Below are 43,526 nucleotides of genomic sequence, written 5' to 3' on the forward strand. Positions count from 1 at the left end.
GGACGCGGACGCGGGCGGCGGCAGCGGCGGCGGTGGCGGGGCACCCCCGCCCGGCGTCGTGGTCGACCGCGCGGCCGCCAAGTCGTACGCGGCGGGACGCCTCCCTGCCTACGGCTGGGGCTCCGACCAGTTCCGGTGCCTCGACCTCCTCTGGACGAGGGAGTCCGGATGGCGCGCCGACGCGTACAACGCCTCGAGCGGCGCCTATGGCATCCCGCAGTCGCTGCCCGGCAGCAAGATGGCCAGCGCCGGCGCCGACTGGCGCACGAACGCCGCCACCCAGATCGACTGGGGCCTCGGCTACATCGACGCCCGGTACGGCTCGCCCTGCGCGGCGTGGGCCCACTCGGACGCCACCAACTGGTACTGATGGCCGATCATGGACTGATGGCCGATCACGACGAACGCGAGGTGTTCCGCCGGCATGGCGCCGAGGGGGCGTTGCTGCTGGGCGGCGGCGCCGCGATCCTCCTCCAGCTCGCCGATCCGCGCCTCGCGCGGGGCGTCGCCCGGCACAGCGGCTTCCAGGAGCGTCCGCTCGACCGGCTGCTCGGCACGCTCGACTACGTGTACGCCATCGGCTTCGGCGACGACGAGCTCGCCCGCGATGCGGCGCGACGCGTGAACGCACGGCACGCCCCGGTCCGAGGCGGCGCGACCGACGACGGGCCGTCGTACAGCGCCTTCGACGCCGACGCACAGCGCTGGGTCGCCTCCACGCTGCTCGCCATGGCCCTCGCGGTGCACGAGCGCGTGTGGGGTCGGCTCGACACGGCGAGCGCCGATGCGGTCGTCCGCGGCTACGCCCCCCTCGGCACGAGCCTGCAGGCCCGCGGCAGCGGGTGGCCCGACACGCGGGCGGAGTTCGACGAGTGGTGGGCCGAGCGGGTGCGCCGGCTCGAGGTCGGCGAAGAGGCGCGCACCGTCGCGCGCGCGCTGATGTCGGGCACGTCCGCGCTCCCGCCGGGCAGCCGCGTCCTCCTGCCGCCCGTGCGCCTGCTGACCGCAGCGCTCCTGCCGTCCGGCATCCGTGAGGCCTACGGGTTCCGCTACACGCCGCGTGCGGCGCGGGTCGCCGACGAGTGGTTCCGCGCGATCTCGCTGTTCTATCCTCGGCTCCCTCGGGCGATGCGGCACGCCCCGATGCGCGCCTCGCTTCGTCGCGCACGTCGTCGCAGCCGCTACGCTGGGCATGAGCCACGAGGACGACGATGACCCAGCAGACACCGCACCGCAGCGACGCGCTCGACAGCATCGATCGACGCATCGTCGCCGAGCTGAGCCGCGACGGCCGGCTCTCCGTCCGCACCCTCGCCGAGCGGGTGCACATCTCCCGCACCGCGGCGCACAACCGCGTCCAGCAGCTGCAGAAGCGCGGCGTGATCACGGGCTTCGGAGCCCAGATCGACCGCAAGGCGATCGGCCTGAACATCTCCGCGCTCGTCGTCGTGCGCATCGGCGAGGTGTCCTGGGAGGAGATCGCGGCGAAGCTCGCCACCCTCCCCTTCGTCGAGAAGGTGCAGGCCGTCTCGGGCGACATCGACATCATGCTGACCGTGAGCGCACCCGACCACGAGCAGCTGAGCCAGGCGATCCTCCGCGACATCCACGACATGCCCGGCGTCGTGTCGACGCGGTCGCATCTGATCCTCGCCGAACTCGAGGGCCACCCGCCCGCGCAGACCCTGGACATCTGGCGCACCTGAGGCCTTGCGTCGCGGACGGACGGCAACGCTTTGGCCGCGCCGCAGCCGTTCGTTCACGCTTCCGCTCGACGCCCCACGCGCGGGCACAGACTGTCGCACCATGGCCATATGAGCCTCAACGTCGAGCACCAGAGCGTCCGAACCCTCCCGTCGGAGAAGCCGATCCGGCTCCTCGACAACGCGGGGCACGCGGTGCACGGCGCGTCGGCCGGCGGCTTCGAGCTGCCCGACCTCGACACGCTCCTCGAGCTCTACCGTCGCATGGTGATCGCCCGCCGGTTCGACGTCCAGGTCACGGCGCTCACCAGGCAGGGCCGGCTCGCGACCTACCCGTCGGCCTACGGCCAGGAGGCCTGCGAGATCGGCGCGATCTCGGCGATCGAGGCGTGCGACTGGTTCTTCCCCACCTACCGCGACAGCATCGCGCTGCTCACGCGCGGCATCGAGCCCGGCGACATCCTGCAGTCGTTCCGCGGCGACTGGCACAACGGCTACGACCAGCACGCGCATCGCACCGCCTCGCAGGCGACGCCCCTCGCCACCCAGGCGCTGCACGCGGTCGGCCTCGCGCACGCGGCACGCCTGCGGCACGACCCGATCGTGACCATGACGTACCTCGGCGACGGCGCGACGAGCGAGGGCGACGCCCACGAGGCGTTCAACTTCGCGGCGGTCTGGCAGACCCCCACCGTCTTCCTGATCCAGAACAACCAGTTCGCGATCAGCGTGCCGTTGTCGCGCCAGACGCGCGCGGCCACCCTCGCCGACAAGGCCGTCGGGTACGGCATGCCCGGCTACCACGTCGACGGCAACGACGTCGCGGCGGTCTACGCGGTCACGCGCGCCGCGGTCGAACGGGCTCGGGCCGGCGGTGGCCCGACGCTCATCGAGGGCCTCACCTACCGCATCGAGGCGCACACGAACTCCGACGACCCGACCCGCTACCGCCAGGCCCGCGACGTCGAGCACTGGAAGCGTCGCGACCCCATCGAGCGTCTCGAGAAGTACCTCGTGTCCGAGGGCGCGCTGTCGGAGTCCATGCGAGCCGAGATCACGGATGCCGCGGAGTCGGTCGCCGCGCACACGCGCGACCTGATGACCGTCGAAGCCGAGATCGACCCCCTCGAGCTGTTCGACCACGTCTACGCCCGTCCTCGGGCGGCCCTCCTCGAACAGCGGGCGCGCCTCGAGGCCGAGCTCGCCGACGCCGCGATCCACGCGGCCGCCCAGTCCGCCGCCGCCCGGCCCGCAGGAGCCGCCCGATGACCGCGACGACGACCGAGCAGGTCGCGCCCGAGGCATCCGCGCCGACGCAGCTCACCATGGCCGGCGCGCTGAACGCCGCGCTCCGCGACGCGATGGCCGCCGATGACCGGGTCGTCGTCTACGGCGAGGACGTCGGCCCGCTCGGCGGCGTCTTCCGCGTCACCGACGGACTGCAGGCGCGGTTCGGCGAGGACCGCATCTGGGACTCCCCCCTGGCAGAGTCGGGCATCATCGGCACCGCGATCGGGATGGCGATGTACGGCATGCGTCCCGTCGTCGAGATGCAGTTCGACGCGTTCAGCTACCCGGCGTTCGAGCAGATGGTCTCGCACGTCGCGAAGATGCGGAACCGCACCAAGGGCCGGATGTCGCTCCCCATGGTCGTGCGCATCCCCTGCGCCGGCGCGATCGGGGGCGTGGAGCACCACTCCGACTCCTCGGAGGCGTACTGGACCGCCACGCCCGGCCTGACCGTCGTGATGCCGTCGAACCCGGCGGACGCGTACTCGATGCTGCGCGAGGCGATCGACAGCGACGACCCGGTGGTCTTCATGGAGCCCAAGAGCCGCTACTGGTCGAAGGCGCCGGTCGCCCTGCCGGTCACGACCGCGCCGATGGATCGTGCCGTCGTGGTGCGCGAGGGCACCGACGTGACGCTGCTCGCCTACGGACCCACGCTGCGCACCGCGCTCGAGTCGGCCGACGCCGCCGCCGCCGAGGGCCTCTCGATCGAGGTCGTCGACCTGCGCAGCCTGTCCCCGTTCGACGACGAGACGGTCGGGGCATCCGTGCGGAAGACCTCCCGGGCGGCGGTCATCCACGAGGCGGCCCAGTTCGGCGGCTACGGCGCCGAGGTGGCCGCGCGCATCACGGAGCGGAACTTCCACCACCTCGCCGCACCCGTGCTGCGTATCACCGGGTTCGACATCCCGTTCCCCTCGCCGAAGCTCGAGGAGTTCCACCTGCCGACCCCCGACCGCGTGCTCGCGGCGCTCGACACCTGGGAATGGGACGCCTGATGGGACGCGACTTCATCCTCCCCGACCTCGGCGAGGGCCTCACCGAGGCCGAGATCGTCGCCTGGCTCGTGCAGCCGGGTGACGAGGTGGCGATCGACCAGCCCGTCGTCGAACTCGAGTCCGCCAAGTCGGTCGTGCAGCTGCCCACGCCGTTCGCGGGGGTCGTCGAGTCGCTCGGCGGCGAGACCGGCCAGGTGCTCCACGCCGGCAGCGTGCTCATGACGCTCGCGCCAGTCGGCGCCTCGGTCGAGTCGGCGACGGATGCCGCGGGCACGGCCTCCGCAGGGGATACCGCCCCCGTCCGGGCATCCGTGCCACCGGTCGCCACCGAGCCCGGGGTCGCCGTGCCGGTCGACACGGCCACCGAGGAGTCCGGCGCCGTCCTGATCGGCTATGGCACCCGTGCCACGACCGCGACCGCCCGCCCGTCGGGTGCGCCCGCCCGATTCGGCCGGCGCAGCGCCTCGGTCCCACCCGCCACGAGCACGGCGTCCGCCCGCCCGGTCGCCCCGCCGCCGCCGTCGCGCCTCGACCCCGCCCGCCGCTCCCCCGTCGTGTCGCCGATCGTGCGCCGCATCGCACGGGAGCACGGCTTCGACGCGAGCCAACTCGACGGCTCGGGGCCCGACCACCTGGTCATGCGCCGTGACGTCGAGGCGTTCCTGCGTGAGATCCAGGCGACGTCGGATGGCGCGGTCGGCCTCGCGGCGTCGACGGCGCCGCCCGCCGACCACGTCTCTACGCCGCCGCAGGCCGCGCCTGTGGCATCCGTCGCCCACTCGACGACGGATGCCTCGACCGACCGTCGCGTGCCGCTCGATCGCATGGGCCGCGCCGCCGCCGCGCACTTCTCGCGCTCGCGCCGTGAGATCCCCGAGGCGACCGTGTGGATGGACGTCGACGCGACCGGGCTGCTCGCCGCTCGGCGCGAGCTGCAGGAGGCGACCGGCGAGCGCTTCGGCGTCACGGCGCTCGTGGCCAGGTTCGCCGTGGCAGGCCTGGCGCGGCATCCGCTGCTCAACTCCAGCTTCGACGCCGAGCGCGACGAGATCGTCGTGCACGGCTCCGTGAACCTCGGGATCGCCGCGCAGACGCCGCGTGGTCTGCTCGTGCCCGTCGTCCACGGGGCGGACCACCTCACCCTCCGCACGCTCCGCGACGCGATCGTGTCGCGCAGCGGGGAGGCGTCGACCGGTGTCTTCCCGCCCGCAGCCCTGCAGGGCGGCACGTTCACGCTGAACAACTACGGCACGCTCGGGGTCGACGGCTCCGCGGCCATCATCAACCATCCCGAGGCAGCGATGCTCGGCATCGGGCGGCTCGTGCAACGCCCGTGGGTGGTCGACGGCGAGCTCGCCGTGCGCACCGTGACGGAGCTGACGCTCTCGTTCGATCACCGCGTCTGCGACGGCGCGGAGGCGGCGGCGTTCCTCACGTTCGTCGCCGGATGCATCGAACGCCCCGTCTCGGTGCTCGCCGAGCTCTGACGAGGCCGGCGCACGGCACGGCACGGCTGCTCGACCTCGGACGGGCCGGCGAGCCCGACGGATCAGAAGAACTCGTCGGGCGTGCCCGCGGCGCGCTCGATGTCGCGCGTCTCCTGGCCGGCCGCGCGCAACTTCGCCACGGCGACCCTGAGGCCCGACTCCATCTGCGCCGCCCACGCGTCGGACTCGCGAGCGCTGGCCTCCGCCGCCCGCGCGCGTGCCTCCGACGCCTCCGCCGAGCTGCGCGCGTCGCTCACCTGACGGAGCGCGAGCGAGATGCCGTAGTACGCGGCCACCATGGTCGCGATCGGGGCCGCGATGACCGCGAGGGCGCTGATCGCGGCACCGGTGGGGCTGAACGCGATGAGCAGGGCGAATGCGAGGAACAGCACCACGATGCCCACGAGCACGACGAGCATGAACCGCAGGTCGCGGCTCCACGCGGGCGAAGCCGTGCGAGGGCCTCGCGGAGTCGGGCTCTCCTGCGCGGTACCGGAGGTGGGCAGCACCACGGTCGTGTCGTCACCGGGGACCTGACCGCCGGGTGCGCCCTGCTGGTCGACGATCGGACGTGAGTACGCGTCGCTCATTGGTTCCCCGCTCCCTTGGATGGATGACCCCCCAATTGTGGGCCGCTCGATGGGGCCGGTCAAGGAAGCGCGCCGTCGGCCGGTTCGGCTCAGGCCGCCTGGGCCTCGGCGAGCCCCCGCTCGATGACGCCGATCACGGTGGGATCGTCTGGCTGCACGGCGGGCCGGAAGCGGACGACCTCGCCGCCCGGCAGCACCACGAACTTCTCGAAGTTCCACTTGACGCGACCGGTCTTGCCTGCGGCATCCGGAACCTTCGTGAGCTCCGCGTAGAGCGGATGCCGGTGCCGGCCGTTCACCCGCACCTTGTCCATGAGCGGGAAGCTCACGCCGTAGGTCATGGAGCAGAACTCCTTGATGTCCTCGGCGGATCCCGGCTCCTGGCCGGCGAACTGGTTGCAGGGGAACCCGAGCACCGTGAAGCCCCGCGGGCCGTACTCGCGCTGGAGCGCCTCGAGCTTCTCGTACTGCGGTGTCAGCCCGCACCTCGACGCGACGTTCACCACCATCACGACCTGGTCGCCGTAGTCGGCGAGCGAGGCGGTGCCGCCGTCGATGGTCGTGATGGGGATGTCTCGGATGTCCACCTCACGAGCCTAACCCGCGCCGATCGTTCAACCCCCGAACGAGCCCGAATGCGACCCCTTCACGCTGGATCCGAAGCCGCCGGACTTCGCCGACGAGCCGAAGCCGCCCGAGAGCGGCGCCCGCTCGCCGACCTTCGCGCCGGCCGGGGCGCGCTCGACGACGTCGGAGTGCGCCGTGGACCCCGGCTTGGCGAACCCGCCGCCGGTCACGGGCGCCCAGGAGCTGACACGCGACGAGTCCCAGCGGGAACCGGAGAACAGGAGCGGACCGAGCCACAGGCCGGCGCCGTAGTGACCGTGATAGCCGTCGGACGATTCGCACAGCTGGTCGGGCGAGGCGTCCACTGCCGTGCCCTCTGCCCGGAGCAGCCGGATCTGCTCCGAGACATCCGCGATGCAGTCCTCCCTCGAGGCGTACACGGGGCGTTCCGTGCCGTCGGGGAGGATGTACTCCTCGCCGTCGGCACCCGACACGACCACGCCGTCCTCGGGGAACGGCGAACAGCCGGCGAGAAGCAGCATGGCGCCGGCCACGCCGATGGCGGCGACGACCCGCGGCGCCGGGGCCCGGGTCGCCCCAGAGACCTCGACCAGCGCCGACCGGCGGCGTGCAGCGGGACTCATCGCGACTCCTCGGGATCGATGATGTAGTGCGGTACGAACTCGGCCAGGTCACCGGTGATGGGCCCGCTCGTCTCACGGACGTCGATGCCGGCCGGCGTCTCGCCCACCACCCACGAACCGATGACGACGGTCCTGCCGTCGATGCGAGCGAGGTCGGCACGCTGCTGGTACACGAATCCGGTGTCGCCGTAGTCGCCCCCGTTGGAGGCGATCTCAGCACCCGACGCATCGAACATCGTGACGTTGGCTCCCTCGCGCCCGAGCTTCGGCTTCGAGACGTACGCCGTCCCCGTGAGCGGCTCGGGCGTCGCCGACGCGGGAAGGAGGAGCGGATGGCCCGGGAAGAGCTCCCAGAGCACGACGAGCAACTGCTTGTTGGACAGGAGCATCTTCCAGATCGGTTCGAGCCACGCGGTCGAGTCGCGCGTGGAATCGAGGAATCCGGCGAACTGCTCCTGGGCCATCCACTCCCACGGATACAGCTTGAAGATCTGCCGGATCGGCTCCCCGTCGGGATCGACGAACCGGTGGGCGTCGACATCGAACCGGATGTCCTCCACGAAGATGAGCTTCGTGTGGAAGCCGGCCTGCTTCGCCGTCTCGGCCATGTACGCGACCGTGTCGGCGTCTTCGACGATGAGCTCCCCGTCGCCCGTGTCGTGCAGCGAGGCGAGATGCAGGCGTGCTCCGGCCGCCACGCCGAGACGAGCCGTCCTGATGTGCTCCCACTGCTCGACGAGGAGTTCGTGCAGCAGGTTGAACTGGTCGGCGTCCTGACCCCGCGTCTCCACCAGCCACTGCCACTGCGCGGCAGCCGACTCGACGAGCGAGGTCGGCGTGTCGGCGTTGAACTCGAGGAGCTTGATGGTGTCCTGGCCGTCGTAGGCAAGGTCGAAGCGGCCGTACACGGTCGGGTCGTCCTCATCCCACGAACGCGCGACCAGGTCGTGCAGCGGAGTGGGGATGCCGAACTCGGCGAAGCGGCGGGTGCGGACGAGATGTTCGACCGCGTCCATGCACCGGTCGAACAATTCCCGGGTCGCCTGCTCGAAGGCGTCGATCTCGGCCATCGTGAAGCCGTAGGCGGCCTCTTCCTGCCAGTACGGACGCCCGCCTTCGGAAGGCAGGTCGTAGAACGTGAAGCCGATGCGATCGAACCGCCCACGCCAGTCGGCACGTGGCGTCGATGAGGTGCGGATCACGTGAGTCCTTCGGGGGTCGTGGCACCACGGACAGGAATGGCCGGTCCCGAGAGGGAACCGGCCGAACCGAATGAATGGTGGATCTGAGGGGACTCGAACCCCTGACCCCCTGCATGCCATGCAGGTGCGCTACCAGCTGCGCCACAGACCCGTGCGCCCCGTTCGGGGCAACGAATTGAGCTTACACCAGCCTCGCCCTCCGAAAGAAATCGAGGCGGCCTCAGCCGGCGGATGCCGCGGGCGTCAGTTCTCGCGCGCGAGCAGGGGCGCGACCGGCAGGGCCGGGCAGTCCAGCCAGAGCCGCTCGAGACCGTAGTAGAGGCGCTCCTCCCGGTGGAACACGTGCACCACGAGCCCGCCGAAGTCGAGCAGGATCCATCGTCCTGCGGCGTGACCCTCGCGGTGCAGGGTCTTCGCCCCGGCCTCGCGCAGCACGTCTTCCACCTCGTCGGCGATCGCGACGACGTTGCGCTCGGAATTGCCCGTGACGAGGAGGAAGACGTCGGCGAACGGCAGCGGTCCCGACACGTCGAGGGCGACGAGGTCCTCGCCGCCCTTCGAATCCGCTGCGCGCGCCGCGAGGGCGAGCGACTCGAGTGCCTGGTCGGATGCGGTCATGCGTTCACTTCCGGATGGTGGTGCGGTGGCGGACTCAGAAGAGCCCGGTCAGCGCACCGATGACGAGGGTGGCGACGACGCCGAGCGCGAGCACGCCGGCGGTCACGGCGAGCACGAGCGGAACGTTCATGCCCTCCTTCTTCGGCGGAGCCATCATGGCCCGCGCGGCGTTCTGGGTGCTGATGGCGCGGGTCGCGGCAACCGGGGCGCCCACACCGGCGCCGTCCTCGACCTGGTCGAAGAGACGGTCGACGTCGGAGGAGTCGATCTGGCTGGGGTGCACGCCCGTGGCCCCGAAGCTGCGCGGCAGGTCGACGGAGCCGGTGACGATCGTCTCGCCGCTCGCCGCCAGCGAGCCGCCCATCGGCCCGTGGTCGGGAAGGGTCGGCAGGATGAGCGCGTTCGTCGTGGTCGGCACGCCGTGACTCACGCCGCCGCGCGACAGCAGCTGGTCGAACGGTTCGGCCCGGTCGACCGGGGCGTTGAGCTGGTCGGTCCAGTGTCCGACCGGCCTCGGCGCGATGAGGGGTTCGTCGGCGATCGCGGCGTCGGCGACCTGGTGAGGCGCGGGCGCCCGCAGGGGCGTCGGCGTCGGCGCGAACGGATTCGCGGTGGGGGCCGGCGCCGGCGCCTGCGTCGCGGGCTCATCGCCGAAGTCGAGCTCGTCGAACTCGCCCGTCGAGTTCGCGTCGAGCATCGCGCGCAGCTCACGGCGGGTGAGGGTGCGCTCAGGGGTCATGGCCGTGTCGGCACCCATCGGCGGCGGCAGGATCGAGGCGAACGGATCGCCCGCAGGCGTCGCGACGACGGCGCCGCCGAACGGGGAGGCGGGGTCCGTGCCGGCGCCGGCCGAACGGGGGGCGGCGTAGCCCGGCTGCACCTGGGCGGGCGCGGCAGGCGGCGGAGCCTGGACGGGCGGAGCGGCCTGCACCGGCGGGACGGGCGGTCGCTGGGGCTCGGTCGTCTGCGGCGCAGCAGCAACCGGCTGAGCGGGAGCCGCCTGAGCGGCATCCGGGGTCGGCGACGTCTCCTGCTGCTCACGCAGCCGTTCGCGCTCACGCAACTCGCGGCGCGTCAGCGGGGGTTCCTGCGACGACGTCATTCGACACTCCGATAGAGATGGTGCTTGGAGATGTACTGGACGACCCCATCGGGCACCAAGTACCACACCGGGAATCCCCGGCGCACCCTGTCCCGGCAGTCGGTCGACGAGATCGCAAGTGCCGGAACCTCCAGCAAGCTTACGTCCTGCTCAGGCAAACCCGAAACGGACAGCACGTGTCCCGGCCGACTCACAGCGACGAAATGCGCGAGTCGCCAGAGCTCGTCGACGTCCTTCCACGACAGGATCTGGGCGATCGCGTCGGCCCCGGTGATGAAGTAGAGGTCGGCGTCGGGCCGCTCCTCGTGCAGGTCGCGCAGCGTGTCGATCGTGAACGTGGGCTTGTGGCGGTCGATGTCGACGCGGCTCACGGTGAAGGTCGGGTTCGACGCCGTTGCGATGACCGTCATGAGATAGCGGTGCTCGGCCGGAGTGACGTCGGCCTTGTAGCTCGGCGCGCCCGTGGGCACGAACATCACCTCGTCGAGGCCGAGCGACTGCGCCACCTCGCTCGCGGCCACCAGGTGGCCGTGATGGATGGGGTCGAACGTGCCGCCCATCACGCCGATGCGTGGCCGACCGTTCTCACCCGTCATCGCGCGGAGGCCCGCTCAGTGCCCGCCGTGCTCGCTCCCGCCGTGACGGGCGGCGTAGGCCTCGGCCTTCGCGCGGTGGCGGTTCGCGACGTCGCGGTAGGACGCCGCGACGAACGCCAGGGCGGCGAAGATGATGATCGCGACGACGCCGTACATGAACGGCTCCATCGGGAGCTCTCTCGCGTGCACCGTCTCGGTGAGTACCGTGCCGGTCAGCACTGCGGTCGTGAGGCTCATTCGCCGTTCCTTTCGATCCTGCGGGTGTCGCTCGTGACAGTCTAGCGACGTCAGCCGCGCACGTGCCCGGCCCCGCGCACGATCCACTTCGTGCTGGTGAGCTCGGGCAGCCCCATGGGGCCGCGGGCGTGCAGCTTCTGCGTGGAGATCCCGACCTCGGCTCCGAACCCGAACTCGGCGCCGTCGGTGAACCGGGTGGACGCGTTGACCATGACGGCCGCGGCATCCACCTCGTTGAGGAACCGCTCTGCGTTGCCGAGGTCGTTCGTGACGATCGATTCGGTGTGCTTGGTGGAGTACCGGCGGATGTGCGCGAGCGCGTCGTCGAGCGAATCGACGATGCCCACCGAGAGGTCGAGGCTCATGTGCTCGGTGGCCCAGTCCTCGTCGGTGACCTCGAGGGCCTCCGGGCGCAGCGACCGCACGCGCTGATCGGCGTGGATGGTGACGCCGGATGCCTCGAGCCGGTCGAGCACGGGCGGCAGCAGCCGCTCGGCCGCCTCTCGGTGCACGAGCAGCGTCTCGAGGGCGTTGCACACGCTGGGGCGCTGCGTCTTCGCGTTGTGCACGAGCTCGACTGCCCAGTCCTCCCGCGCGCTGGCGTCGAGGAACATGTGCACCACCCCGGCCCCGGTCTCGATGACCGGCACGCGCGCCTCGTCGACGACCGCCTTGATCAGGCCGGCGCTGCCGCGAGGGATGAGCACGTCGACGTAGTCGCGGGCCTGCATGAGGTGCCGGGCGCCCGCCCGCCCGAAGTCGTCGACGGTCTGCACGCCGTCGGCTGGCAGCCCGACCGCCGCGAGGGCGTCGCGGAGCACGCCGACGAGCACCGCGTTGGTCTGCTCGGCGGCGCTGCCGCCGCGCAGCACGACGGCGTTGCCGCTCTTCAGCGCGAGCACGGCGATGTCGACGGTCACGTTGGGGCGGGCCTCGTAGATCGCACCGACGACGCCGAGTGGCACGCGCACCTGGTCGATGCGCACGCCGCTCGGAAGCGAACGGCCGCTCACGGTCTCGCCCACGGGGTCGGTGAGGGCGATCACCTCGAGCACGGCGTCGGCGAGGGCGCCGATGCGCACGGGATCGAGCGTCAGCCGGTCGAGGAGCCCCGCGGCGAGGCCGCCCGCCCGGCCGGCTTCGAGGTCGAGCGCGTTGGCGGCGACGATCTCGTCGGTGCGCTCGCGGAGGATCGAGGACACCTGGGCGAGCGCAGCGTCCTTCTCGGACGTCGTCGCGCGCGCGAGCCGATAGGACGCCTCCTTCGCGGCGGCGAGGCGCGCGTCGATCACCGTGGCGTCGAGGTCGGGGTGCTCCATGCGACCAGCCTAGGCGAGGTCGGATTCGCCGCCTCGAGTGTGACGATCGGGTGCCGCATCGAACCACGTGCCGATCTCGGCACCTGCGAGGGCCTCGGCGACGAGCGGGGTCGCCGTGATGAGCACCGCGGCTCCCGCCTCCGCGGCGATGCGGGCGGCGGAGACCTTCGTCTCCGCCCCCCCGGTGCCGACGCCGGCACGCCCCACCGACCCGATCTCGACGCCGGCGAGCTCATCGCCGAACGCGACGTGCGCGATCCGCTCGGCTCCCTCGAGGTGCGGCGGCCGCGTGTACAGGGCGTCCACGTCGGAGAGCAGCACGAGCAGGTCGGCGCCGATGAGCTCGGCGACAAGGGCCGCGAGCCGGTCGTTGTCGCCGAAGCGGATCTCGTGGGTCGCGACGGTGTCGTTCTCGTTCACGATCGGCAGGATGCGCAGTGCCAGCAGGCGATCCATGGCGCGCTGCGCGTTGGAGCGCGGCGTGGCGTGCTCGAGGTCGCCGGCGGTGAGGAGCACCTGGCCGGCGACGATGCCGTAGCGGTCGAGCGAGTCCTGGTAGCGGAACACGAGCAGGTTCTGGCCGACGGATGCCGCGGCCTGCTGCGTCGCGAGGTCGGTGGGCCGCGCGTCGAGCTTGAGGTAGGGCATGCCGGTGGCGATGGCCCCCGAGGAGACGAGCACCACCTCGGTGCCGCGCTCGTGCGCGGCTGCGAGGGCATCGACGAGCGGGCCGATCTGTCCGGCGTTCGCGCCGCTGATCGAGGACGAGCCGACCTTCACGACGATGCGCCGGGCATCGGGGATGTCGGCGCGCGTACGCGGTGTCACCGTTCGCCCTCCCCCGATCCCTCGCCGTCCGCCGGCTGCAGGTCGTCGACGTCGACGGCGACCTCGACGTCGGGGTCCTCGCCCCACAGGCCGGCCTCGCGCTCGCGCTGGAGCTCGGCTCGGGCTTCGGCCTTCGCGTCCATGCGCTCGTGGTACTCGGTCTTGCGCTCGGCGCGGGTGGCCCGGCGATTGTCGTCGAGGCGGAGGTCCGCGCCGCGCGGTGCGGTGATGAGCTCGGCGGTCGAGGTGAGGGTCGGCTCCCAGTCGAATACGACGCCCGAACCCGGCCCGATGACGACGGTTGATCCGGCGACCGCGCCGGCGCGCACGAGCGCGTCCTCGACGCCGAGCCGCGCGAGGCGGTCGGCGAGGAAGCCGACGGCCTCGTCGTTCGTGAAGTCGGTCTGGTGCACCCAGCGCTCGGGCTTCACGCCGAGCACGCGGTAGAGCGTGCCGTAGCTGCCGCCCTCGGGCCGCACGACGAAGCCGGAGTCGTCGACGGCCTTGGGCCGCATCACGATGCGCGGGGCCTCGGGGGCGGATGCCGCGGCGGCGCGGGCCTCGTCGACGAGCTCGCCGAGCGCGTACCCGAGCTGTCGCAGGCCCTCGTGGCTCACGGTCGAGATCTCGAAGACGCGGTAGCCGCGCCCCTCGAGCTCGGGACGCACGAACTCCGCGAGCTCGCGGGCCTCGGGCACGTCGACCTTGTTCAGCGCGATGAGCTGGGGCCGATCGAGCAGGGGCACCTGGCCCTCGGGCACCGGGTAGGCGGCCAGTTCGGCGAGGATGATCTCGAGGTCGCTGAGCGGGTCGCGACCGGGCTCGAGCGTGGCGCAGTCGATGACGTGCAGGAGCGCCGAGCAACGCTCGACATGGCGGAGGAACTCGAGGCCGAGCCCCTTGCCCTCGCTCGCGCCCTCGATGAGGCCGGGCACGTCGGCGACGGTGAACCGGTGGTCACCGGCCTGGACGACGCCGAGGTTCGGATGCAGCGTGGTGAACGGGTAGTCGGCGATCTTCGGCCGCGCCGCGGAGAGCGCGGCGATGAGGCTCGACTTGCCGGCCGACGGGAAGCCGACGAGCGCGACATCCGCGATCGTCTTCAGCTCGAGCTTCACCTCGCCCTCGAACCCGGGCGTGCCGAGGAGCGCGAAGCCGGGCGCCTTGCGCTTGGTGCTCGCGAGCGCCGCGTTGCCGAGCCCGCCCTGCCCGCCGGGCGCCACGACGAAGCGCATGCCCGGCTCGGTGAGGTCGGCGAGCTCGCTGCCGTCGGGGTCCTTCACGACGGTGCCGACGGGCACCGGGAGCTCGAGGAGCTCGCCGGCCGCGCCCGAGCGGTTGTCGCCCATTCCGGGCTGGCCGTTGTCGGAGGAGCGGTGCGGGCGCCCGTGGTAGGCGAGGAGGGTCGTGACGTTCGGGTCCGCGACGAGCACGATGTCGCCGCCATGGCCACCGTTGCCGCCGTCGGGGCCCGCGAGGGGCTTGAACTTCTCCCGGCGCACCGAGACGCACCCGTTGCCGCCGTGGCCGGCGCGCACGAACAACGTCACCTGGTCGACGAAGCTGACCATGCCGCATCCCTCCTCACGGGGTGAAAACACGTGAGGGCGAGCCGAAGCCCGCCCTCACAAGACCTGTCGGTCGACTATTCGCCGGCCGCCACGATGTTGACGACCTTGCGGCCGCCCTTGTTGCCGAACTGCACAGCGCCCGCCTCGAGCGCGAAGAGCGTGTCGTCGCCGCCGCGACCCACGCCAGCACCCGGGTGGAAGTGCGTGCCGCGCTGGCGGACGAGGATCTCGCCCGCGCTGACGACCTGGCCGCCAAAGCGCTTCACGCCGAGGCGCTGGGCGTTCGAGTCACGACCGTTGCGAGTGGAGCTCGCTCCCTTTTTGTGTGCCATGTCTGTATCTCCTTGCAGGCCGCTGCTACTTGATGCCGGTGATCTTGACGCGCGTGAGCTCCTGACGGTGGCCCTGGCGCTTCTTGTAGCCGGTCTTGTTCTTGAACTTCTGGATCACGATCTTGGGGCCGCGAAGGTCGTTCAGGACCTCAGCCGTGACCGTGACCTTCGCGAGCGACTTGGCGTCGGAGGTGATCTTCTCGCCGTCGACGAGGAGGACCGGGATGAGCGAGACGTTGCCGTCCTTGTCAGCCTTGATGCGGTCCATCGTCACGATGGTGCCGACTTCGACCTTCTCCTGCCGACCGCCGGCGCGCACTACTGCGTAAACCACTACTCGTACCTATCTCTGGGGAACCCGGGGGTTCCGGCTGTCTGATGGGGTGTCACTGCGCGGGACCCCAGCGGGAAGGAGGGTCGTCACTGCCAGAAAACTGTGCGGGCACACCGGGATAAGCGGTGGCACCAACGGTCGAGTTTACCTGATGCCACAGGGTCGGTCAAACGCGCGTCCCCGGCGAGTCGCGCGAGGCGTCCGCGTAGGATCGGCGGCATGGCCGTGCTCATCGACACTCCGCTCTGGCCGAAGCATGGCACGATGTGGTCGCACCTCGTGAGCGATCGCTCGATCGAGGAGCTTCGCGCCTTCGCGGAGCGCTTGGGGCTGCCTCCGCGCGCGTTCGACCTCGACCACTACGACGTCCCCGTCGAGCGCTACGACGAGCTCGTCGCGGCCGGTGCGGAGCCGGTGGCCCCACGGGAACTCGTGCGCCGGCTCGCGGCCAGCGGTCTCCGGGTCACGCCGCGCGAGCGACGCGCCCGGAGAACCGGCTCAGCGCTCGGCTGACTCGGCGGTCGGCGAGCCGTCGGCGCGGGTGATCACCGGGGCGGCGCCCGCGGTGCTCAGCGCGGCGGTCGACACACGTCGGCTGCGGCCGCGGCCCTCGCCCGCCTTCTTCGGCGCGGGCAGCGCGTCGAGCACCGAATCGAGCAGCACCTCGGCCTCGGCGGGGCGCACCGTGCGACGGCGCTCGGGCGGGGCCACCGGCGGCAGCTCGACGAGCGGCACCAGCGGCGATCCATCGGATGCCTCGGCAGCCGCCTCGTCGCGCACGGGCGGCTCGGCGGGCGGCTCGGTCGTCTCGGCGGGGCCCTGCTCCTGGGTCACCCGACGGTGGCGTCCGCGCCGGCGGCCGCCGGACGTCGGCTGCTGCTCCGACGGCGATGCCTCGCCGCCGCGGTCCTGCCGCGTCGTCGGCTCCTCGGCGCCGGTCGGGATCGCGCCGGTCGTCGTCGCCGCCGCGGCATCCGCCTCGGCCGGCTTGTGCTCGGCGTGGGGAATCGTCGACGCCGCGATCTGCGCGAGGGCGTGCTTCACGTCCTCGGTGATCGCGTGGGTGCCGGTGTGCGCCTTGGGCTCGGTCGAGGCGGGAGCGGGGGCCTGGTTGCCGCCGCTGCCATTCCCGTTGCCGCCGTTGCCGCCTCGGCCACGGCTGCGCCCGCCGCGCTCGACCTGCTGGGGAACGCGGTGCTTCACGATCGGCTCGTGGTGCACGATGATGCCGCGGCCGGCGCAGACCTCGCACGGCTCGGAGAAGGACTCGAGCAGCCCGAGGCCGAGCTTCTTGCGCGTCATCTGCACGAGGCCGAGGGAGGTGACCTCCGCGACCTGGTGCTTGGTGCGGTCGCGGGACAGGCACTCGACGAGCCGGCGCAGCACGAGGTCGCGGTTGGACTCGAGCACCATGTCGATGAAGTCGACCACGATGATGCCGCCGATGTCGCGGAGCCGCAGCTGCCGGACGATCTCCTCGGCCGCCTCGAGGTTGTTCTTCGTGACGGTCTCCTCGAGGTTGCCGCCGGAGCCGACGAACTTGCCCGTGTTCACGTCGACGACCGTCATGGCCTCGGTGCGGTCGATGACCAGCGAGCCGCCCGACGGCAGCCACACCTTGCGGTCGAGGGCCTTCTCGATCTGCTCCGAGATGCGGAACTCGTCGAACGCGTCGCGCTCGCCCGTGTAGGCCTCGACGCGCTCGAGCAGGTCGGGCGCCACGGCGCGCAGATAACGCTCGATGGTCTCGCGCGCCTCGTCGCCGGCGATGATCATCTTCTGGAAGTCCTCGTTGAAGACGTCGCGGACGATCTTGATGAGCAGGTCGGGCTCGGAGTGCAGGAGCGCCGGCGCCTGGACCTTCTCGAGCTGCGTCGAGATGTCGGCCCACTGGGCGATGAGGCGGTTCACGTCGAGCGTGAGCTGCTCCTCGGTGGCGCCCTCGGCGGCCGTGCGCACGATGACGCCGACGTTGTCGGGGAGCACGTCCTTCAGGATCTTCTTCAGGCGCGCGCGCTCGGTGTCGGGGAGCTTGCGGCTGATGCCGTTCATCGAGCCGTTCGGCACGTACACGAGGTAGCGGCCGGGCAGCGAGACCTGGCTGGTGAGTCGCGCACCCTTGTGGCCCACGGGGTCCTTCGTGACCTGCACGAGCACGCGATCGCCGGGCTTCAGCGCCAGCTCGATGCGGCGGGGCTGGTTCTTCTCGCCGTTCTCGGCGGCGGCGTCCCAGTCGACCTCGCCCGAGTACAGCACGGCGTTGCGGCCGCGGCCGATGTCGACGAAGGCGGCCTCCATGCTGGGCAGCACGTTCTGCACGCGGCCGAGGTAGACGTTGCCGATGAGCGACGCCTCCTGGTTGCGGGCGACGTAGTGCTCGACGAGCACGCCGTCCTCGAGGACGCCGATCTGGATCCGGCCGCCCTTCTCGCGAACGATCATCTGGCGGTCGACCGACTCCCGGCGAGCGAGGAACTCGGCCTCGGTGATGACCGCGCGGCGACGGCCCGCGTCGCGTCCGTCACGCCGACGCTGCTTCTTCGCCTCGAGCCGGGTGGAGCCCTTGACCTTCTGCGGCTCCGTGATGAGCTCGGGCTCGCGGGGCTTGCGCACCTTGACGACCGTGTTGCTGGGCTCGTCGCCCGCTGGGCGGCCCTCCTCGCCGCTGCGGCGGCGGGTGCGGCGGCGCACGCTCGACGGCTCGTCGGCGGGCGCTCCGTCCTCGCGGTCGTCGCGCTCGGGACGCTCGCTCGGCACCAGCACGGGCGGCGCGTGGAAGATGAGCGAGGTGGTCGTGAGGGTGGCCGGGATCGGCGACGCCGGGACCGGTGCCTCGGCCTCGGCAGCCGCGACCTCGGCGGACTCGTCGGTCGACGGCGCAGCGGCGTCGGTCACGGCTGCACCCGCGGCATCCGCCGAGCTCGCCGGCGCACCCGCATCGGGCGCCGAACCGGCCACCGGGGCCGCATCGGCCGCGGATGCCGCGTCGAGCGGCTCTGGCGTCAGCGAGGCACGCTCGGCGCCACCGCGACCTCGGCCACCGCGTCGTGCGCCGAACAGGCCGCCTCGACGCCTCGGTGTGCTGCTGCCGGATTCGTTCGTGTTGTTCTCGTTGCCTTCCACCATCTCTGGTGCACTCCTACGACGGTGTGGATGGCCGCGCCATCCGCTCCCGTACTCGTCTCGAGCGATCCTGCGCCGTGCGCTGGACCGCCAATCCTTCACTGCTGCGACCGGCAGGTTGCCTGTGTCGCCACGTCTCGCGGTGCGTCTCACCGCTCACTCGGATGCGGTGCATCCTCAAAGCCTTCATTGGCGTCGTGCCGGGCGCGGCCCGGACGACTCCTTCGATTATCGCACGGCCGCGCAGGGTTGGCGTGGAACCGCATGCCAGAATACGAGGATGCCGGACTCCTCCCCCCAGTCCCGACCCGTCGGCGTCGCCGTCTTCCTCCTCATCGCGGGGGCGCTCGGCCTCCTCGCGGCGTGGAGCCTGACGATCGACAAGCTCGCCCTCCTCGCCGATCCCGACTTCGTGCCGTCGTGCGACGTGGGCGTGCTGGTCGGATGCGGCGTGAACCTCGGATCATGGCAGGGCGCGGTGTTCGGATTCCCCAACCCGCTCATCGGCCTCATGGCGTGGCCCGTCGTCATCGCGATCGGCGCGGCGATCCTCGCCGGAGCGCAGTTCGCCCGCTGGTTCTGGATCGCGTTCAACGTCGGTGTCGCCGGCGCGCTCGTCTTCGTGGGATGGCTCATCGCCCAGAGCATCTACGCGCTCGACGTGCTGTGCCCGTGGTGCATGCTCACCTGGGCGGTGACGATCCCGACGTTCTGGGTGGTGACCCTGCACAACCTCCGAACGGGCAACCTCCCCGTCTCGGCACGGATGCAGCGGCTCGCCGGCGAATGGTTCAAGTGGATCCCGCTGATCACCGTGGTCTGCTACGCGATCGTCATCGTGCTCGCGCAGGCGCAGATGAACGCCATCCCCCGGGTCATGATCGACCTGCAGAACCTCTTCCGCTGACGGGCCGCGCCGACCGGGTGGACCGGCCGGCGCGGCATCCGCTCAGGCGAACCAGAGGGCGAGCTCGCGCTCGGCCGACTCGGGCGAGTCCGAGCCGTGCACGAGGTTCTGCTGCACCTTGAGCCCCCAGTCGCGGCCGAAGTCGCCGCGGATCGTGCCCGGCGCGGCCGTCGTGGGGTCGGTGGTGCCGGCGAGCACCCGGAAGCCCTCGATGACGCGGTTGCCGGCCACGCGCACGGCCACGACCGGACCGGACTGCATGAACTCGACGAGCGGCTCGTAGAACGGCTTGCCCTCGTGCTCGGCGTAGTGCTTCGCGAGGATCTCACGGTCGGGCTGCACCATGCGCAGGTCGACGAGCGAGTAGCCCTTGGCCTCGATGCGGCGGAGGATCTCGCCGGTGAGGTTGCGGGCGACGCCGTCGGGCTTCACGATCACGAGGGTCTCTTCGATGCCGGTGGTCATTCCTGTTCCTGTTCCGGAGCGGCCTGCGCCGTCCTGTCTCGATCGATTCGTGCGCCGGCGACCATGCAGTACCACCACAGGCCGCCGAAGAGGATGCCGACGAAGAACATCGCCGGGTTGAGGAAGCCCGCCGCGAGAATGAGCGCCTGCAGCACCCACCCGAGCGTGAAGCCCCACGGGTACCTGAGCAGCCCGATGGTCACCACCAGGCCGACGATCAGCACGCCGCCCGCGACGAGCGCGACCCACGGCGGCAGCCCCAGCGAGCCGTTCTCGGTCGGCGCGAGGCCCCAGATCACGAGCGCCGCGAGGAAGACGATGATGATCTCGAAGCCCAGCACGATGGACGCCAGGCTCTGCCGGATCGACCGCGGCCGGCCCCTCCCCGGCTCGGGCGCGGCGGCGTCGGCGGGCGCGTCGCTCATGCGCGGCCCCATTCGCGGTCGGCGGCGATCGCCATGGCCTCGCCGACGAGGGCGATGGAGCCCGTGACGACCACCGCGCGCTTCGGCGACTCGGCCGCCCAGGCGCGCGCCTCGTCGAGCGCGTCGTCGAGCCGCTCGACGGCCTGCACGCGGTCGGCGCCGACGCGCGCGGCGAGGATCGCCGCCACGTCCCGCACCTCGCGAGCCCGGTCGGACTCGGGTCGCGTGACGAGGAACGAGCCGCCCGTCCGGGCCAGGACGGCGGCGATGCCGTCGACGTCCTTGTCGGCCAGCACGCCGAAGACGAAGACGAGCTCGTCGAAGTCGAAGTACTCGTCGAGCGCCGCCACGAGCGACTCCGCGCCGTGCGGGTTGTGCGCGGCATCCACGATGATCGTCGGATCGGCGGCGATCGCCTGCAGCCGCCCCGGGGAGGCCGCGACCGAGAGCCCGTCGTGCACGACCTCGTCGGCGAGGCGGACCGCGCCTCCGCCGATGAAGGCCTCGACCGCGGCGATGGCGACGGCCGCGTTCTCGGCCTGGTGGCGGCCGAAGAGCGGCAGCGCGATGTCGCGGTACTCCCCCGCGAGCCCGCGCACGGAGATCAGCTGCCCGCCCACCGCGACACGCGACTCGAGGACGTCGAACGCGTCGCCCTCCACGGCGAGGGTCGACTCCGTGAGCTCCGCGGCATCCTCGAGCACGCGCAGGGCGTCATCGGGCTGCTTCGCGGTGACGACGGATGCCGCGGGCTTGATGATGCCCGACTTCGTGCGGGCGATCTCGGTGACGGTGTTGCCGAGGCGCGCCTGATGGTCGAGGTCGATGGGCGTGAAGACGGCGACCTGGCCGTCGGCGACGTTGGTGGAGTCCCACTCGCCGCCCATGCCCACCTCGAGTACGACCACGTCGACCGGCGCGTCGGCGAAGCAGGCGAACGCGAGCACCGTGAGCGTCTCGAAGAACGTGAGCGGTTCCTCGTCGTCCCCCTCGAGCTCGGCGTCGACGATGGCGACGAACGGCAGGATCTCCTCCCAGTTACGGGCGACCGCCTCATCGGCGATGGGCTCGCCGTCGATGCGGATCCGCTCCGTGAACCGCTCGAGGTGGGGGCTCGTGAGCAGGCCCGTGCGCAGCCCGGACGCCCGCAGCAGCGCCTCGATCATGCGACTCGTCGAGGTCTTGCCGTTCGTGCCGGTGATGTGGATGACCGGCGCCGCCCGGTGCGGGTCGCCGAGCAACTCGACCGCGCGGCGGGTGGGGGCGAGCCGCGGCCGCGGGCTGCCCTCGCCGATCCGGTCGAGCAGCGCCGCGTAGACGGCGTCGGCCGCGTCACGCGACTCGGGGTCGTCGCGGTCGTCGAATGCCTCGTTCGCGTCGGATGCGTCGTTCACAGTCTCTCCAGGTCCACGAGGAGCGACGAGCCGTCGCCGACGGGGCGCGCCGCCTCCGCGCCCGAGACGTCCACGCCGCTCTCGATGTCGAGCTCGGTCGCGAGGGTCTCGCGCGCGATGAGCGCGTGATGAGCGGATGCCGCGACTGCGCCGTGCGCGTCGAGCGTGAGGCCGAGGCGGATACGGTCGCCGACGTCGAGCCCGGCGGCCTTTCGGGCCTCCTGCACGGCGCGCACCACGTCGCGCGCGAGGCCCTCGGCCTCGAGCTCGGGGGTGGTGGCCGTGTCGAGGATGACGAAGCCGCCGTCGGCGAGGAGCGCGAGCGCGGTCGATCCGTCGCCGGAGCCGCCGGCCTCGAGCACCAGGTCGTACTCCCCCGGCTCCAGCGCGATGCCGCCGGCGACGACGGTCTGGTCGCCGTCGAGCGTCCAGTCGCCCGACCGCGCCGCCTGGATCGCCTGCTGCACCGTCCTGCCGAGACGCGGCCCGGCGGCACGGGCGTTCACGCTGAGCCGCTTCGTGACGCCGTAGCGCTCGGCGCTCGAGCCGTCGAGGGCGACGAGGTCGACCGACTTCACGTTCAGCTCGTCGCGCAGGATGCCCTCGAACGGCGCCAGCGCCGCGGCATCCGTCGTCACGACCGTGAGCCTCGCGAGCGGAAGCCGCACTCGACGGCCGGCCTGCTTGCGCAGGGCGAGCGTCGCGCCGCTGATCTCGCGCACCGAGTCCATCGCGGCGACCAGGGCGTGGTCGGCGGGGAACTCCCCGGCGTCGGGCCACTCGGTGAGGTGCACGCTGCGCCCGCCCGTGAGTCCGCGCCACACCTTGTCGGCGATGAGCGGCAGCAGCGGCGCCGCCAGTCGCGTGTACGTCTCGAGCACGGTGAACAGCGTGTCGAACGCCTCGGCACCCGAGCCGTCCTCGCCGACGCCAGCCCAGAACCGGTCGCGCGAGCGGCGCACGTACCAGTTGGTCAGCACGTCGGCGAAGTCCCGGAGCTTCTGGGAGGCGAGGGTCGAGTCGAACGCCTCGAGGTCGTCCGTGACGGCGGTCACGAGGTCGCGGAGCTTGGCGAGCAGGTAGCGGTCGAGCACGTCGGTCGAGTCGGTGCGACGGGTCGCCTCGTAGCCGCCCTCCCGTGCCGTGTTGGCGTAGAGCGAGAAGAAGTACCAGGTGCTCCAGAGCGGCAGCATGACCTGCCGCACGCCCTCGCGGATGCCCTCCTCGGTGACGATGAGGTTGCCGCCGCGCAGCACCGAGCTCGACATCAGGAACCAGCGCATGGCGTCGGCACCGTCGCGGTCGAAGACCTCGGAGACGTCGGGGTAGTTGCGCAGCGACTTCGACATCTTCTGCCCGTCGCTGCCGAGCACGATCCCGTGGCTCACCACGTTCTTGTACGCGGGGCGGTCGAACAGCGCGGTCGAGAGCACGTGCATGACGTAGAACCATCCACGGGTCTGGCCGATGTACTCGACGATGAAGTCGGAGGGATGGTGCGTGTCGAACCACTCCTGGTTCTCGAACGGGTAGTGCACCTGCGCGAACGGCATGGAGCCCGAGTCGAACCACACGTCGAGCACGTCGGGGATGCGCCGCATCGTCGACCTCCCGGTGGGGTCGTCGGGGTTCGGCCGCGTGAGTTCGTCGATGTAGGGACGGTGCAGGTCGGGCTCGCCCGCCGTGTTCACGGGCGCCCGGCCGAAGTCGCGCTGGATCTCCTCGAGCGAGCCGTACACGTCGACGCGCGGATACTCGGGGTCGTCGCTCTTCCACACCGGGATGGGCGAGCCGAAGTAGCGGTTGCGGCTGACCGACCAGTCGCGGGCGCCCGCGACCCACTTGCCGAACTGCCCGTCCTTGACGTTCTCGGGCACCCAGGTGATGTCCTGGTTCAGCTCGCCCATCCGGTCGCGGAACTCGGGCACGCGGATGAACCAGCTCGAGACCGCCTTGTAGATGAGCGGGTTGCGGCACCGCCAGCAGTGCGGGTACGAGTGCTCGTAGCTCGCCTGCCGCAGCAGGCGCCCCTCGGCCTTGAGCAGCTGGGTGAGCGGCTTGTTCGCGTCGCTCCAGAGGAGCCCCGCGACATCCGTCACCGCCGGCAGGAACCGGCCCGCGTCGTCGAGGGAGATGACGACCGGGATGCCGGCGGCCTCGCCGATCTTCTGGTCCTCCTCGCCGTACGCGGGGGCCTGGTGCACGATTCCGGTGCCGTCGTCGGTGGTCACGTAGTCGGCCACGAGGACCTGCCAGGCGTTCTGGAGGCCGTACTGCTCGACGTCGGCGTAGTAGTCGAACAGCCGGTCGTAGGTGACGCCCTCGAGCTCGGCACCGCGCACGGTGCGCGAGACGGCGGCGCGGGCGTCGTCGGCCGAGTCGTAACCGAGCTCTTTCGCGTAGCCGCCGACGAGGTCGCGGGCGAGGAGGTACTCGCCGCCGAGCACCTCGGTGTCGGAGGCGCCGGCCCGTTCGCGCAGCACCGTCGCGTCGGGCGTGCCGTTGGGCCCGGCTGGCACCACGGCGTACTCGATGTCGGGACCGACCGCGAGCGCGAAGTTCGTCGGGAGCGTCCACGGCGTCGTCGTCCAGGCGAGCGCGCGCACGGCGGTGAGCCCGAGCGACTCGGCCTTCGCGCCCGTCAGCGGGAACGTGACCGTGACCGTCTGGTCCTGCCGCATCTTGTAGACGTCGTCGTCCATGCGCAGCTCGTGGTTCGAGAGCGGCGTCTGGTCGCGCCAGCAGTACGGCAGCACCCGGTAGCCCTCGTAGGCGAGCCCCTTGTCGTGCAGGGTCTTGAACGCCCACACCACCGACTCCATGAACGTCACGTCGAGCGTCTTGTAGTCGTGCTCGAAGTCGACCCACCGCGCCTGCCGGGTGACGTACTCCTGCCACTCCTTGGTGTAGCGCAGCACCGCCTCGCGCGCGGCCTCGTTGAAGGCCGCGATGCCCATCGCCTCGATCTCGCTCTTGTCGGTGATGCCGAGCTGGCGCTCCGCCTCGAGCTCCGCGGGCAGGCCGTGCGTGTCCCATCCGAAGCGCCGGTGCACCTGGTGGCCGCGCATGGTCTGGAAGCGCGGGAAGAGGTCCTTCGCGTATCCGGTCAGCAGGTGCCCGTAGTGCGGGAGGCCGTTGGCGAACGGCGGGCCGTCGTAGAACACCCACTCGGGCGAGCCCTCGCGCTGGTCGATCGACGCCTGGAAGGTGCCGTCCTGCTTCCAGAAGGCGAGGACCTCGCGCTCGACGGCGGGGAAGTCGGGTGAGGGGGCGACACCGTGGTCGTCTGGGGTACGGGGGTACACGCTCGCTCCTTGCGGGGACGGATGCTCTCGCGAGGACGCCGGCTGCTCGATCGAGCACCGCCGCGGTACCACCTCGCTTGCCCCGGCATCCGTGGATGTCGAGGCCCCTCATTCGGCTGTGACGGGCCACCCGTTCGGTTCTAGTGACGAGCGGATGCCTCGCGGCATCCGTTCGCGTTCTTCCGAAGACTCCCCGGTGATGGCCGGATCGACGTCGTTGCCCTCCAGACTACCGCGTCCGGGCTCCGCGAAGCACGCCCGAGGCGGCGGGAGACCCGCGGTACGCCTCGCTGATGAGCGCGAGCAGCGCGCTCTCGGGAAGGTCGTGCAGCTTCGCCTCGTCGACGAGGTCGTGGATCGCGCCGGCCAGCGCCGCGTGCCCGCCGATGCGCACCGCCACGACGGCACCGCGACCCCGGTGCAGTTCGATCAGTCCCTCGTCGCGCAGCACGCCGTACGCACGGAGCACGGTGTGCATGTTCACCCCGAGCGAGCGGGCGAGATCGCGAGCGGCCGGGAGGCGCTCGCCGCCGATGACGCGACCGTCGATGATGGCCGCGCGCACGGCCGAGGTGAGCTGCTGGAACAGCGGGGTGGCGCGGGCGGGATCGAGGCGGATCAGCACTACTTGATCCTATTGTTCTATTTGAAATGGAACAAGTTGATTGTCGCCGACCTCACCCGCTGCAAGGATGACTGCGTGACCACTGCACCTCCCGCCCCGGCGACCCCCGCGCCCACGAATCCCGCCCGACGCGTTGCGTGGGCCTCGATGGTCGGCACCTCGCTCGAGTCCTTCGACTTCTACGTCTTCGCCTACTTCTCGGCCTTCTTCATCGGGCCGCTCTTCTTCGACCCGCTGGGCGCGTTCGGCGCGCAGCTCGCCGCCTTCGCGACGGTCGCCGTCGCCTTCGTCGTGCGCCCCATCGGCGCCATCCTCTTCGGGCACATGGGCGACCGGCTCGGACGCCGGACCACGCTGCTCTGGACCGTCGGCATCATGGGTGTCGCGACCGGCCTCATCGGCGTGCTGCCCACCTACGCGCAGGCCGGCTGGATCGGTGCCGTGCTCCTGGTGCTGCTGCGCGTCGTGCAGGGCCTCTCCCTGGGCGGCGAGTGGGGCGGCTCGATCCTCCTCGCCACCGAGCACTCGGGCCCCGTGAAGCGCGCGTTCTACGCCGCGATCCCCCAGCTCGGGTCCCCCGTGGGATCGATCCTCTCCGCGGCGCTGTTCATCGTCATGACGATCGCGCTGCCGGCCGAGGAGCTCGCGGCGTGGGGGTGGCGCATCCCGTTCCTCATCGCCTTCCCGCTGCTGCTCGTATCGCTGTACCTCCGCTGGACGATCGACGAGACGCCCGTGTTCCGCGAGGTCGTCGCCGAGGGGCGACGCGACCGCGTGCCCTTCGTCGCCATGTTCCGCCGGCGCCCGGTGGCGATCGTCATCGCGATCGGCGCGGCGCTGCTCGGCATCGGTTCCTATTCGCTCATGAACACGTACACGATCAACTACGGCGCGGCGGAGCTGGGCTTCAGCTTCCAGGACCTGCTCATCGCCACGACCATCGGCGGACTGCTGCAGCTCATCACCATCCCGTTGTTCGGATCGTGGGCGACGCGCATCGGCTCGGCGCGTGTCGTCGCATGGGGCGCACTCGGCACGCTGCTCATCACGTTCCCGATGTACTTCCTGCTGCAGTTCGCCACGTTCCCGATCCTCGTGGGCACGATGATCATCGGCGGCATCCTGCCCACCATGTCGTGGGCGGCGCTCGGCGGCCTCATGAACGACCTGTTCCCCGACCACTTCCGGTACTCGGCGCTCTCGCTGTCGTACGCCATCGCCGCGACGGTGGGCGGCTTCGTGCCGCTCGTCACCCTCGCCCTCGGCGAGTCGACCGGCTACGCCTGGTGGCACCCCGGCGTGGTGCTCGCCCTCCTGTCGGCCGTCACGCTCGTGTCGGCGTGGGCAGCGTCGCGGATGCCGCGGGTGCCCGAGGTCGGCGACCCCGACGTCGTGGCGACCCCCGAGCCGGCATCCGCCGCCTGACCCCATCCACCGCCGCTGCGTGAGCGGCACCCCCTCGGCCCGCCGGTTCCCGGCGGGCCGAGTCGTCTCCGGTAGGCTGGATCGTCGCACATTCAGGCACCTCTTCACCGACACGGTGCCGCCGATATCGAACCGGAGCATCATGACCGATCACTCGCGCATCCCCGACAAGCCAGCGCTCGAAGGACTCGAGACGGTCTGGGGCGACGCATGGGAGCGCGACGGCGTCTACCGGTTCGACCGCGAGCGGGCCACGCGCGAGCGCGTCTACTCGATCGACACCCCGCCGCCGACCGCGTCGGGTTCCCTCCACATCGGGCACGTGTTCTCGTTCACGCACACCGATCTCATCGCGCGCTACCAGCGCATGCGCGGCCGAAGCGTCTTCTATCCCATGGGCTGGGACGACAACGGCCTGCCGACCGAGCGCCGCGTGCAGAACTACTACGGCGTGCGCTGCGACCCGTCGCTGCCCTACGACCCCGACTTCGTCCCGCCCTTCGAGGGCGGCGACAACAAGAGCACGAGGGCTGCCGACCAGCAGCCGATCGGCCGACGCAACTTCATCGAGCTCTGCGAGCGGCTCACCGCCGAGGACGAGCAGCAGTTCGAGGCGCTCTTCCGCACCCTCGGACTCTCGGTGGACTGGACGCAGTCCTACCGCACGATCGCCGACGAGGCGCTCTTCACCTCACAGCTCGCCTTCGTGCGCAACGTCGAGCGCGGCGAGGCCTACCAGGCGCTCGCCCCGACGCTGTGGGACGTGACGTTCCGCACCGCCGTCGCCCAGGCCGAACTCGAGGACCGCGAGCAGGCCGGGCACTACCACCGGGTGGCATTCCACCGGCCCGACGGCGGCATCGTCGAGATCGAGACGAGTCGGCCCGAGCTCATCCCGGCGTGCGTGGCCCTCGTCGCCCATCCCGACGACGAGCGCTACCAGCCCCTCTTCGGCACCACCGTGACCACCCCCGTCTTCGGCGTCGAGGTGCCCGTGGTGGCGCACCACCTCGCCCAGAAGGACAAGGGCACCGGCATCGCCATGATCTGCACCTTCGGCGACGTGACCGACGTGGTCTGGTGGCGCGAGCTGAACCTCCCCAACCGCGCGATCATGGGCTTCGACGGCCGCATCATCGCCGAGGCGCCGGAGGCCATCACGAGCGAGGCGGGTCGCGCCGCGTTCGCCGAGCTCGCGGGCAAGACGACCTTCTCCGCCAAGCAGGCGGTCGTCGACCAGTTGCGGGCGTCGGGCGACCTCCTCGGCGAGCCCAAGGCGATCACCCACCCGGTGAAGTTCTTCGAGAAGGGCGATCGTCCCCTCGAGATCGTCTCCACCCGGCAGTGGTACATCGTGAACGGCGCACGCGACGAGGGGCTGAAGGAGCGGCTCGTCGCCCACGGCCGCGACATCGACTGGCACCCCGACTTCATGCGCGTGCGGTACGAGAACTGGGTCGGCGGGCTCTCCGGCGACTGGCTCGTCTCCCGGCAGCGCTTCTTCGGCGTGCCGATCCCCGTCTGGTACCCGCTCGACGCCGACGGGAACCCGGTGTTCGACGAGCCCATCGTGGCGACGCGCGACCTGCTCCCCGTCGATCCGTCGTCGGCGCCCGCGCCGGGCTTCGAGGAGTCGCAGCGTGGGGTGCCCGGCGGCTTCATCGGTGAGCACGACGTGATGGACACCTGGGCGACGTCGTCGCTCACGCCGCAGCTCGCCGCCGGCTGGGAGCGCGACGAGGAGCTCTTCGACCTCGTCTTCCCCTACTCGCTGCGTCCGCAGGGCCAGGACATCATCCGCACCTGGCTGTTCTCCACGGTGCTGCGCGCCGAGCTGGAGCACGGCGTGAAGCCGTGGCAGAACGCCGCGATCTCGGGCTTCATCGTCGACCCCGACCGCAAGAAGATGTCGAAGTCGAAGGGCAACGTGGTGACGCCCGCCGGACTGCTCGAGCAGCACGGGTCCGACGCCGTGCGCTACTGGGCGGCATCCAGTCGGCTGGGCACGGATGCCGCGTTCGACCCGCAGAACCCGACGCAGGTCAAGATCGGACGCCGTCTCGCCATCAAGGTGCTCAACGCGGCGAAGTTCATCCTCGGCTTCGACGGCCGCGCGGATGCCCCCGTCACCGTGCCGGTCGACCGGAGCATGCTGGCCGAGCTCGCCGAGGTGGTCGCCAGCGCCACCAGGTCGTACGACGCCTACGAGCACGCCCGCGCGCTCGAGTCCGCCGAGACGTTCTTCTGGACCTTCTGCGACGACTACCTCGAGCTCGTGAAGGAACGCGCCTACGGCGCGCCGAGCCCCGAGCAGGCGTCGGCCGTCGCGGCGCTGAAGACCGCCCTCAGCGTGCTGCTCCGCCTGTTCGCACCGGTCATCCCGTTCGCCACCGAAGAGGCCTGGCGCTGGTCGAACGAGGGGTCGGTGCACGTCGCGCCGTGGCCCACGGTCGACGAGCTGGCGGCACGCGGCGAGGCCGGCGTGGAGCTGCTCGAACTGGCGAGCCTCGCGCTCACCGGCATCCGGCGTGCGAAGACCGATGCGAAGGCATCGCAGAAGACCCCGGTCGAGAGCGCCGTGATCGCGGCGTCCGCGCCGGCGATCGCGCTGATCGAGTCGGCATCCGCCGACCTGCGCGCGGTGGGGCGCATCGCCTCCCTCTCGTTCGTCGAGGCGGAGCAGTTCGAGGTGCGCGACATCGTGTTCGAGGCATCCGAGGCGTAGGGGGTACGCGATGGCACACGAGATCCGCCTGGCAGGCGACGACGACTTCTTCGGATGGCTGCCGTTGTTCGAGGCGTACTGCGAGTTCTACGACACCGAGCTCGACGACGCGAAGGCGCTCATCGTGTGGAACTGGATCCGCGACGAGCACGACCCGCTCCACGCGGCGCTCGCCGTCGACGACGAGGGCACTCCGGTCGGACTCGCGCACTTCCGCGTCGTGCCCGATACGCTGCAGGCGACGCGGGGCATCCACCTCGACGACCTCTACGTCAGCGAGGCCGTCCGCGGTGCGGGAGTCGGCCGCGCGCTCATCGAGTTCGTGCACGCGCGCTCGCTCGAGGTCGGCACCGGCGGGGTCAGCTGGATCACCGCCGAGGACAACGCCGACGCCCGGCGCCTCTACGACGAGCTCGCCCGCCGCACGACGTGGGTGACCTACGAGATGGACGCCTGATGCGGCTCGGCACCCGGTGGTCGTTCGGCGCGGAGCCGCCGGCGTCGGTGCCGACCGACCTGCGCCCGCGCATCGCCGCGGCTGAGGCGGGGCACCCCGGCAACGGCGAGGGCCGGCACTGGACCCTCACCTGGCTCGAGGGACGGCCAATCGTCGAGCTCGACGACGGCACGGTCGTGAGCGACACGATCGTCGACGTGCACGACGCCGACGAGGACTGGTAGCCGGACTCGCTCGGATCTCGCCCTCAGGCGCGGGCGAGCACCTCGGCGTGCGGCATGAGCAGCCAGCCGTCCTCGTCTGCCGCCCACTCGCGCCAGGCCGTGGCGATGCGCTCGAGTTCGGCCCGGTTCGAGTGACCCGACTCGATGGCGTGCGCCGCGAACTGCGACCGGGTGGCGCGATCGGCCCACGAGGTGCCCCACCACTCGCGCTCGAGCTCGGTCGAGAACACCCAGTTCGTCGCCGTCGCCTCGATCTCGGTGAAGCCGGCCTCGCGGACCCACCGCTTCAGGTGCCGGCCGGCGTCGGGCTCGCCACCGTTGCCGACGGCCACGTCGTGGTAGAGCTCGAGCCAGCGGTCGAGCCCTGCCGATCCGGGGCTCCAGATGACACCCCCGTAGTCGACGTCGCGCACGGCGAGCAGTCCCCCGGGCTTCAGCACGCGGCGGAACTCGTGCAGCGCATCGACCGGGCGCGCGAGGTGCTGCAGCACCTGGTGGGCATGCACGACGTCGAAGGACGCGTCGCCGAACTCGAGCGCGTAGGCGTCGCCCACGTGGAACTCCACGTTGTCGACGCGCTCGCTCGCGGCGAGTCCGTTCGCACGCGCGACGACATCGGAGGCGGCATCCACGCCGACGACCCGACCCGGGCGCACCCGGCGCGCGAGGTCGATCGTGATCGTACCGGGCCCGCTGCCGACGTCGAGGATCCGGGCACCAGCCTCGAGGTGGGGAGCGAGGTAGGCAGCCGAGTTCTCGACGGTGCGCCATGAGTGCACGCGGAGCACGCTCTCATGATGGCCGTGCGTGTAGGCCTCGGCCGGTGCGGACTCGATGGACTCTGCGTCGCCATGCATGTTCCGAGCCTACGACCGCCGTGGCCGCCCTCCCGCCACGCGATCCGGCAGGCGAGCAGCCACGCGAACGCCATAGGGTGGTCGGATGGGCGACGCGTCGAATCCGTTCCTCGAACCCAGCACCCTCCCCTACGGGCTGCCGTTGTTCGCGCTCCTGCGGCCCGAGCACTACCGTGACGCGATCGTGCAGGGCATGCACGAGCAGCGTGCGGAGGTCGAGGCGATCGCCGATGATCCGGCGCCGCCGTCGTTCGCCAACACCATCGTCGCCCTGGAGCGCTCGGGCGAGCTGCTGCGGCGCGTGCTCCCGGCCTTCGAGAACGCGAGCTCGGCCGACACCGACGAGGCGATCGACGCGCTGGACGCGGAGCTGGCGCCGCTCCTCGCCGCCCACCACGACGCGATCCGCCTCGATCCGCGGCTGTTCGCCAGGATCGGCGTGCTGCACGGCATGCGCGAGGAGCTCGGGCTCGATCCCGACCAGGCGTACCTCCTCGAACGCGTCCATCGGGAGGCCGTGCTCGCGGGTGCCGCGCTCGACCCCGAGGCGCGCGAGCGCCTGGCCGCCCTGAACGCCGAGCTCTCGACGCTGACCACGGCCTTCCAGCAGCACCTCCTCGCGGACACGAACGACCTCGCCCTCCACCTCGTCGACGAGGCGGAGCTCGCCGGCCTCGATGCGGGTGCGCGCTCCACCGCCCGCGAGGCGGCGCGCACCCGTGGGCTCGACGGCTGGTTGCTCACCCTGGTGCTCCCCACCGGCCAGCCCGCGCTCGCGGCACTCGCCCAGTCCGACGTGCGCGACCGGCTCCTGGAGGCCTCCCGGTCGCGCGGATGCCGCGGCGGCGAGCACGACACCCGGCAGACCCTGCTCGACATCGTCCGGCTCCGAGCTGAGCGCGCCCGGCTCCTCGGCTTCCCGAACCATGCGGCAGCGGTGACCGCGGGCGAGACCGCCGGCTCCCCCGAGGCCGTCACCGGGCTCCTCGCCGAGCTCACGGCCCCGGCCATGCGGAACGTGGCACGCGAGCGCGACGTGCTCGCCTCGCGAGCGTCGGCCATCGGCGCCCGCGCGCCCGTCGCCGCCGACTGGTCCTTCCTCGCCGAGCAGGTCCGCACGGAGCAGCACGACCTCGACCTCGGGGAGCTCCGGCCGTACCTGGAGCTCGATCGCGTGCTCATCGACGGCGTGTTCCACGCGGCCCACCTCCTGTACGGCCTGCGCTTCACCGCGCGGGAGGACCTGGTGGGCTACCACCCCGACACCCGGGTGTTCGAGGTCTTCGAGGAGGACGGCATGCCCGTCGGTCTCTACCTCTTCGATCCGTACACGCGCGACTCCAAGCGCGGCGGCGCCTGGATGAGCGCCCTGGTGTCGCAGTCCGAGCTGACGGGCGAGCTCGCGGTCGTGGTCAACAACATGAACATCCCGAAGCCGGCGCCGGGCGAACCCACCCTGCTCACGTTCGACGAGGCCGAGACGCTCTTCCACGAGTTCGGGCATGCCCTCCACGGCCTGCTCGCCCGCGTGCGGTACCCGTCGCAGGCCGGGACGAACGTCTACCGCGACTTCGTCGAGCTGCCGAGCCAGGTCAATGAGCTGTGGCTGCTCCGGCCCGAGGTGCTCGAGCGGTTCGCCGTGCATCACGAGACCGGCGAGCGGATGCCGCAGCAGGTCGTCGATCGCCTCACCGCCGCCCGCGGCTTCAACGCCGGCTTCGACCTGGTGGAGTACCTGGCGGCCGCCGCCCTCGACCAGGCCTGGCACCGCATCAGCGCCGACGAGCGGGTGGCGGATGTCGCGGCGTTCGAGCGCTCCGCCCTCGCGGCGTCCGGCCTCGACGACCCGCTCGTGCCGCCGCGCTACTCGACGACCTACTTCGCGCACGTCTTCGCGGGCGGCTACGACGCCGGGTACTACTCGTACATCTGGAGCGAGGTGCCCGGTGCCGACATCATGGAGTGGTTCGAGCAGCACGGCGGCGCGACCCGGGCGAACGGCGCCCGGTATCGACGCGAGATCCTCAACCCCGGTGGCTCCCGCGACCCGGGCGAGTCGATCAGGGCGCTGCTCGGGCGGGATCCGTCGATCGAGCCGCTCCTGCGCCGGCGCGGACTGGCGTGACCGCGACGATGCCCCGGCTGCCTGGCGGCATCCGGGGCATCTCGTCGAGCTCGGCTAGATCGCGAACCCGAGGGCGCGCATCATGTCGCGCCCGTCGTCGGTGATGCGCTCGGGGCCCCACGGCGGCATCCACACCCAGTTGATGCGGAACGCGTCGACGACGCCGTCGAGCGCCTCGGCGGTCTGCTCCTCGAGCACGTCGGTGAGGGGGCATCCGGCGCTCGTGAGCGTCATGTGGATGACGAGGGCGTCGTGCTCGTCGTCCCAGCCGAGGTCGTAGATGAGCCCGAGGTCGACGACGTTCACGCCGAGCTCGGGGTCCATCACGTCTTTGAGTGCCTCGGTGACCTGGTCGAAGCGCTCGGGAGCCAGTGAGGTGACCATGATGTCGATTCTAGTCGCGGCCTACTCGGCCGCGGCCGCCGCCGCGGGCTCCGCGACCTGGTAGCGGTCGTAGCCCTCGTCCTCGAGGCGGTCGGCGAGCTCGGGGCCGCCCTGCTCGGCGATCCGGCCCGCCACGAAGACGTGCACGAAGTCGGGCTTGATGTAGCGCAGGATGCGCGTGTAGTGCGTGATGAGCAGGATGCCCAGGCCGGTGTTCGCCTTGGCACGGTTCACGCCTTCGGAGACGATCTTCAGCGCGTCGACGTCGAGGCCCGAGTCGGTCTCGTCGAGCACGGCGAACCTCGGCTTCAGCAGCTCGAGCTGCAGGATCTCGTTGCGCTTCTTCTCGCCGCCCGAGAAGCCCTCGTTGACGTTGCGCTCGGCGAAGTTCGAGTCCATGCGCAGGTTCGCCATCGACTCGCGGACGTCCTTCACCCAGGTGCGCACCGACGGTGCCTCGCCGTCGATGGCGGTCTTCGCCGTGCGGAGGAAGTTCGTCACGGTGACGCCCGGGATCTCGACGGGGTACTGCATCGCGAGGAACAGGCCTGCGCGGGCGCGCGCGTCGACCGACATCTCGAGCACGTTCTCGCCGTCGAGGAGGATCTCGCCCTCGACGACGTGGTACTTCGGGTGGCCGGCGATCGTGTACGCGAGCGTCGACTTGCCCGAGCCGTTCGGGCCCATGATGGCGTGGATCTCGCCCTCGTTGATGACGAGGTCGACGCCGCGGAGGATCTCGCGGGTGCCCTGGTCGGTATCGACGTTGACGTGCAGGTTCTTGATCTCGAGCACTGACATGTGGTGGTGAATCTCTTTCGTGAGCCGGCCGTTCCGGGCCGGAAGCTGGTTCAGACGGTCAGGGTGACCGAGGGATCGATGTGGACGCCGCCGTCCTTGACCTCGACCTGGAACACCGGGACGGGCTCGTAGGCGGGAAGGGTGAGCGGCTTGCCGCTGCGGAGCGAGAACTTGGAGCCGTGGGCCCAGCACTCGAGCGTGTCGTCCTCGACGAAGCCCTCGGCCAGGGAGATGTCGCCGTGCGTGCAGGTGTCGCCGATCGCGAAGACCTCGCCGGCGGCATCCTTCACGACGGCGATCGCCACGCCGTCGAGCACGAAGCGGGACGCCTCGTTGACGCCGAGCTCGTCGACGCCGCAGACACGAACGGATGCCACGGTCAGCTCACCTGCAGTTCTGCCTCGATCGCGACGAGGAGCCGCGCTTCGAGCTCGGGCGAGCCGATCTTCTGGACGATCTCGGTGAGGAATCCACGCACGACGAGGCGCCTGGCCTCGTCTTCGCTGATGCCGCGGGCCATGAGGTAGAACAGCTGCTCGTCGTCGAAGCGGCCGGTGGCGCTGGCGTGCCCGGCCCCCTCGATGTCGCCCGTCTCGATCTCGAGGTTGGGCACGGAGTCGGCACGGGTGCCGTCGGTGAGCACGAGGTTGCGGTTCTGCTCGTAGCTGTCGGTGCCGGTCGCGGCGTTGCCGATGAGCACGTCGCCGATCCACACCGTGCGTGCGCCGGCGCCCTGCAGCGCGCCCTTGTAGGTCACACGGCTCTTCGTGTGCGGTGCGTCGTGGTGCACGTACACCTGCTGCTCGAGGTGCTGGCCGGCGTCGGCGAAGTAGAGGCCGAGCGACTCGATGTCGGCGCCCTGCTCGGCCAGGTGGGTCGACGGGTTGACCCGCACGACCTTGCCGCCGAGGGAGACGACGATGTGCTTCAGGAACGAGTCGCGGCCGAGCCGGGCGAACTGGCTCGAGAGATGCACCGCGTCGTCGTTCCACTCCTGCAGCGAGACCACGGTGAGCGATGCACCGTCGCCGACGAGGATCTCGACGTTCTCGCTGAGTCGAGCGTCGCCGATGCCCCGGAGCACCACGAGTCCGCGGCTGTTCGGCGCGATCTGGATGACGGTGTGGGCGCCTCGGGGCGCGTTGCCGAGGCCGGATCGGGTCACGGCGACGACCTTCTCGTCTTCACCGGTGACCGAGACGAGGAGGGCCTCGTCGAACGACGTCCATGCGTTGGCGCTCGCACGCTCTTCGGGCGTGCCGGCGGTGCCGATGCGGGCGTCGTCGCGGGCGATCCACGAGACGTCGACGCCCGGGGCATCCGTCGTCTCGATCGGCAGGCGGGCGCCGTCGAGCTCGCCGCCCGTGAGGTCGGCGAAGGCCGCCACAGGCGAGAGCTTCCACTCGTGCTCGCGCCCGTTCACCGGCGCGAAGTCCTGGACGTTCACCGAGCGGAACCGCTCGGAACGCGTCTGCACGGGCACGAAGGCGCCGTCGGAATGCGCGACGAGGCCGTGCTGCTCGGCTGTGGGCATGGCTGTGCTGGTCATCTGGGCGGTCATTCCTAGCCGACCGATCCTTCCATGCCCATCTCGATGAGCTTGTTGAGTTCCATCGCGTACTCCATGGGCAGTTCGCGGGCGATCGGCTCGATGAAGCCGCGAACGATCATGGCCATGGCCTCGTCCTCGGGCATGCCCCGGCTCATCAGGTAGAAGAGCTGCTCCTCGCTCACCTTCGAGACCGTGGCCTCGTGTCCGAGGTGCACGTCGTCGACGCGGATGTCGATCGCCGGGTAGGTGTCGGAGCGCGAGATGGTGTCGACGAGCAGGGCGTCGCAGCGCACGGTGTTCGCCGAGTGGTGCGCGTTCGCGTCGATGCGGACCTCACCGCGGTAGCCGGCGCGGCCGCCGCCACGGGCGATCGACTTCGAGACGATCGACGACTGCGTGTACGGCGCCATGTGGATCATCTTGGCGCCGGCGTCCTGGTGCTGGCCGGGACCGGCGAAGGCCACCGAGAGGGTCTCGCCCTTGGCGTGCTCGCCCATCAGGAAGATCGACGGGTACTTCATCGTGACCTTCGAGCCGATGTTGCCGTCGATCCACTCCATGGTGGCGCCCTCGGCCGCGGTCGCCCGCTTCGTCACGAGGTTGTAGACGTTGTTCGACCAGTTCTGGATCGTCGTGTAGCGCACCCGGGCGTTCTTCTTCACGATGATCTCGACGACGGCCGAGTGCAGCGAGTCGCTCTTGTAGATGGGAGCGGTGCAGCCCTCGATGTAGTGCACGTAGCTGTCCTCGTCGGCGATGATCAGCGTGCGCTCGAACTGGCCCATGTTCTCGGTGTTGATGCGGAAGTACGCCTGCAGCGGGATCTCGACGTGCACGCCGGGCGGCACGTAGACGAACGACCCGCCCGACCACACGGCCGTGTTCAGCGCCGCGAACTTGTTGTCGCCGGCCGGGATGACGGTGCCGAAGTACTCCTCGAAGAACTCGGGGTGCTCCTTCAGCGCGGTGTCGGTGTCCATGAAGATGACACCCTGGCGCTCGAGCTCCTCGTTGATCTGGTGGTAGACCACCTCGGACTCGTACTGCGCGGCCACGCCGGCGACGAGGCGCTGGCGCTCGGCCTCGGGGATGCCGAGCTTCTCGTAGGTGTTCTTGATGTCGTCGGGCAGGTCCTCCCACGTCTGGGCCTGCTTCTCGGTTGAGCGCACGAAGTACTTGATGTTGTCGAAGTCGATCTCCGACAGGTCGGCCCCCCAGGTGGGCATGGGCTTGCGCTCGAACAGCTGCAGCGCGCGCTGGCGGCGCTGGAGCATCCATTCGGGCTCGCTCTTCAGGGCCGAGATGTCGGCGACGACCTCGGGCGAGATCCCGCGTCGTGCGGATGCCCCTGCAGCGTCGGAGTCGGCCCATCCGAACTCGTAGACACCGAGTCCTTCGAGTTCTGGGCGGTCGATCAGTACGTCCGTCATGCTCTCCCTCTTCTCCTCCCGTGCAACCGGATATGAGTCCGGCTCATTCCCTCGCGAGTCGAGGCGCTCGTTGGCTGGGTGATGATGTGCGGGCGGCTCCAGTGCGAACCTAAGATGGCTGGGAGCTCGCATCGCGCTGACGCGCGCCTCGCGGGCCTTCCCAACCCTTCAAGTCTATAGGGTCGCGCTGTCGGGTGCTCCGTACTCCCAGCGCCGTCACAGTGCGACCCGGATCAGGACGACCAGCGTGAACCGCTTCATCCAATGGCTGCCCGACCGAGTCGACGGGCGGATCCGCGTCTTCGCCTGGCTGTCGTTCGTCGCGGAGGTCGTGATCATCGCGACGGGCGGTGCGGTGCGGCTCACAGGCTCAGGCCTCGGATGCCCCACCTGGCCGACCTGCACGGCCGACTCGCTGATCACCACGCCCGAGATGGGCATCCACGGGCTCATCGAGTTCGGCAACCGCATGATGACCGGCGTCGTGGGGCTCATCGCCCTCGCGCTGTTCGTGCTCGTCTGGCGCATCCGCGCCCAGCGCCGTGACCTGTTCGTGCTCGCCTTCATCGTCGGCGCCGGCATCGTCGCGCAGGCGATCGTCGGCGGCATCACGGTGTGGACGGGGCTCAACCCCTTCATCGTGGGATTCCACTACGTGTCGTCGCTCCTCCTCGTCTGCGTATGCGCGGCGTTCCTGGTCCGCATGGACGCGCAGCCCGGCCCTCGCGAGCTCGCCGTGCCCCGCTGGTATGCCGCGCTCACGCATGCGACCACGGGCGTGCTCGCGCTCACGATCGTGTTCGGCGTCCTCACCACCGGGTCGGGGCCGCACTCGGGCGATGCCGCCGCGGGCCGCAACGGCTTCGAATCCGAGGTGCTCGAGCACGTGCACGCGTGGCCCGGCTACGCCCTGCTCGCGCTCACGATCGTGCTGCTGGTCGGCGCGTGGCGGCTGCGGCTGCCCACGCTGCGCTGGGTGGGCGCCCTGCTCGTGGTCGAGCTCGTGCAGATCGCGGTCGGCCTCTACCAGGCGCGCAACGGCCTCCCGCCGCTCGCCGTGGGCGTGCACATGGTGCTCGCCGCGCTCACCGCCGCGACGATGACGGTGGTCGTCCTGCACCTCAAGCGACCCGCGGTGACGGATGCCGCGCCCGCCGCCGCGCCGGTCGCGGCATCCGCACGCTGAGGCGCTCGTGCTGATCGAGCATCGGGGCCGCCGCCCGGTCGTCGATCCCACGGCGTCGGTGGCCCCGACGGCGGTGCTGTCGGGTGACGTGCGCGTCGGGCCGCGCACCAGGGTCCTGCACGGTGCGGTGCTGACCGCCGAGGACGGCGCGATCACGGTCGGCGCCGAGTGCGTCGTGATGGAGCACGCGCTCGTGCGCGGTCGATCGGGGCATCCGGTGGTCATCGGCGATCGCGTGCTCGTCGGGCCGCACGCGCACGTGAACGGCGCGAGCATCGGCGACGAGGCGTTCATCGCCACGGGGGCCTCCGTGTTCCCCGGCGCCGTCGTCGAGGCCGGCGCCGAGGTGCGGATCAACGGCGTCGTCCAGGTGAATACCCGCATCCCGGCCGGCGAGGTGGTGCCGATCGCGTGGGTCGCGGTCGGCGACCCGGCCCGCATCCTCCCGCCCGAACGCCACGAGGAGATCTGGGACGTGCAGCGGGGGCTCGACTTCGTGGGCACCGTCTACGGCGTCCCCGGCGAGCAGGGCATGCGCGAGATCATGCGCCGCCAGTCGGACTTCTACGCCGCCCACGACGACGACATCGTCATCGACTGACGCCGACTCAGAACGGCAGCAGCGGGTCGATGCCGATGGCGAGGAAGAGCAGCGACAGGTAGGCGATCGAGCCGTGGAACACCCGCATCGGCGAGACCTGCACGTGGCGGATCGCGAGGTTGTAGAGGCGGTGCGTCTCGGACACGAACCACACCCCCGTCACCACGGCGACGGTGGAGTAGACGAGGCCCATGCCGGCCACCGGGATGAGCAGCAGCGAACACGCGACCGTGGCCCAGGCGTAGAGGATGACCTGCAGGCCGACCTGCGCCCGCCCCCGCACCACGGCGAGCATGGGCACCCCGGCCGCCGCGTAGTCGTCCTTGTACTTCATCGAGAGCGGCCAGTAGTGCGGCGGCGTCCACAGGAAGATGATGAGGAACAGGATGAACGGCGTCCAGCTGAGGCTCTCGGTCACGGCGGCCCAGCCGATCAGCACCGGCATGCAGCCCGCCACGCCGCCCCACACGATGTTCTGCGACGTGCGACGCTTGAGGATCAGGCTGTAGAAGACGACGTAGAGCAGGATCGCGCCGAGCGACAGCGCCGCGGCCAGCCAGTTCGTGAAGATCCAGAGCCAGGCGATGGATGCCGCGCCGAGCCCGTAGGCGAATACGAGCGCCTCGCGGTCGGTGAGCTCGCCCGTCACGAGCGGCCGCCCCTGCGTGCGCTTCATGACGCGGTCGATGTCGCGGTCGATGTAGCAGTTGAAGGCGCCGGCCGCGCCCGCGCTCATCGCGCCGCCGATGAGCGTCGCGACGAGCAGCCACAGGTTCGGAAGGCCGTTCTGCGCGAGGATCATGGTGGGCGCGGTCACCACCAGCAGGAGTTCGATGACCCGCGGTTTCGTGAGCGCGAGGTAGGCGGAGAGCTTGCGCCGTACCGTCATCTGCGGTCGCGACTCGCGAGTGTGTACAGCTGCCGACATCGTTCCTCTTCCGGGCGCGGGCGCACGCGAGCACTCCCCGCGCGACCCTCGACGATTCTAGGCCATGCGCGAGAGCGCGACATCCGGAATACGCTTTCCGCCTCACATAGCGCGGACTCGGCCGTGAGTCATCCCCCGTCACAGACCACCCCCGAATCCATATACTGAGGATTGCGCGCCCGGCTTCACGGGTTCGATCACGCCGGCCTCCCGAACGACTCCCGGCAGAACCCGCGGCCTGGCGGAACCGCGCCGCAACGTCCCGGCGGGTCGGGGGCCGGACGGTTCCCGACGCCGTCACGATCGGAAGGAACAGCACCTCGTGGCCAATCTGCAGTGGGAACCCATCGACGATCGCGCGGTCGACACGGCGCGCGTGCTCGCGGCCGACGCCGTCGAGAAGGTCGGGAACGGGCACCCGGGCACGGCGATGAGCCTCGCGCCCGCCGCCTACCTCCTCTTCCAGAAGGTCATGCGGCGCGACCCGGCCGACCACGGCTGGCTCGGCCGCGACCGCTTCATCCTCTCCGCGGGCCACAGCTCGCTCACGCAGTACGTGCAGCTCTACCTCGCCGGCGACGGCCTCGAGCTCGACGACCTCAAGGCGCTGCGCACCTGGGGCTCCAAGACCCCGGGCCACCCCGAGTACGGCCACACCGACGGCGTCGAGATCACCACGGGCCCACTCGGCCAGGGCCTCTCCTCGGCCGTCGGCTTCGCCTACGCCGCTCGCTTCGAGCGCGGCCTCTTCGACCCCGACGCCGCGGCGGGCACGAGCCCCTTCGACCACTTCATCTACGTCGTCGCGGGCGACGGCGACCTCCAGGAGGGCGTCACCAGCGAGGCCTCCTCGCTCGCCGGCCACCAGCAGCTCGGCAACCTCGTCGTGATCTACGACTCGAACCAGATCTCCATCGAGGACGACACGAACATCGCCTTCACCGAAGACGTGGCGAAGCGCTACGAGGCCTACGGCTGGCACGTCCAGACGGTCGACTGGAAGAAGACCGGCCAGTACGTCGAGGACGTCGCCGAGCTCCACCGCGCGATCGAGGCGGCCAAGGGCGAGGCGGCCAAGCCGTCGATCATCATCCTGAAGACCATCATCGGATGGCCCAGCCCCGGCAAGCAGAACACCGGCAAGATCCACGGTTCCGCGCTCGGCGCGTCGGAGCTCGCCGCCACGAAGGAGGTGCTCGGCTTCGACCCCGAGCAGACCTTCGTCGTCGCCGAGGACATCCTCGAGCACACCCGTGCCGCCCGTGAGCGCGGCGCCGCGGCGCACGCCGAGTGGCAGGTCGGGTTCGACGCGTGGGCCGAGGCGAACCCCGAGAAGAAGGCGCTGCTCGACCGGCTCGAGGCCGGCGAGCTGCCCGACGACGTGGCATCCGTCCTCCCCGCCTTCGAAGGTGGCACCGAGGTCTCGACCCGCGCCGCGTCGGGCAAGGTCATCAATGCCCTCGCGGGCGTGCTCCCCGAATTCTGGGGCGGCTCGGCCGACCTCGCCGAGTCGAACCTCACGACGATCAACGACGCGGCCTCGTTCATCCCCGAGGAGTGGTCGACGCACGAGTTCGCCGGCAACCCCTACGGCCGCGTGCTGCACTTCGGCATCCGGGAGCACGCCATGGCGGCGATCGTCAACGGCATCGTGCTGCATGGCAAGACCCGCGCATTCGGCGGCACGTTCCTCATCTTCAGCGACTACATGCGCCCCGCCGTGCGCCTCTCCGCGCTCATGAAGGTGCCCTCGATCTTCGTCTGGACGCACGACTCGGTCGCGCTCGGCGAGGACGGACCGACCCACCAGCCGATCGAGCAGCTCGCGACGCTCCGCGCGATCCCCGGATTCACGGTGGTCCGCCCGGCCGATGCGAACGAGACCGCCATCGCCTGGCTCGAGATCCTGAAGCGGCGCGACGCCCCCGTGGGCATCGCGCTCACCCGCCAGAACATCCCGGTGTTCGAGCGCGGCGACGGCGCGGCATCCGGCGACACGCTCGCGTCTGCGGCCGGGCTCGCGAAGGGCGCCTACATCCTCGCCGAGGCGCCGTCGGGCACGCCCGACGTCATCCTCATCGCCACGGGCTCCGAGGTGCAGCTGGCCGTGGCCGCCCGCGAGCAGCTCGCGGCCGACGGCATCCAGGCGCGCGTCGTCTCGGCGCCGAGCCTCGAGTGGTTCGAGGAGCAGGATGCCGCGTACCGCGAGTCCGTGCTTCCCGCCGCCGTGACGGCCCGGGTGTCGGTCGAAGCCGGCATCTCGCTGTCGTGGCGCCCCTACGTGGGCGACCGTGGCCGCAGCGTCTCGATCGAGCACTTCGGCGCATCCGCCGACTACAAGACCCTGTTCCGCGAGTTCGGCATCACGACGGACGCCGTCGTCGCCGCCGCGAAGGAGACGCTCGCGTCGGCCTGACGCGCGCAGAAGGAGAACACATCGCCATGAGCACCAACTCCCGCACCGCCGCGCTCTCCGAAGCCGGCGTGAGCATCTGGCTCGACGACCTGTCCCGCGACCGCATCACCACGGGCGACCTCGCGCGCCTGATCGCCGAGCGCAACGTCGTCGGCGTCACCACCAACCCGACGATCTTCGCCGGGGCACTCGCCAAGGGTGACGCCTACCGCGAGCAGCTGCACACGCTCGCCGAGGCCGGCACCGACCTCGACACCGCGGTGTTCGAGGCGACCACCGACGACGTGCGCGACGCCGCCGACATCTTCCGCCCGGTGTACGACGCGAGCGGCGGGTACGACGGCCGCGTGTCGATCGAGGTGGCACCCGACCTCGCGCACGACACCGAGCGCACCATCGAGCAGGCGCATGCGTTGTGGGCGAAGGTGGATCGTCCGAACGTGATGATCAAGATCCCGGCGACGGTGGAGGGGCTCGGAGCGATCACCGCGGCGATCGGCGCGGGGATCAGCGTGAACGTGACGTTGATCTTCAGCCTGGACCGGTACCGGCAGGTCATCGACGCGTACCTCACCGGCCTGGAGCAGGCGAAGGCCGCGGGCATCGACCTGGCCACGATCCACTCGGTCGCGTCGTTCTTCGTGTCCCGCGTCGACACCGAGATCGACAAGCGACTCGCGCAGATCGGCACCGACGAGGCCCTGGGCCTGAAGAGCAAGGCGGGCATCGCGAACGCCCGGCTCGCGTACCAGC

General features: G+C 70.9%; 43 protein-coding genes and 1 tRNA gene. 17 read left to right on the forward strand and 27 right to left on the reverse strand.

Annotated features, from left to right (window positions below):
• The 6 genes from AC1DZA_RS18180 to AC1DZA_RS18205 form a co-directional block, all read left to right on the forward strand.
• Positions 1-370: aggregation-promoting factor C-terminal-like domain-containing protein (locus AC1DZA_RS18180; protein WP_476773806.1), on the forward strand; the 370-nt coding region annotated here is incomplete at its 5' end.
• A gap of 17 nt (positions 371-387) precedes the next feature.
• Positions 388-1,215, forward strand: coding sequence for an oxygenase MpaB family protein (locus AC1DZA_RS18185; RefSeq protein ID WP_476763917.1), 828 nt, complete (start codon positions 388-390; stop codon positions 1,213-1,215).
• The gene (locus AC1DZA_RS18190; protein WP_309978661.1) at positions 1,212-1,706 is read left to right on the forward strand and encodes an Lrp/AsnC family transcriptional regulator; all 495 of its coding nucleotides are present in this window, start codon (positions 1,212-1,214) and stop codon (positions 1,704-1,706) included. The genes AC1DZA_RS18185 and AC1DZA_RS18190 overlap by 4 nt, the downstream gene beginning before the upstream one ends.
• 108 nt (positions 1,707-1,814) lie before the next feature.
• Positions 1,815-2,972 (forward strand): pyruvate dehydrogenase (acetyl-transferring) E1 component subunit alpha, encoded by a 1,158-nt coding sequence (gene pdhA / locus AC1DZA_RS18195; protein WP_476773807.1) that lies wholly within the window; start codon positions 1,815-1,817, stop codon positions 2,970-2,972.
• Positions 2,969-3,991: an alpha-ketoacid dehydrogenase subunit beta gene (locus AC1DZA_RS18200; RefSeq protein ID WP_476773808.1), complete on the forward strand. Its 1,023-nt coding sequence runs from the start codon at positions 2,969-2,971 to the stop codon at positions 3,989-3,991. Before pdhA ends, AC1DZA_RS18200 begins: the two co-directional genes overlap by 4 nt.
• Positions 3,991-5,478 carry a 2-oxo acid dehydrogenase subunit E2 gene (locus tag AC1DZA_RS18205; RefSeq protein ID WP_476773809.1) on the forward strand — a complete coding sequence of 496 codons (1,488 nt, stop codon included), beginning with the start codon at positions 3,991-3,993 and terminating at the stop codon, positions 5,476-5,478. The genes AC1DZA_RS18200 and AC1DZA_RS18205 overlap by 1 nt, the downstream gene beginning before the upstream one ends.
• Before the next feature lie 62 nt (positions 5,479-5,540).
• Here the strand turns inward: AC1DZA_RS18205 and AC1DZA_RS18210 are convergent, their stop codons facing one another.
• The 14 genes from AC1DZA_RS18210 to rplU form a co-directional block, all read right to left on the reverse strand.
• The gene (locus AC1DZA_RS18210) at positions 5,541-6,068 is read right to left on the reverse strand and encodes a hypothetical protein (RefSeq protein WP_476773810.1); all 528 of its coding nucleotides are present in this window, start codon (positions 6,066-6,068) and stop codon (positions 5,541-5,543) included.
• An 89-nt stretch (positions 6,069-6,157) separates the two neighbouring features.
• Positions 6,158-6,655: a glutathione peroxidase gene (locus AC1DZA_RS18215; protein WP_476773811.1), complete on the reverse strand. Its 498-nt coding sequence runs from the start codon at positions 6,653-6,655 to the stop codon at positions 6,158-6,160.
• A gap of 27 nt (positions 6,656-6,682) precedes the next feature.
• Positions 6,683-7,279 carry a hypothetical protein gene (locus AC1DZA_RS18220; RefSeq protein WP_476773812.1) on the reverse strand — a complete coding sequence of 199 codons (597 nt, stop codon included), beginning with the start codon at positions 7,277-7,279 and terminating at the stop codon, positions 6,683-6,685.
• A complete protein-coding gene (locus AC1DZA_RS18225; RefSeq protein ID WP_476773813.1) occupies positions 7,276-8,481 on the reverse strand; it encodes a glutathionylspermidine synthase family protein in 1,206 nt (401 codons plus the stop codon). The genes AC1DZA_RS18220 and AC1DZA_RS18225 overlap by 4 nt, the downstream gene beginning before the upstream one ends.
• Before the next feature lie 75 nt (positions 8,482-8,556).
• Positions 8,557-8,632 (reverse strand) — tRNA-Ala (locus AC1DZA_RS18230).
• A gap of 92 nt (positions 8,633-8,724) precedes the next feature.
• Entirely contained in the window at positions 8,725-9,099 is a 375-nt protein-coding gene (rsfS, locus tag AC1DZA_RS18235) for a ribosome silencing factor (RefSeq protein WP_476773814.1), read from the reverse strand.
• A 34-nt stretch (positions 9,100-9,133) separates the two neighbouring features.
• Positions 9,134-10,201 (reverse strand): hypothetical protein, encoded by a 1,068-nt coding sequence (locus AC1DZA_RS18240; protein WP_476763299.1) that lies wholly within the window; start codon positions 10,199-10,201, stop codon positions 9,134-9,136.
• Positions 10,198-10,797, reverse strand: a complete 600-nt coding sequence (nadD, locus tag AC1DZA_RS18245) for a nicotinate-nucleotide adenylyltransferase (protein WP_309978683.1) — start codon at positions 10,795-10,797, stop codon at positions 10,198-10,200. Before nadD ends, AC1DZA_RS18240 begins: the two co-directional genes overlap by 4 nt.
• Before the next feature lie 15 nt (positions 10,798-10,812).
• Positions 10,813-11,034, reverse strand: coding sequence for a hypothetical protein (locus AC1DZA_RS18250; RefSeq protein WP_309978685.1), 222 nt, complete (start codon positions 11,032-11,034; stop codon positions 10,813-10,815).
• 50 nt (positions 11,035-11,084) lie between these two features.
• The gene (locus tag AC1DZA_RS18255) at positions 11,085-12,353 is read right to left on the reverse strand and encodes a glutamate-5-semialdehyde dehydrogenase (protein WP_476763298.1); all 1,269 of its coding nucleotides are present in this window, start codon (positions 12,351-12,353) and stop codon (positions 11,085-11,087) included.
• 9 nt (positions 12,354-12,362) lie between these two features.
• The gene (gene proB / locus AC1DZA_RS18260) at positions 12,363-13,181 is read right to left on the reverse strand and encodes a glutamate 5-kinase (protein ID WP_476763297.1); all 819 of its coding nucleotides are present in this window, start codon (positions 13,179-13,181) and stop codon (positions 12,363-12,365) included.
• A complete protein-coding gene (gene obgE, locus AC1DZA_RS18265) occupies positions 13,178-14,752 on the reverse strand; it encodes a GTPase ObgE (RefSeq protein WP_476773815.1) in 1,575 nt (524 codons plus the stop codon). Before obgE ends, proB begins: the two co-directional genes overlap by 4 nt.
• Before the next feature lie 74 nt (positions 14,753-14,826).
• Positions 14,827-15,084 (reverse strand): 50S ribosomal protein L27, encoded by a 258-nt coding sequence (rpmA, locus tag AC1DZA_RS18270; RefSeq protein ID WP_130352862.1) that lies wholly within the window; start codon positions 15,082-15,084, stop codon positions 14,827-14,829.
• 25 nt (positions 15,085-15,109) lie between these two features.
• Entirely contained in the window at positions 15,110-15,418 is a 309-nt protein-coding gene (gene rplU / locus AC1DZA_RS18275; RefSeq protein ID WP_159604957.1) for a 50S ribosomal protein L21, read from the reverse strand.
• Positions 15,419-15,637: 219 nt separating this feature from the next.
• On the opposite strand from rplU, the gene AC1DZA_RS18280 reads away from it, so the two are divergent.
• Positions 15,638-15,931, forward strand: coding sequence for a DUF4031 domain-containing protein (locus AC1DZA_RS18280; protein WP_476763782.1), 294 nt, complete (start codon positions 15,638-15,640; stop codon positions 15,929-15,931).
• Here the strand turns inward: AC1DZA_RS18280 and AC1DZA_RS18285 are convergent.
• Complete coding sequence (locus AC1DZA_RS18285) at positions 15,917-18,544, reverse strand: Rne/Rng family ribonuclease (RefSeq protein ID WP_476773816.1); 2,628 nt, start codon at positions 18,542-18,544, stop codon at positions 15,917-15,919. The genes AC1DZA_RS18280 and AC1DZA_RS18285 overlap by 15 nt on opposite strands.
• Positions 18,545-18,821: 277 nt before the next feature.
• Here AC1DZA_RS18285 and AC1DZA_RS18290 point away from each other — a divergent pair, with 277 nt between their 5' ends.
• Positions 18,822-19,448 carry a vitamin K epoxide reductase family protein gene (locus AC1DZA_RS18290; RefSeq protein ID WP_476773817.1) on the forward strand — a complete coding sequence of 209 codons (627 nt, stop codon included), beginning with the start codon at positions 18,822-18,824 and terminating at the stop codon, positions 19,446-19,448.
• Positions 19,449-19,490: 42 nt separating this feature from the next.
• Here the strand turns inward: AC1DZA_RS18290 and ndk are convergent, their stop codons facing one another.
• From ndk to AC1DZA_RS18315, 5 genes are all read right to left on the reverse strand, one after another.
• Positions 19,491-19,913: a nucleoside-diphosphate kinase gene (gene ndk, locus AC1DZA_RS18295; RefSeq protein WP_476773818.1), complete on the reverse strand. Its 423-nt coding sequence runs from the start codon at positions 19,911-19,913 to the stop codon at positions 19,491-19,493.
• The gene (locus AC1DZA_RS18300; RefSeq protein WP_476773819.1) at positions 19,910-20,338 is read right to left on the reverse strand and encodes a DUF4233 domain-containing protein; all 429 of its coding nucleotides are present in this window, start codon (positions 20,336-20,338) and stop codon (positions 19,910-19,912) included. The genes ndk and AC1DZA_RS18300 overlap by 4 nt, the downstream gene beginning before the upstream one ends.
• Positions 20,335-21,732 (reverse strand): bifunctional folylpolyglutamate synthase/dihydrofolate synthase, encoded by a 1,398-nt coding sequence (locus tag AC1DZA_RS18305; RefSeq protein WP_476773820.1) that lies wholly within the window; start codon positions 21,730-21,732, stop codon positions 20,335-20,337. Before AC1DZA_RS18305 ends, AC1DZA_RS18300 begins: the two co-directional genes overlap by 4 nt.
• Positions 21,729-25,037 (reverse strand): isoleucine--tRNA ligase, encoded by a 3,309-nt coding sequence (gene ileS / locus AC1DZA_RS18310; RefSeq protein ID WP_476773821.1) that lies wholly within the window; start codon positions 25,035-25,037, stop codon positions 21,729-21,731. Before ileS ends, AC1DZA_RS18305 begins: the two co-directional genes overlap by 4 nt.
• A 229-nt stretch (positions 25,038-25,266) precedes the next feature.
• Positions 25,267-25,662, reverse strand: a complete 396-nt coding sequence (locus tag AC1DZA_RS18315; RefSeq protein ID WP_476762489.1) for a GntR family transcriptional regulator — start codon at positions 25,660-25,662, stop codon at positions 25,267-25,269.
• Between the two features lie 75 nt (positions 25,663-25,737).
• Here AC1DZA_RS18315 and AC1DZA_RS18320 point away from each other — a divergent pair, with 75 nt between their 5' ends.
• From AC1DZA_RS18320 to AC1DZA_RS18335, 4 genes are all read left to right on the forward strand, one after another.
• Positions 25,738-27,087 (forward strand): MFS transporter, encoded by a 1,350-nt coding sequence (locus tag AC1DZA_RS18320; protein WP_476762490.1) that lies wholly within the window; start codon positions 25,738-25,740, stop codon positions 27,085-27,087.
• Positions 27,088-27,229: 142 nt separating this feature from the next.
• Entirely contained in the window at positions 27,230-29,812 is a 2,583-nt protein-coding gene (gene valS, locus AC1DZA_RS18325; protein ID WP_476773822.1) for a valine--tRNA ligase, read from the forward strand.
• Positions 29,813-29,822: 10 nt separating this feature from the next.
• Positions 29,823-30,269 (forward strand): N-acetyltransferase family protein, encoded by a 447-nt coding sequence (locus AC1DZA_RS18330; protein ID WP_476773823.1) that lies wholly within the window; start codon positions 29,823-29,825, stop codon positions 30,267-30,269.
• Complete coding sequence (locus tag AC1DZA_RS18335; protein ID WP_309978716.1) at positions 30,269-30,493, forward strand: hypothetical protein; 225 nt, start codon at positions 30,269-30,271, stop codon at positions 30,491-30,493. Before AC1DZA_RS18330 ends, AC1DZA_RS18335 begins: the two co-directional genes overlap by 1 nt.
• Positions 30,494-30,516: 23 nt before the next feature.
• Here the strand turns inward: AC1DZA_RS18335 and AC1DZA_RS18340 are convergent, their stop codons facing one another.
• Positions 30,517-31,350 (reverse strand): methyltransferase domain-containing protein, encoded by an 834-nt coding sequence (locus AC1DZA_RS18340; protein ID WP_476773824.1) that lies wholly within the window; start codon positions 31,348-31,350, stop codon positions 30,517-30,519.
• A gap of 85 nt (positions 31,351-31,435) precedes the next feature.
• On the opposite strand from AC1DZA_RS18340, the gene AC1DZA_RS18345 reads away from it, so the two are divergent.
• On the forward strand, positions 31,436-33,475 hold the full coding sequence (locus tag AC1DZA_RS18345; RefSeq protein WP_476773825.1) for a M3 family metallopeptidase: 2,040 nt from the start codon (positions 31,436-31,438) through the stop codon (positions 33,473-33,475).
• 54 nt (positions 33,476-33,529) lie between these two features.
• Here AC1DZA_RS18345 and AC1DZA_RS18350 read toward each other — a convergent pair whose 3' ends face one another.
• From AC1DZA_RS18350 to sufB, 5 genes are read right to left on the reverse strand one after another with little or no spacing between them, the layout of a single operon-like run.
• The gene (locus AC1DZA_RS18350) at positions 33,530-33,859 is read right to left on the reverse strand and encodes a metal-sulfur cluster assembly factor (RefSeq protein ID WP_476762812.1); all 330 of its coding nucleotides are present in this window, start codon (positions 33,857-33,859) and stop codon (positions 33,530-33,532) included.
• Between the two features lie 21 nt (positions 33,860-33,880).
• A complete protein-coding gene (gene sufC / locus AC1DZA_RS18355) occupies positions 33,881-34,660 on the reverse strand; it encodes a Fe-S cluster assembly ATPase SufC (protein WP_476773826.1) in 780 nt (259 codons plus the stop codon).
• Between the two features lie 50 nt (positions 34,661-34,710).
• On the reverse strand, positions 34,711-35,037 hold the full coding sequence (locus AC1DZA_RS18360) for a non-heme iron oxygenase ferredoxin subunit (RefSeq protein WP_309978724.1): 327 nt from the start codon (positions 35,035-35,037) through the stop codon (positions 34,711-34,713).
• A gap of 2 nt (positions 35,038-35,039) precedes the next feature.
• Complete coding sequence (sufD, locus tag AC1DZA_RS18365) at positions 35,040-36,209, reverse strand: Fe-S cluster assembly protein SufD (protein WP_476773827.1); 1,170 nt, start codon at positions 36,207-36,209, stop codon at positions 35,040-35,042.
• Between the two features lie 14 nt (positions 36,210-36,223).
• A complete protein-coding gene (gene sufB, locus AC1DZA_RS18370) occupies positions 36,224-37,642 on the reverse strand; it encodes a Fe-S cluster assembly protein SufB (RefSeq protein ID WP_309978728.1) in 1,419 nt (472 codons plus the stop codon).
• A gap of 247 nt (positions 37,643-37,889) precedes the next feature.
• Here sufB and AC1DZA_RS18375 point away from each other — a divergent pair, with 247 nt between their 5' ends.
• The gene (locus AC1DZA_RS18375) at positions 37,890-38,828 is read left to right on the forward strand and encodes a COX15/CtaA family protein (RefSeq protein WP_476773828.1); all 939 of its coding nucleotides are present in this window, start codon (positions 37,890-37,892) and stop codon (positions 38,826-38,828) included.
• A gap of 7 nt (positions 38,829-38,835) precedes the next feature.
• Complete coding sequence (locus tag AC1DZA_RS18380; protein ID WP_476773829.1) at positions 38,836-39,429, forward strand: gamma carbonic anhydrase family protein; 594 nt, start codon at positions 38,836-38,838, stop codon at positions 39,427-39,429.
• A gap of 7 nt (positions 39,430-39,436) precedes the next feature.
• On the opposite strand, the gene AC1DZA_RS18385 is transcribed toward AC1DZA_RS18380, so the two are convergent.
• A complete protein-coding gene (locus tag AC1DZA_RS18385) occupies positions 39,437-40,357 on the reverse strand; it encodes a heme o synthase (RefSeq protein WP_309978733.1) in 921 nt (306 codons plus the stop codon).
• Between the two features lie 322 nt (positions 40,358-40,679).
• Here AC1DZA_RS18385 and tkt point away from each other — a divergent pair, with 322 nt between their 5' ends.
• Positions 40,680-42,773: a transketolase gene (gene tkt, locus AC1DZA_RS18390; RefSeq protein ID WP_476773830.1), complete on the forward strand. Its 2,094-nt coding sequence runs from the start codon at positions 40,680-40,682 to the stop codon at positions 42,771-42,773.
• Positions 42,774-42,799: 26 nt separating this feature from the next.
• On the forward strand, positions 42,800-43,526 hold a 727-nt coding region (gene tal, locus AC1DZA_RS18395), incomplete at its 3' end, for a transaldolase (protein WP_476773831.1).

It is taken from the genome of Agromyces sp. P2_B3 (genome assembly GCF_056404815.1).

Coding starts and splice junctions, on each gene's coding strand:
- AC1DZA_RS18200 (WP_476773808.1), top strand. CDS start 2,969: ATGACCGCGACGACGACCGAGCAGGTCGCGCCCGAGGCATCCGCGCCG.
- pdhA (WP_476773807.1), top strand. CDS start 1,815: ATGAGCCTCAACGTCGAGCACCAGAGCGTCCGAACCCTCCCGTCGGAG.
- nadD (WP_309978683.1), bottom strand. CDS start 10,797: ATGACGGGTGAGAACGGTCGGCCACGCATCGGCGTGATGGGCGGCACG.
- obgE (WP_476773815.1), bottom strand. CDS start 14,752: ATGGTCAGCTTCGTCGACCAGGTGACGTTGTTCGTGCGCGCCGGCCAC.
- AC1DZA_RS18345 (WP_476773825.1), top strand. CDS start 31,436: ATGGGCGACGCGTCGAATCCGTTCCTCGAACCCAGCACCCTCCCCTAC.
- AC1DZA_RS18350 (WP_476762812.1), bottom strand. CDS start 33,859: ATGGTCACCTCACTGGCTCCCGAGCGCTTCGACCAGGTCACCGAGGCA.
- AC1DZA_RS18285 (WP_476773816.1), bottom strand. CDS start 18,544: ATGGTGGAAGGCAACGAGAACAACACGAACGAATCCGGCAGCAGCACA.
- AC1DZA_RS18220 (WP_476773812.1), bottom strand. CDS start 7,279: ATGAGTCCCGCTGCACGCCGCCGGTCGGCGCTGGTCGAGGTCTCTGGG.
- valS (WP_476773822.1), top strand. CDS start 27,230: ATGACCGATCACTCGCGCATCCCCGACAAGCCAGCGCTCGAAGGACTC.
- AC1DZA_RS18190 (WP_309978661.1), top strand. CDS start 1,212: ATGACCCAGCAGACACCGCACCGCAGCGACGCGCTCGACAGCATCGAT.
- sufD (WP_476773827.1), bottom strand. CDS start 36,209: ATGACCAGCACAGCCATGCCCACAGCCGAGCAGCACGGCCTCGTCGCG.
- AC1DZA_RS18255 (WP_476763298.1), bottom strand. CDS start 12,353: ATGGAGCACCCCGACCTCGACGCCACGGTGATCGACGCGCGCCTCGCC.
- AC1DZA_RS18300 (WP_476773819.1), bottom strand. CDS start 20,338: ATGAGCGACGCGCCCGCCGACGCCGCCGCGCCCGAGCCGGGGAGGGGC.
- AC1DZA_RS18330 (WP_476773823.1), top strand. CDS start 29,823: ATGGCACACGAGATCCGCCTGGCAGGCGACGACGACTTCTTCGGATGG.
- AC1DZA_RS18385 (WP_309978733.1), bottom strand. CDS start 40,357: ATGTCGGCAGCTGTACACACTCGCGAGTCGCGACCGCAGATGACGGTA.
- AC1DZA_RS18185 (WP_476763917.1), top strand. CDS start 388: ATGGCCGATCACGACGAACGCGAGGTGTTCCGCCGGCATGGCGCCGAG.
- AC1DZA_RS18335 (WP_309978716.1), top strand. CDS start 30,269: ATGCGGCTCGGCACCCGGTGGTCGTTCGGCGCGGAGCCGCCGGCGTCG.
- AC1DZA_RS18250 (WP_309978685.1), bottom strand. CDS start 11,034: ATGAGCCTCACGACCGCAGTGCTGACCGGCACGGTACTCACCGAGACG.
- AC1DZA_RS18240 (WP_476763299.1), bottom strand. CDS start 10,201: ATGACGTCGTCGCAGGAACCCCCGCTGACGCGCCGCGAGTTGCGTGAG.
- rsfS (WP_476773814.1), bottom strand. CDS start 9,099: ATGACCGCATCCGACCAGGCACTCGAGTCGCTCGCCCTCGCGGCGCGC.
- sufC (WP_476773826.1), bottom strand. CDS start 34,660: ATGTCAGTGCTCGAGATCAAGAACCTGCACGTCAACGTCGATACCGAC.
- AC1DZA_RS18205 (WP_476773809.1), top strand. CDS start 3,991: ATGGGACGCGACTTCATCCTCCCCGACCTCGGCGAGGGCCTCACCGAG.
- ndk (WP_476773818.1), bottom strand. CDS start 19,913: ATGACCACCGGCATCGAAGAGACCCTCGTGATCGTGAAGCCCGACGGC.
- AC1DZA_RS18340 (WP_476773824.1), bottom strand. CDS start 31,350: ATGCATGGCGACGCAGAGTCCATCGAGTCCGCACCGGCCGAGGCCTAC.
- AC1DZA_RS18280 (WP_476763782.1), top strand. CDS start 15,638: ATGGCCGTGCTCATCGACACTCCGCTCTGGCCGAAGCATGGCACGATG.
- rpmA (WP_130352862.1), bottom strand. CDS start 15,084: ATGGCACACAAAAAGGGAGCGAGCTCCACTCGCAACGGTCGTGACTCG.
- AC1DZA_RS18210 (WP_476773810.1), bottom strand. CDS start 6,068: ATGAGCGACGCGTACTCACGTCCGATCGTCGACCAGCAGGGCGCACCC.
- AC1DZA_RS18290 (WP_476773817.1), top strand. CDS start 18,822: ATGCCGGACTCCTCCCCCCAGTCCCGACCCGTCGGCGTCGCCGTCTTC.
- sufB (WP_309978728.1), bottom strand. CDS start 37,642: ATGACGGACGTACTGATCGACCGCCCAGAACTCGAAGGACTCGGTGTC.